Annotated in this window: 58 protein-coding genes (1 of these 58 running past the window's edge); 30 read left to right on the top strand and 28 right to left on the bottom strand. The window is 71.4% G+C overall.

Annotation, left to right across the window (positions count from 1 at the left end):
* Positions 1-438, top strand: the final stretch of a protein-coding gene (locus tag C4U03_RS27725) for a tetratricopeptide repeat protein (protein WP_103941679.1). Its footprint begins 1,014 nt before the window's first position; 438 of the gene's 1,452 nt are visible here — the last part of the coding sequence; its start codon lies beyond the left edge, outside the window; its stop codon occupies positions 436-438.
* Positions 439-541: 103 nt separating this feature from the next.
* On the opposite strand, the gene C4U03_RS27720 is transcribed toward C4U03_RS27725, so the two are convergent.
* Positions 542-1,438: an NAD(P)-dependent oxidoreductase gene (locus C4U03_RS27720; protein ID WP_103941883.1), complete on the bottom strand. Its 897-nt coding sequence runs from the start codon at positions 1,436-1,438 to the stop codon at positions 542-544.
* A 79-nt stretch (positions 1,439-1,517) separates the two neighbouring features.
* Here C4U03_RS27720 and C4U03_RS27715 point away from each other — a divergent pair, with 79 nt between their 5' ends.
* Positions 1,518-1,925: a MerR family transcriptional regulator gene (locus C4U03_RS27715; RefSeq protein ID WP_103941881.1), complete on the top strand. Its 408-nt coding sequence runs from the start codon at positions 1,518-1,520 to the stop codon at positions 1,923-1,925.
* A 201-nt stretch (positions 1,926-2,126) separates the two neighbouring features.
* On the opposite strand, the gene C4U03_RS40670 is transcribed toward C4U03_RS27715, so the two are convergent.
* Positions 2,127-2,429, bottom strand: coding sequence for a hypothetical protein (locus C4U03_RS40670; protein ID WP_160147125.1), 303 nt, complete (start codon positions 2,427-2,429; stop codon positions 2,127-2,129).
* Between the two features lie 60 nt (positions 2,430-2,489).
* Here C4U03_RS40670 and C4U03_RS40665 point away from each other — a divergent pair, with 60 nt between their 5' ends.
* Complete coding sequence (locus C4U03_RS40665; RefSeq protein ID WP_160147124.1) at positions 2,490-2,717, top strand: hypothetical protein; 228 nt, start codon at positions 2,490-2,492, stop codon at positions 2,715-2,717.
* Here C4U03_RS40665 and C4U03_RS27705 read toward each other — a convergent pair.
* Positions 2,707-3,528 (bottom strand): acyl-CoA thioesterase, encoded by an 822-nt coding sequence (locus C4U03_RS27705; RefSeq protein ID WP_103941677.1) that lies wholly within the window; start codon positions 3,526-3,528, stop codon positions 2,707-2,709. The two genes, C4U03_RS40665 and C4U03_RS27705, sit on opposite strands and share 11 nt — an antisense overlap.
* Before the next feature lie 81 nt (positions 3,529-3,609).
* Here C4U03_RS27705 and C4U03_RS27700 point away from each other — a divergent pair, with 81 nt between their 5' ends.
* From C4U03_RS27700 to C4U03_RS27690, 3 genes are all read left to right on the top strand, one after another.
* Entirely contained in the window at positions 3,610-4,215 is a 606-nt protein-coding gene (locus tag C4U03_RS27700; protein WP_103941675.1) for a TetR/AcrR family transcriptional regulator, read from the top strand.
* Positions 4,216-4,391: 176 nt separating this feature from the next.
* Positions 4,392-5,588 carry an NAD(P)/FAD-dependent oxidoreductase gene (locus C4U03_RS27695; protein WP_103941673.1) on the top strand — a complete coding sequence of 399 codons (1,197 nt, stop codon included), beginning with the start codon at positions 4,392-4,394 and terminating at the stop codon, positions 5,586-5,588.
* A gap of 217 nt (positions 5,589-5,805) precedes the next feature.
* The gene (locus C4U03_RS27690) at positions 5,806-6,750 is read left to right on the top strand and encodes an RNA polymerase sigma-70 factor (protein ID WP_103941671.1); all 945 of its coding nucleotides are present in this window, start codon (positions 5,806-5,808) and stop codon (positions 6,748-6,750) included.
* A 245-nt stretch (positions 6,751-6,995) separates the two neighbouring features.
* On the opposite strand, the gene C4U03_RS40660 is transcribed toward C4U03_RS27690, so the two are convergent.
* Positions 6,996-7,157, bottom strand: a complete 162-nt coding sequence (locus C4U03_RS40660) for a hypothetical protein (protein ID WP_160147123.1) — start codon at positions 7,155-7,157, stop codon at positions 6,996-6,998.
* A gap of 246 nt (positions 7,158-7,403) precedes the next feature.
* Here C4U03_RS40660 and C4U03_RS27685 point away from each other — a divergent pair, with 246 nt between their 5' ends.
* The 7 genes from C4U03_RS27685 (at position 7,404) to C4U03_RS27655 (ending at position 13,230) form a co-directional block, all read left to right on the top strand.
* A complete protein-coding gene (locus C4U03_RS27685) occupies positions 7,404-8,504 on the top strand; it encodes a TetR/AcrR family transcriptional regulator (RefSeq protein WP_103941669.1) in 1,101 nt (366 codons plus the stop codon).
* 135 nt (positions 8,505-8,639) lie between these two features.
* Positions 8,640-9,266: a transcriptional regulator gene (locus C4U03_RS27680; protein WP_103941667.1), complete on the top strand. Its 627-nt coding sequence runs from the start codon at positions 8,640-8,642 to the stop codon at positions 9,264-9,266.
* Complete coding sequence (locus C4U03_RS27675; RefSeq protein ID WP_103941665.1) at positions 9,266-10,882, top strand: pyruvate, phosphate dikinase; 1,617 nt, start codon at positions 9,266-9,268, stop codon at positions 10,880-10,882. The genes C4U03_RS27680 and C4U03_RS27675 overlap by 1 nt, the downstream gene beginning before the upstream one ends.
* Positions 10,883-11,085: 203 nt before the next feature.
* Positions 11,086-11,259: a DUF5670 family protein gene (locus C4U03_RS27670; RefSeq protein WP_235018198.1), complete on the top strand. Its 174-nt coding sequence runs from the start codon at positions 11,086-11,088 to the stop codon at positions 11,257-11,259.
* Positions 11,260-11,314: 55 nt separating this feature from the next.
* The gene (locus tag C4U03_RS27665) at positions 11,315-11,581 is read left to right on the top strand and encodes a hypothetical protein (RefSeq protein ID WP_103941663.1); all 267 of its coding nucleotides are present in this window, start codon (positions 11,315-11,317) and stop codon (positions 11,579-11,581) included.
* A 207-nt stretch (positions 11,582-11,788) separates the two neighbouring features.
* Positions 11,789-12,520, top strand: a complete 732-nt coding sequence (locus C4U03_RS27660; RefSeq protein ID WP_103941661.1) for a MerR family transcriptional regulator — start codon at positions 11,789-11,791, stop codon at positions 12,518-12,520.
* Between the two features lie 11 nt (positions 12,521-12,531).
* Positions 12,532-13,230, top strand: coding sequence for a hotdog family protein (locus C4U03_RS27655; RefSeq protein ID WP_103941659.1), 699 nt, complete (start codon positions 12,532-12,534; stop codon positions 13,228-13,230).
* 100 nt (positions 13,231-13,330) lie between these two features.
* On the opposite strand, the gene C4U03_RS27650 is transcribed toward C4U03_RS27655, so the two are convergent.
* Positions 13,331-14,557, bottom strand: a complete 1,227-nt coding sequence (locus C4U03_RS27650) for an RNA polymerase sigma factor (protein ID WP_103941658.1) — start codon at positions 14,555-14,557, stop codon at positions 13,331-13,333.
* Positions 14,558-14,564: 7 nt separating this feature from the next.
* A complete protein-coding gene (locus C4U03_RS27645) occupies positions 14,565-14,918 on the bottom strand; it encodes a YciI family protein (RefSeq protein ID WP_103941655.1) in 354 nt (117 codons plus the stop codon).
* Between the two features lie 500 nt (positions 14,919-15,418).
* On the opposite strand from C4U03_RS27645, the gene C4U03_RS27640 reads away from it, so the two are divergent.
* On the top strand, positions 15,419-16,678 hold the full coding sequence (locus C4U03_RS27640) for an MFS transporter (RefSeq protein WP_103941653.1): 1,260 nt from the start codon (positions 15,419-15,421) through the stop codon (positions 16,676-16,678).
* Here C4U03_RS27640 and C4U03_RS27635 read toward each other — a convergent pair.
* The gene (locus C4U03_RS27635; RefSeq protein WP_235018216.1) at positions 16,672-18,018 is read right to left on the bottom strand and encodes a sugar transferase; all 1,347 of its coding nucleotides are present in this window, start codon (positions 18,016-18,018) and stop codon (positions 16,672-16,674) included. The genes C4U03_RS27640 and C4U03_RS27635 overlap by 7 nt on opposite strands.
* A gap of 1,400 nt (positions 18,019-19,418) precedes the next feature.
* On the opposite strand from C4U03_RS27635, the gene rfbB reads away from it, so the two are divergent.
* Entirely contained in the window at positions 19,419-20,453 is a 1,035-nt protein-coding gene (gene rfbB, locus C4U03_RS27630) for a dTDP-glucose 4,6-dehydratase (RefSeq protein ID WP_103941648.1), read from the top strand.
* 162 nt (positions 20,454-20,615) lie between these two features.
* Here rfbB and C4U03_RS27625 read toward each other — a convergent pair whose 3' ends face one another.
* The 9 genes from C4U03_RS27625 to C4U03_RS27585 form a co-directional block, all read right to left on the bottom strand.
* Complete coding sequence (locus C4U03_RS27625; RefSeq protein WP_103941646.1) at positions 20,616-21,386, bottom strand: SGNH/GDSL hydrolase family protein; 771 nt, start codon at positions 21,384-21,386, stop codon at positions 20,616-20,618.
* A gap of 141 nt (positions 21,387-21,527) precedes the next feature.
* Positions 21,528-22,598: a hypothetical protein gene (locus C4U03_RS27620; protein ID WP_103941644.1), complete on the bottom strand. Its 1,071-nt coding sequence runs from the start codon at positions 22,596-22,598 to the stop codon at positions 21,528-21,530.
* Positions 22,598-23,224 carry an ABC transporter ATP-binding protein gene (locus C4U03_RS27615; RefSeq protein ID WP_103941642.1) on the bottom strand — a complete coding sequence of 209 codons (627 nt, stop codon included), beginning with the start codon at positions 23,222-23,224 and terminating at the stop codon, positions 22,598-22,600. The genes C4U03_RS27620 and C4U03_RS27615 overlap by 1 nt, the downstream gene beginning before the upstream one ends.
* Complete coding sequence (locus tag C4U03_RS27610) at positions 23,217-24,245, bottom strand: hypothetical protein (RefSeq protein WP_103941640.1); 1,029 nt, start codon at positions 24,243-24,245, stop codon at positions 23,217-23,219. The genes C4U03_RS27615 and C4U03_RS27610 overlap by 8 nt, the downstream gene beginning before the upstream one ends.
* Positions 24,246-24,284: 39 nt before the next feature.
* Entirely contained in the window at positions 24,285-24,968 is a 684-nt protein-coding gene (locus C4U03_RS27605) for a hypothetical protein (protein ID WP_103941638.1), read from the bottom strand.
* A 169-nt stretch (positions 24,969-25,137) separates the two neighbouring features.
* A complete protein-coding gene (locus C4U03_RS27600; RefSeq protein WP_103941636.1) occupies positions 25,138-25,452 on the bottom strand; it encodes a hypothetical protein in 315 nt (104 codons plus the stop codon).
* A gap of 182 nt (positions 25,453-25,634) precedes the next feature.
* Entirely contained in the window at positions 25,635-26,465 is an 831-nt protein-coding gene (locus C4U03_RS27595) for an AfsR/SARP family transcriptional regulator (RefSeq protein ID WP_103941635.1), read from the bottom strand.
* Positions 26,466-27,230: 765 nt separating this feature from the next.
* Positions 27,231-29,108 (bottom strand): ABC transporter ATP-binding protein, encoded by a 1,878-nt coding sequence (locus C4U03_RS27590; RefSeq protein WP_103941877.1) that lies wholly within the window; start codon positions 29,106-29,108, stop codon positions 27,231-27,233.
* 203 nt (positions 29,109-29,311) lie between these two features.
* Complete coding sequence (locus C4U03_RS27585) at positions 29,312-29,539, bottom strand: hypothetical protein (RefSeq protein WP_103941633.1); 228 nt, start codon at positions 29,537-29,539, stop codon at positions 29,312-29,314.
* Between the two features lie 165 nt (positions 29,540-29,704).
* Between C4U03_RS27585 and C4U03_RS27580 the strand changes: the two genes are divergently transcribed.
* Together C4U03_RS27580 and C4U03_RS27575 are read left to right on the top strand one after the other, a co-directional pair.
* Complete coding sequence (locus C4U03_RS27580; protein WP_146087554.1) at positions 29,705-30,319, top strand: hypothetical protein; 615 nt, start codon at positions 29,705-29,707, stop codon at positions 30,317-30,319.
* Positions 30,320-30,402: 83 nt separating this feature from the next.
* Positions 30,403-32,166: a S9 family peptidase gene (locus C4U03_RS27575; RefSeq protein ID WP_103941875.1), complete on the top strand. Its 1,764-nt coding sequence runs from the start codon at positions 30,403-30,405 to the stop codon at positions 32,164-32,166.
* Positions 32,167-32,188: 22 nt separating this feature from the next.
* On the opposite strand, the gene C4U03_RS27570 is transcribed toward C4U03_RS27575, so the two are convergent.
* Positions 32,189-32,857: a TetR/AcrR family transcriptional regulator gene (locus tag C4U03_RS27570; RefSeq protein ID WP_103941629.1), complete on the bottom strand. Its 669-nt coding sequence runs from the start codon at positions 32,855-32,857 to the stop codon at positions 32,189-32,191.
* Between the two features lie 397 nt (positions 32,858-33,254).
* Positions 33,255-33,608 carry a winged helix-turn-helix transcriptional regulator gene (locus C4U03_RS27565; RefSeq protein ID WP_103941627.1) on the bottom strand — a complete coding sequence of 118 codons (354 nt, stop codon included), beginning with the start codon at positions 33,606-33,608 and terminating at the stop codon, positions 33,255-33,257.
* Positions 33,609-33,703: 95 nt separating this feature from the next.
* Here C4U03_RS27565 and C4U03_RS27560 point away from each other — a divergent pair, with 95 nt between their 5' ends.
* Entirely contained in the window at positions 33,704-34,585 is an 882-nt protein-coding gene (locus tag C4U03_RS27560) for an NAD(P)-dependent oxidoreductase (protein ID WP_103941625.1), read from the top strand.
* A 168-nt stretch (positions 34,586-34,753) separates the two neighbouring features.
* Here C4U03_RS27560 and C4U03_RS27555 read toward each other — a convergent pair whose 3' ends face one another.
* Entirely contained in the window at positions 34,754-35,779 is a 1,026-nt protein-coding gene (locus tag C4U03_RS27555) for a GlxA family transcriptional regulator (RefSeq protein ID WP_103941623.1), read from the bottom strand.
* Positions 35,780-35,850: 71 nt separating this feature from the next.
* On the opposite strand from C4U03_RS27555, the gene C4U03_RS27550 reads away from it, so the two are divergent.
* A complete protein-coding gene (locus C4U03_RS27550) occupies positions 35,851-37,329 on the top strand; it encodes an APC family permease (protein ID WP_103941621.1) in 1,479 nt (492 codons plus the stop codon).
* A 204-nt stretch (positions 37,330-37,533) separates the two neighbouring features.
* The gene (locus C4U03_RS27545) at positions 37,534-38,208 is read left to right on the top strand and encodes an SMI1/KNR4 family protein (protein ID WP_103941619.1); all 675 of its coding nucleotides are present in this window, start codon (positions 37,534-37,536) and stop codon (positions 38,206-38,208) included.
* A gap of 59 nt (positions 38,209-38,267) precedes the next feature.
* On the opposite strand, the gene C4U03_RS27540 is transcribed toward C4U03_RS27545, so the two are convergent.
* The 4 genes from C4U03_RS27540 to C4U03_RS27530 all read right to left on the bottom strand — a co-directional run bounded on the left by C4U03_RS27540 (position 38,268) and on the right by C4U03_RS27530 (position 40,976).
* Positions 38,268-38,825 carry an NADPH-dependent FMN reductase gene (locus tag C4U03_RS27540; protein WP_103941617.1) on the bottom strand — a complete coding sequence of 186 codons (558 nt, stop codon included), beginning with the start codon at positions 38,823-38,825 and terminating at the stop codon, positions 38,268-38,270.
* A 159-nt stretch (positions 38,826-38,984) separates the two neighbouring features.
* On the bottom strand, positions 38,985-39,116 hold the full coding sequence (locus C4U03_RS42620; RefSeq protein WP_268817541.1) for a hypothetical protein: 132 nt from the start codon (positions 39,114-39,116) through the stop codon (positions 38,985-38,987).
* Between the two features lie 178 nt (positions 39,117-39,294).
* Entirely contained in the window at positions 39,295-40,449 is a 1,155-nt protein-coding gene (locus C4U03_RS27535) for a hypothetical protein (protein ID WP_103941615.1), read from the bottom strand.
* Positions 40,449-40,976 carry a SigE family RNA polymerase sigma factor gene (locus tag C4U03_RS27530; protein WP_200827513.1) on the bottom strand — a complete coding sequence of 176 codons (528 nt, stop codon included), beginning with the start codon at positions 40,974-40,976 and terminating at the stop codon, positions 40,449-40,451. The genes C4U03_RS27535 and C4U03_RS27530 overlap by 1 nt, the downstream gene beginning before the upstream one ends.
* A gap of 317 nt (positions 40,977-41,293) precedes the next feature.
* Between C4U03_RS27530 and C4U03_RS27525 the strand changes: the two genes are divergently transcribed.
* The 4 genes from C4U03_RS27525 to C4U03_RS42615 all read left to right on the top strand — a co-directional run bounded on the left by C4U03_RS27525 (position 41,294) and on the right by C4U03_RS42615 (position 46,794).
* Positions 41,294-42,367, top strand: a complete 1,074-nt coding sequence (locus C4U03_RS27525; RefSeq protein WP_103941611.1) for a methyltransferase domain-containing protein — start codon at positions 41,294-41,296, stop codon at positions 42,365-42,367.
* 262 nt (positions 42,368-42,629) lie between these two features.
* Positions 42,630-43,628 carry an alpha/beta hydrolase gene (locus tag C4U03_RS27520; protein ID WP_103941609.1) on the top strand — a complete coding sequence of 333 codons (999 nt, stop codon included), beginning with the start codon at positions 42,630-42,632 and terminating at the stop codon, positions 43,626-43,628.
* Positions 43,629-43,659: 31 nt separating this feature from the next.
* Positions 43,660-44,667: a helix-turn-helix domain-containing protein gene (locus C4U03_RS27515; RefSeq protein WP_103941607.1), complete on the top strand. Its 1,008-nt coding sequence runs from the start codon at positions 43,660-43,662 to the stop codon at positions 44,665-44,667.
* Positions 44,668-44,910: 243 nt separating this feature from the next.
* Positions 44,911-46,794, top strand: a complete 1,884-nt coding sequence (locus tag C4U03_RS42615) for a collagen-like domain-containing protein (RefSeq protein WP_160147122.1) — start codon at positions 44,911-44,913, stop codon at positions 46,792-46,794.
* Positions 46,795-46,990: 196 nt separating this feature from the next.
* Here the strand turns inward: C4U03_RS42615 and C4U03_RS27500 are convergent, their stop codons facing one another.
* Both C4U03_RS27500 and C4U03_RS27495 read right to left on the bottom strand, forming a co-directional pair.
* Positions 46,991-48,046 (bottom strand): aspartate-semialdehyde dehydrogenase, encoded by a 1,056-nt coding sequence (locus C4U03_RS27500; protein ID WP_103941601.1) that lies wholly within the window; start codon positions 48,044-48,046, stop codon positions 46,991-46,993.
* Positions 48,043-49,311: an aspartate kinase gene (locus tag C4U03_RS27495; RefSeq protein WP_103941599.1), complete on the bottom strand. Its 1,269-nt coding sequence runs from the start codon at positions 49,309-49,311 to the stop codon at positions 48,043-48,045. Before C4U03_RS27495 ends, C4U03_RS27500 begins: the two co-directional genes overlap by 4 nt.
* 436 nt (positions 49,312-49,747) lie before the next feature.
* On the opposite strand from C4U03_RS27495, the gene C4U03_RS27490 reads away from it, so the two are divergent.
* The 5 genes from C4U03_RS27490 (at position 49,748) to C4U03_RS27470 (ending at position 52,862) form a co-directional block, all read left to right on the top strand.
* A complete protein-coding gene (locus C4U03_RS27490) occupies positions 49,748-50,215 on the top strand; it encodes a Panacea domain-containing protein (RefSeq protein ID WP_103941873.1) in 468 nt (155 codons plus the stop codon).
* 106 nt (positions 50,216-50,321) lie between these two features.
* On the top strand, positions 50,322-50,654 hold the full coding sequence (locus tag C4U03_RS27485; RefSeq protein ID WP_200827512.1) for a hypothetical protein: 333 nt from the start codon (positions 50,322-50,324) through the stop codon (positions 50,652-50,654).
* Between the two features lie 103 nt (positions 50,655-50,757).
* Positions 50,758-51,960: a helix-turn-helix domain-containing protein gene (locus C4U03_RS27480; RefSeq protein ID WP_103941595.1), complete on the top strand. Its 1,203-nt coding sequence runs from the start codon at positions 50,758-50,760 to the stop codon at positions 51,958-51,960.
* 213 nt (positions 51,961-52,173) lie between these two features.
* A complete protein-coding gene (locus tag C4U03_RS27475) occupies positions 52,174-52,527 on the top strand; it encodes a hypothetical protein (RefSeq protein WP_146087552.1) in 354 nt (117 codons plus the stop codon).
* Positions 52,524-52,862: a hypothetical protein gene (locus C4U03_RS27470; RefSeq protein WP_103941591.1), complete on the top strand. Its 339-nt coding sequence runs from the start codon at positions 52,524-52,526 to the stop codon at positions 52,860-52,862. Before C4U03_RS27475 ends, C4U03_RS27470 begins: the two co-directional genes overlap by 4 nt.
* A 222-nt stretch (positions 52,863-53,084) precedes the next feature.
* Here the strand turns inward: C4U03_RS27470 and C4U03_RS40070 are convergent, their stop codons facing one another.
* Complete coding sequence (locus C4U03_RS40070; RefSeq protein ID WP_146087551.1) at positions 53,085-53,264, bottom strand: hypothetical protein; 180 nt, start codon at positions 53,262-53,264, stop codon at positions 53,085-53,087.
* A gap of 246 nt (positions 53,265-53,510) precedes the next feature.
* Positions 53,511-54,125 (bottom strand): TetR/AcrR family transcriptional regulator, encoded by a 615-nt coding sequence (locus C4U03_RS27465; RefSeq protein WP_200827511.1) that lies wholly within the window; start codon positions 54,123-54,125, stop codon positions 53,511-53,513.
* A gap of 57 nt (positions 54,126-54,182) precedes the next feature.
* Here C4U03_RS27465 and C4U03_RS27460 point away from each other — a divergent pair, with 57 nt between their 5' ends.
* Entirely contained in the window at positions 54,183-55,235 is a 1,053-nt protein-coding gene (locus C4U03_RS27460; RefSeq protein WP_200827510.1) for an NADP-dependent oxidoreductase, read from the top strand.
* A gap of 17 nt (positions 55,236-55,252) precedes the next feature.
* Here C4U03_RS27460 and C4U03_RS27455 read toward each other — a convergent pair.
* The coding region (locus tag C4U03_RS27455) for a transposase family protein (protein ID WP_327373764.1) at positions 55,253-55,559 on the bottom strand (307 nt) is incomplete at its 5' end.

The following is a 55,559-nucleotide window of genomic DNA, read 5'->3' as shown; positions in this document are numbered from 1 at the left end:
GGCACCTTCAGCGGAGAGATGTGCACCCCCAGGGTCTCCCGCGTTCCGGTACTGCGCCGGCTGGAGCGCCAGTACCAGGACCTTACCGCCGGTCTCGGCGACGATCGGCATGACCTGCGGCCCCGCGTGCAGTTCGCGCTCGCGCGCACCCGGTTGTGCCTGCTGCTGGTACGAGGCAAGGGCCCCATCGAGCAGATCGAGGACGGTTTCCTGGCCACGGCTGCCACCTGGGAGGACGACACCCGGAAGACATGGCTGCGCACCCTGACGGCCGACGCGTACGCGATGCTCGGCGAGACCAGCATGCTGCGGCTCGTGGACCGCGGCCCCGACCCCGTGACCGCCGCCCGCTACTTCCGGGCCGCCGCGGAGACCGCGCCGGACACCGAACGCCGGACCGCCTACCGGGATCGCTACCACGAGCTGACCAGACGCTGAATCGGCCCGATGCGGTACGGCGGCCGTCCGAGCGCCGGGCCGCGCCCCTCGGCCGCCGTCCGTCAGCGGAGGCCGGCGTCGCACACGTGGCCGACCGCCGTGGTCACGAGCGCGTTCCCGCGGGCTTGCGGAACTGCTCGATCATCGCCGCGTAGCCGTTGCCGCCGTGTCCATCGGCCATGGCCCGGTCGGCCAGGGCCTTGATGAACTTCGGGAGTTCGGCGTTGACACCGAGGGACTCGCTCTCGTGGACGAGGTGCTCCATCGCGGCCAGGTGGGTGTTGATGGTGGAGTCCAGGGCCGGGTACGCGCCGTCGTCGATCTGTTGTGCGTAGCCGGGCACCCAGTCGGCGACGGTCCCGATCCCCGTCTTCGCGATCGGGGCGAACGCGGCGGCGTCCACACCCGCCGCGCCGAGCAGGGCGGCGCCCTGGAGGAAGCCGTTCAGGATGTTCCACATCAGGCTCAGCACGGCCACGTCGTACAACGACGACAGGCCGTGGTCGTCGCCGAGGTACGTCGTTCCCGTGCCGAGGCTCCTCAGGACCGGCTCGTGCAGGTCGAAGGCCGGCCGCGGCCCGCTGTAGAGGATGACGGCGTCCGCCCCGACGGCCGCGGGGGCGGCCATGATCGCGCCGTCGAGGTAGGTGCCGCCCCGCCGTGCCGCCCACTCGGCGGTCTGGCGGGCCCCTTGTGACGTGCCTGAGGTCAGGTTCACCAGGACTCGGCCGCCGAGTTCCTCGCCCAGCGGATCGAGGAGTTCGTGCACGGCCTGGTAATCGGAGACGCAGACGACCACGAGCGGGCTGGCCGCGACGGCGGCGCCGACCGATCCGGCGAGTTTCGCACCCTCGGCGACGAGCTGTTCGGCCTTCGCCGCCGTGCGGTTCCACACGGTCGTGGGGTGTCCGTCGCGCAGGAACGCGCCGGCCAGAGCCTGGCCCATCAGCCCCAGGCCGATGACCGTCACGGGGGTGCGGTCGTCATCGTGATCGTGCATCATGCGCTCCCTCGAAGCAGGTGGATGGCATGGCAGAATCCTCAACGTTCACACCGGTATGAAGGTCAAGGAGAGCGGCGTGCTGATCGGGGAACTGAGCCGGCGGACCGGAGTACACCCGCATCAGCTGCGCTACTACGAGGCCCAGGGCCTGCTTGAGCCCGGCCGCGGCGCCAACGGCTACCGTGAGTACGCCGATGACGCCGTCCTGACCGTGGCCCAGATCAGGAAGCTGCTCAAAGCCGGGCTGTCCACCGAGGAAATCGGGTACATGCTGCCCTGCGCCACCGGCTCGGGCCCCGACCTGGAGCCCTGCCCCGAACTCCTGGACACCCTCCGAACGCGCCTGCACCGGATGGACGAGCACATCGACACGCTCGTCCACTCCCGCCAGGCCCTCCACGACTACATCGAGGCCACCGAACAGCGGGTGTCACAGCACCATCGGCGGTGCGACTCCACCGCGCCGGCATCGGCACAGGCGTGATCGCATGATCACCATGATCGGGGCCAGGACGAGGAAGCCCGGAAGGGGCTGCGGGTCGGGGTTGAGGAACCTCGGAACTGTGATTCTTGAGCTGGCGGTCGAAAAGTCGCGCTGAGCGCCCTGACCCCGGGCACGGCCTTGTCCTCACGTGGGGCTGGACCGGAGGTTGACCGGACAGGACAACGGCCCTATCCGGTTCTGTCAGTCTTCGCCGTGCCAGGTGCGCAGCTTGCGGCGCGCCTGGTGACGGCTGCGGCGGCGCTCTTGGCGCCGGATGTGGTACCACTCCCTGCCCCCGCCGACGCCACCGCAGTCGAACAGGAAGTAGGTAGTGGCGTGCCAGTGACAGCCGCTCGTGCGGCGGTTCAGGGACGCGCTGTCGGCGGTGATCTCGTCCGGCAGCGTGCACGGCCCGAACCGATGATCATGCACGGGCACGCAGGTCACCATCGGCGCGTCGGCCATCCCCACCCACCAGGGCCGGGTCTTGTCGGTCTTGCTCATACGGTCACCTTTCGGCTCCGTGACGCCCCGGGCTGGGGCTGTCACAAGACCGGATGCACCGTGATCACCTCCGACTTTCGCGCCCGACATATCGGCACCGACGGCGACGTTACCGCGAGCCGCAGGAAGGTGCGAGTGACGACCGCGTTGTCGGCTCCCCATGGTCTTGTCGCGTTTTCGGGTCGATTCGTGGCCTTCGAGTGTGCGGCCACGGATGTACTCGCGTTCCATTCCGGCAGCGCGGCCGGCACGGTGAACACCATGCCGGACGGGCCGGTCAGTCCTTGAAGTAGACCAGTTGGTGGGTGGAGGCCAGCAGGGTGCCGTCGCGGCCCCACATCCGGGCGGTCTGGTCGAAGTAGCCGCGGGAGAAGCGGTGGGTGCGGGCGGTGCCCAGGATGTGGTCCTCGCCCTGGGCCGCGATCTCCTCGGCGTCGGCGTGGAAGTACACAGTGAGGGAGATGGTGCCGGCCGCCATGTAGCGGCCACGCCGCAGGAACACCCGCGGGTAGAACACGTCGCACAGCGCCGTCAGCGCCGGGAAGTCGAGAGGGCGGGCCGGGGTGTCGCGCACCCACAGGGTGGTGGTCGAGTCCGGGTGTTCGCCGGAGTCCTGGTCCGGTACGGCGCCCTCGACGAACCGCATCTCGTAGTTGCGGGCCCACGCGATGAAGTCCGGGAAGTCCTGGAGGGGAACGGCCTCCGGCGGTGGTGCCGTCGGCATGTCGAGCTCGGTGTCCGACCACGTGTCGCGGCGGATGCCGAACACCGCGGTGGCGGTGGTCGTGACGACGCCGTTCTGTGTCAGTTCGAGCAGCCAGTGCTGGTTGGTGCGGTTGGTGCGCGCGGCCCGCGCGGTGATGTCGAAGTCGCCGTCGGCGACGGGAGCGGCGTAGTTGACGGTGAGGGAGATCGGATCGCCGAGCCGGTCGGGGTGCTGCTGGACGGCCCGCAGGAGAGCGGCGGCGGTGACGCCGCCGAAGGGGCCGACCATGTTCGCGTACTCCGGCCGGGTCCGGCCCTGGATGCGGTCGTCGGCCGTGGGGGTGAGCGCGATGGCCGCGTCGAACGGGTGCGGCGGAGCGTCGATCTCGGTCAAGCTGTCTCCTCGGAGTGGATGTCCATCGTTTCTATGTATGGCAACCTACATAGAAATAGCGGTCATGGGGAGACAGGAGCAATGGCGAGACGACAGGACCCGGCCGGGCCCCGGGCGGCGATGATCCGCAGCGCGATCGGGCTGATCCGCCGGCGCGGTGTCGCCGCGGTCTCGTTCGCGGACGTGCTGGCCGACAGCGGTGCGCCGCGCGGCTCGGTCTACCACCACTTCCCGGGCGGCAAGTCCCAGCTCGTCGAGGAGGCCACCCGCAGCGCCGCCGAGCAGCTGAGCGCCGCCGTGGCCCGGGTCCTCGACGCGTCGGACACGCCGGGCACGCTGCGCACGCTGGCCGACCTGTGGCGCCGTGGCCTCGAAGCCGGTGACCACGCCGTCGGCTGCCCGGTCGTCGCGGCGGCCCTGGGCACCGAACGGGCCGCCCGCGACGTCGCCGGGGTGGCGTTCGGGACCTGGTGCGACCTGATCTCCGACAAGCTCGTCGCGGACGGAGCCGAGCGGCAGCGGGCCCAGTCCGTGGCGGTGCTCGTCGTCGGCGCGCTTGAGGGCGCGCTCGTACTCGCCCAGGCCCAGCGCACCTCGGCCCCCCTCGACGCGGTGGTCGGCGAACTGAGCGCACTGTGCCGGTCGGTGACCGAACGCCCGGACCCGGCTGCGGCGAACGAGCGGTGAACTCCTCGACGGGTACGAGCGGTGCCCCTCGCCCTCGTACTGCCGCCGGGGCGGGGACCACGGAGCGCTGTCGGTCTCGCCGGGCCGTGCCTGAGGGGTGACCTGCCTCACGTCTGTCACAACCTTCGATCCCGCGGTGTCTTGAGGCCGAACCCGCTTCGAGCGAAGGAGACACCATGACCGGGAACACCGATGTCGTCGTGGTCGGCGGCGGGTACGCCGGCGTCATGGCGGCCAATCGCCTGACGCAGCGCGACGACGTGACAGTGACCCTGATCAACCCGCGCCCGGCCTTCGTCGAGCGGATCCGCCTGCACCAACTGGTGGGCGGATCCGACGACGCGGTCGTCGACTACCGAGAGATCCTGGCCGAGGGCGTCCGGCTGGTGGCCGACACCGTCACCCGGATCGACACGGCCGGACGCGGCGTGGCATTGGCGGGCGGCGGCACGGTCGGTTACGACTATCTGATCTACGCGGTGGGCAGTGGCAGCGCCGACCCGCGGGTGCCCGGGGCGGCGGAGTTCGCCTACCCGATCGCCACCCTGGAGGAGGCACAGCGGCTGCGGTCGGTCGTCGCCGCCGTGCCCGCGACGGATGCGGTGACGGTGGTCGGAGCCGGTCCGACCGGCATCGAGACCGCCGCCGAGCTGGCGGAACAGGGCCGCCGGGTGACCCTGGTCTGCGGTGGGGTGCTGGGCCCGTACCTGCATCCTCGGGGACGGCGCTCGGTTGCCAAGCGGCTGGCCAAGCTCGGTGTGACCGTGCTCGACGGCCCCGGCGCGAAGGTGACGGCGGTGACGCGCGATGCCGTACGGCTCCATGACGGCCGTACGCTCCCGAGCGCGGTGACCATCTGGACCGCCGGATTCGGCGTGCCGGACCTGGCCGGGCGCAGCGGGCTGAGCACCGACGCCTTGGGCCGCCTGCTCACCGACGAGACGTTGACCAGCGTGGACGACGCGCGCATCATCGCGGCCGGGGATGCGGCGGCGCCGTCGGACCTGCCGTTCCGGATGAGCTGCCAGGCCGCGACGAGGATCGGCGCACATGCCGCCGACACGGTGCTCAACCGGATCGCCGGTGAGCAACCTGCGTCCATCAACCTCGGGTTCTTCGGCCAGTGCATCAGTCTGGGCCGACGCGCCGGCATCTTCCAGTTCGCCGCCAAGGACGACACCGCGATAAGGCTGTATCTCGGTGGCCGACCTGGTGCGAAGCTCAAGGAGTTCGTCTGCCGGCACACCGTCAAGCATCTGGCGGACGAGGCGCGCAAGCCCGGCTCGCTCACCTGGGTCAAGGATGACAAGCGCCGGCAGGCGCTGCGGGCCGAGCGCGGCGAGGCGGCGGCCACCGTCGAACGGGCGGCCTAGCCAGGCATCCGTGGCCGGTCCGGCCGACCGGCGAGGATCTGGATCGCATGTCTGCGGCGACGCCCTCATCAAGGGGCGCCGCTGCACACATGCGGTCATAGGCGACCCTGTGAGGAACGAATGGTCTGTCACAGGCGTGCGCCGGGTGGTGTCCCATTCTCGATCGCACCGAGCAGGTGGATCGGCCGAACGGCTACCAGCGAAAGAGGACCTTGCTGTGGATGCACGCTTTGACGGCCGTCGGCGACCCGGAGCGGCCGCGAAGGAGAGCGACCACGCCACTGATCCGGCGACCGAGGCTTTCGTCGCCCACCGCAACCTGCTGTTCACCGTCGCCTACGAGATGCTCGGGTCGGCGGCCGACGCCGAGGACGTCCTGCAGGAGACCTGGCTGCGGTGGGTCAAGGTCGACCTGGGGCAGGTGCGCGACCAGCGCGCCTACCTGGTCCGGATCACGACCCGGCAGTCGCTCAACCGGCTGCGCACGATGACTCGCCGCAAGGAGGCGTATGTCGGCCCCTGGCTGCCCGAGCCGCTGCTCACCGCGCCGGATGTGGTCGAGGACGTCGAGCTCGCCGAGAGCATGTCGATGGCGCTCATGCTCATCCTTGAGACGCTGTCGCCGACCGAGCGCGCCGTCTTCGTGTTGCGCGAGGTCTTCGACGTCGGCTACGACGAGATCGCGGCCGCCGTCGACAAGAGCCCCGCAGCCGTCCGGCAGATCGCGCACCGCGCCCGCCGGCACGTCGAAGCCCGCCGCCCTCGCGAGGTGGTCTCGCCCGGCGAGATCCGGGCGGCGCTGGAGTCGTTCCAGCGCGCGCTCGAAACCGGGGACCCGCAGGACCTCCTCGACGTGCTCGCCCCCGAGGTCGTCCTGATGAGCGACGGCGGCGGCGTTAAGCAGGCCGCACTGCGGCCGATCATCGGTGCCGAGAAGGTGGCCCGCATGTTCTTCGGTGGCCTCGGCAAGGTCAAGGGCACGCTCACCGGTGAACCGACCGTGGTCAACGGCAACCCGGCGCTCCTCGTACGGCTGGACGGCGAGCTCGACGGTGTCCTGGCGGTCCGTGTCGAGGACGCCCGCATCACCGGCCTCTACTACGTCCGCAATCCGGAGAAGCTGTCCCGCGTCGAATCGGAGACTCCGCTCGCGCTGCGATGAACACCGGTGGCTCACCGTGTGCCGGTGTGTTCGGCGGCGACCGTTGATCGATCAGCCCTGCCGGCCGACGCCGCCGACCAGGTCGGGCCGCCTCTGCCCGGATGCCGGGTCGGCCGATATCACCAGGTCGGCCAAGCCGATGGCGGTGAATGGGAACGAGATTCCCGGGTACCGGCGGTAGCACGTCCAACACGAACAGTCCCGCTCCACTTCCCTGGGGGCGGGACCGTTCGTGTCGTGTGCGGTCAGTCCGGCACCTCGTCGGGCTCGTCGCCATCGGGATCGGGCCCGCGGGCGGGATCGGGCCCGTGGCCCGGAGAAGGGTCGGGGGCATCCGGCCCGGGGTCGGCGGCCGGCGCGGTGGGCTCACGGGGGATCGGGTCGGGTTCGAGGGGTGTCGTGGTCATGCCTGGCCGGTACCCGGCTGCGCGGTGATGACGCGTCCGGCCGACGGTGACCGGGCCGGGTTCGGCGAACGGTAAGCCGCCGAGGTCGGCCGGCATGGAGCCGAGAAAGGGTGCCAGGCGGCCGATGGGCAGGCTGCGGAACCGGCGGGTGACGCCGTTCTTGCAGACATGCTCTCAACATCCAGATGATGATAACATCTGGATGTTGAGGGTATCTTGAGTGCGGGCGGAGGGAAGGGAGCGTCGATGGTCAGGCTGACCCGGGCGCAGCAGCAGGAACGCACCCGAGCGGCCGTGCTGGCCGCCGCGAGGGAGGAGTTCACCGAGCATGGATACGCCGACGCCAAGGTGGACCGGATCGCGGAGCGGGCCGAGCTGACCCGCGGGGCGGTGTACTCGAACTTCCCCGGCAAACGCGCGCTCTACCTGGCGGTCCTGGTCGACTCGATCGAGCGGACGGGCGAGGCCGAGGCGGCGGCGCCGCCATCCGGCCTGGCCGAGGCGATGGGCGCGTTCGCCCGTGTCTGGCTCGAACGGCTGCCGCTGGCCGGTGACACGCCCGCCGGCGGGAAGCTGCGGTCGCGCTCGCTGGCCGGGTTGTTCGACGACGAGCCGGGTCGTACCGCGCTGGCGCAGGTCACCAGGCTGGAGGCGCTGCTGCTCGCGCTCGCGCTGGAGTCACACGTACCGCACCACACGCGGCTGGTAAGGCTGGCCGAGCTGGTCCTCATGCTGCTGAACGGGGCCGGTCACCTGGCCGATACGGCGCCCGGATTCGGCGACCCCTTCGACCTGGCGCACGCCTGCCGCCACCTGGCCGGCCTCGACCTCGCCGACACCTGGGACCCGCCGTACCTGCCCTATGTCACTCTCGCACAGCCCGTACGGGAGGACTGGGAGCCGCCCGCCGAGCTGCCGGACCAGATCACCGGCCGCCAGGCCGGGTTCGACGCCGACGGTGTGGTCGCGGTCCTCGGCACCGGCCGGCTGGAGGCGGCCGAGGAGGCCGTCCGCGCCGCCCGCCCCGGCGACCGGATCACCGTGGCCGTGGTGACGGGCGATCCGGCCGAGATCGGACGTCTCGTACGGCTCAGGATCGGCGACCTCGCCGGCTGCCTGAGACGCGCGTTCCCGCAGGACGCCTGGCCGGACCTCCGCCTCGTCCTCGACGACCGCGCCGCCCTGGCGTCGGCCGCCGGGATCACGGACCCGGACGACGCCACCGAGGCCGCGGTACGCATCCGGGCGGGCGAGATCTCCGCCCGAGCCCACGGACGCGGCGCCGCCCACGCGGTGACGGCCGCGCACGGCCCGGCCCCCGCCCGGCCCAGCGGGGCCGGAAGATGACCCGGTCGTGGGGCGAGGTGCTGTCCACATGGCGGTGACCGCAGGTGGCTCGGCCGTTGTGCGGGCTGGTGGGGCCGGAAGACGGCCCGTGTCGTTGATGTCGAAATCGAACCTGTGGACGAAAGGGCTGCTGACGTGCCGAACCCGGCCCATGCGACCGGCACCGACCTGCTGGTGCTCCACGCTCTTCGCTGTGTCGGGTTCGCCGGCCTCGCCCGGGTGTCCGAAGCGGTGGGGCTCCCCGAGCCCGACGTGGAGTCCGAGCTGATCGATCTCGCGGTGGCGGGTCTCGTCACGCGGGTGCCGGGCGACTTCGGCGGGTGGGGGCTCACCGAGGCCGGTCGTGCCGCGGACGCCGAGCGGATCCGTGACGAGCTGGACACGGCCGGCGTCCGGACCGCGGTGACCAGGGCGTACGAGGACTTCCTCGTGCTCAACCCGGAGCTGCTCGACCTCTGCACGGCGTGGCAGATGCGGTCCGTCGACGGTGTCATCGCACCGAACGACCACACCGATCCCGGCTACGACTCCCGGGTGCTGGAGCGGTTCGCGGACTTCCACCGGCGGGCCGATGCCGTCTGCGCGGAGCTGTCGGCGGCGCTGCTCCGGTTCCAGCGGTATCGGGATCGGCTCGCCGACGCGCTCGCCCGCGCCAGGTCGGGTGCGTTGGACTACGTGGTGGACGACATGGGGTCCTATCACACCGTGTGGTTCCAGCTTCATGAGGATCTGCTGGCCACCTTGGGCATCCCGCGGCACTGATGACCTGGATTCATCCGCTCTCGGCGCAGACCGAGGAGAACGCGAACGTCCTCGGCGGCAAGGGACATGGCCTTGTCACACTGCGACGTCTCGGGCTGCCCGTGCCCCCCGGATTCGTCATCAGCACTGGGGCGTGCCGAGCCTTCCTGCGTGACGGGCAGCTTCCGGAGGGCCTCGGCGCCGAGCTGGCGGCGGCCGTCTCCGCTCTGGAGGCCACCACGCGAAGGCGCTTCGGTGGACCCGGGCGGCCACTGGTGGTGGCGGTCCGCTCGGGCGGCGGCGTGTCGATGCCCGGCATGATGAGCACGATCCTCAACCTCGGCCTGACCACCGAGGCGACGGCGGGACTGGCGGCCGAGACGGGTGACCTGCGGTTCGCGCTCGACTCGCGCCTGCGGTTCCTGTCCGGCTTCGCCGCCACGGTCGCCGGCCTGGCCCCGGAGAGCCTGGAGGCCGTCACGCGCCGCGGCTCCGGCGGCGAGGAGACGCGCCTCGCCGGCGCGATCGCAGCCGTTGAGGCCCTCATCCGCGAACGAGCCGCCGAGCCTGTCCCGGACGACGCGATGCGGCAACTGGAGCTGGCCGTCAGGGCTGTCTTCTCGTCCTGGCACACCCCGCGCGCCAGGACCTACCGCGAGCTGCACGGACTCTCCCACGAGTCCGGTACGGCCGTCACCGTGCAGGCCATGGTGTTCGGGAACCGCGGCGACCACAGCGGCAGCGGCGTCGCGTTCAGCCGCGACCCGAACACCGGTGAGAGCACTCCGTTCGGTGAGGTCCTGTTCGGCTGCCAGGGCGAAGACGTCGTCTCCGGCGGATCGGTGACCCGGCCGCTGTCCGAGCTGGCCGAACGAGAGCCGGCGGTGTGGGCCGGCCTCCTGGAGGCCATGGGCCGGATCGAGGAGCACTACCGCGACGCGTGCCACGTGGAGTTCACCTTCGAGGCGGGCAGGCTGTGGCTCCTGCAGGTACGGCCCGGCGGCCTCGCCGGACGCGCCGCCGTCCGCGTCGCGGTCGACCTGGCCGACGAGGGCCTCATCAGCCGCCGCGAGGCACTCCTGCTGATCTCCCCGCGGCATCTGCGACATGTTCGTATACCCCGGATAGAGACCGCCGGCACGCTCGACGTCCTCACCCGAGGGCTGGGCGCCTGCCCGGGGGTCGCGGTCGGCAGGGTGGCGACCACCGCCGACCGGGCGGCCCGGATGGCGGCCGAAGGCCCGGTCATCCTGGTACGTCCGCAGACCTCCCCGCTCGACATGCACGGCCTGGCCGCCGCTGCGGGAGTCGTCACCGCCCGCGGCGGGCCGACCAGCCATGCCGCCGTCGTCGCCCGGTCGATGGGTAGACCCGCCGTCGTCGGAGCCGTGGACCTCACGGTCGATGTCGCCTCCGTGCAGGCCGGTGGACGCACCCTCCCGGAAGGCACTGTCATCACCATCGACGGAACCGGTGGAGAAGTCGTCGTCGGCACTCCCCGCATCATCACCGCACCGACCGACCCCCACCTGCACCGCCTGCTCGCATGGGCCGACGAGATCTCCTCGGGCGACTCCGGCCGCGACCACATCGAACGCCTCACGGCGGCCCACGCCGTCCTGCTGAACCCCCGATGACCGAGCGTTCTCCACGGTGTGGGGCGCCAGGAGCCGCGCCCCCACCGCAGGTCAGCGCGCCGGAGCACGGGGACACGACCTCCGCCGCGCCGGTCGGGCAGGTGCGGATTGACTGTTGGAACGTTCCGGAGTGATTCCGAAACGTTATCTGCGGGCCGCATGAGATCGGTTGGGTCGGGGAGGGTGCGGCGAAGGAGGTGCCAATGCCCTGGTTGATGCTTGTTGTCCTGTTGCTCGTGCTGGTCCTCGTCGGCGCCGGGTTCCTGGTGAAGATCCTGTGGGCGTTGGCGGCCGTTCTGCTGGTGCTGTGGCTGCTGGGTTTCGTGGCGCGCGGGACCGGGCCTTCGGGCGGGCGCGGCCGCTGGTACCGGTGGTGATCGGAAGTTGGGAGCGCGATCGTTGGTCGCTCAAGAGCACGTCCCGTACTCCTGCGTGAGCGGAGAGCAGGAGACCGGCGGTGAGGTGCTCGTCGGTTCGGTGGTCGGGAAGACCGGCGAGGACACCGTGGCGGCCGGGGGCGGCCACGGTGTCCTGGCCGTACCCGACGCCCCGCCCTCCTGGGTCGGCAAACCGATCGGAGAGCTGACCGCCGGGGAGGCGATCGAGGCGCTGGCCTTCCTCGGAGCACACCGGCTCGGCGACGAGGTCCTGGCACAGGTCCTGGCCAGTGTCCTGGTCCGCCGTCCCCCGGCCGCCTGAGCCGCCGCCCGCCGACGACGGGGACGCCCGCCGACGACCGGCGGAACGGGAACACCCCCGTCCGTCACCACGTAGAACGCGCTGTGCATCCCCATGGGTTGTCGACCTGCCTTTCAGCGCCGATCGAGATCTTTCCGGCGGCGGACTGGACGCGGGTGCGGATAACCTCCGACTCGCTTGGGAGAGTCTCGACGGAAGGGCGCGGCGATGGGCCAGGGGAGGGCGGCGCTTCGTTCCATCGACCTGGCGCGGGCGGCGGGCGTCTCGACCCAGCAGATCCGCAACTACGAGGACGCGGGCGTCCTGCCGCCGGTCCCGCGCACCTCTGCCGGTTACCGCAGGTTCGACACCGGGCACCGCCGGGCCGTGCTCACCTACCGGGCCCTGGCGAGAGGGTACGGGTGGGACACCGCTCAAGCGATCATGCGGGCCGTGCACGCCGAGGACGTTCCCCGGGCGCTCAGCCTCATGGACGCCGGCCATGCCGCACTGCACGAACAACGGCTCTCCCTCCAGGCGACGGGGGAGGCGCTCGAAGCGGTGGTCGAGCAGGACCCCGGCGCCACGGCACCGCCCCGGCCGGACATGCGGATCGGAGAGGTGGCCGCCCACCTGGGGGTGCGCGCCTCCGCCCTGCGCGTGTGGGAGGCCGCCGGGCTCCTGACGCCCGAGCGCGAGCCGGGCACCGGGTACCGCCGCTTCGGCCCGGCCGACATCCGGGACGCACAAATGATCAACCTGCTCCGTCAGGGCCGCCACTCCCTGTCGCAGATCGGGCTCGTTCTCGACGGTCTGCGCCGGACGGGCAGCAGCGACGCGCTGCGCGCCGCCATCGCCCAGCGCCGGGCGGAGCTGACCCAACGGGCGAGGGCCATGCTCGAAGGCTCCGCCCACCTGCACCGCTACCTCACCGAGGAGCGGCCGGACGCGGGCGGTTAGCCTGGGACGTGATGGACTCCTTGATCATTCCGCGCCGGTTCAACGGACCGCCGGACTCGGGCAACGGCGGCTACGCGGCCGGGCGGCTGGCCGCCGGGCACGGACAGGACGCGTTGCGCGACGGCGTCACCGTCATCCTGCGCAACCCGCTGCCGCTGGACACCCCGCTGAGCGTGTCCCCCGACGCCGTGCGGCTACGACTGTACGACGGGGAGAGGCTGCTGGCCGAGGCACTGCCCGGCCGGGTCGAGGCGTCGCCGATCCCGGCGGTGTCCCACGAGACGGCGGTCGCGGCCACGGCCGGATATCCGGGACGCGACAACGACAACGGCACCCCGTTCGCGTACTGCTTCGTGTGCGGACCCGGCAGGCCGGACGGGCTGCGGCTGGCCCCCGGCCCGGTCGCGGCGGACACGGTGGCGGCGCCGTGGACCCCGGACGCCTCGCTGGCACCCGACCCCGCACTCATTTGGGCGGTGCTCGACTGCCCGGGCGGCTGGTCCGGTGACCTGCTGGCCCGTCCCGCGCTGCTGGGCACGATGACCGCGCGGGTACTGGACCTACCCGAGATCGGCGAGCCCTGCGTCGTCCTGGGCCGCCTGCTGCGCCGCGACGGCCGCAAGATGTTCGCCACGACCACCCTGTACGGCCAGGACGGCCGGCTGCTCGCCCAGGCCGACCAGACCTGGATCGAGTTCACCCTCCCCTGACCCCTCCTGGCCCGGCACGCCCGCGGGCGGCCCGGGGCAGGTTCGGACCGCACCCGCCGAGCCCCTGGCCCGCGGACGGCGGCTCTGTTCATGGGCGGCTTCAGGGGGTGCCGGTGAGGGACTGGCGGCGGTGGTGCAGGAAGTCGCGTTCGGTCGTGTTGCCGGTGCGGGCGATCGCGGCCTCGTAGGCCTGTGCGGCTTCGGGGATGCGGCCCAGGCGGCGGAGCAGGTCCGCGCGGACGGCGTAGAACAGGTGGTAGCGGTCGAGGTCCAGCGCGTCGACGAGGGTGAGGGCGGTGTCCGGGCCGTGGACCTCGGCCACGGCGACCGCGCGGTTGAGAGCCACGACGGGAGTGGGGGCCAGCGCGTGGAGCTGGTCGTACAACTGGAGGATCTGCCGCCAGTCGGTGTCGGCGGTGGTGGGGGCGTCACTGTGGACGGCGTTGATCGCCGCCTGGATCTGGTACGGGCCGGGCCGGCCGCGGCGCAGGCACTGCCGGACGATGGCCTGGCCTTCGGCGATGAGGCCGCGGTCCCACAGGGCGCGGTCCTGGTCGGGCAGCGGTACCAGGCGGCCGTCCGGGGCGGTGCGGGCGGCGCGGCGTGAGTCGGTCAGCAGCATGAGCGCAAGCAGGCCCATGACCTCGGGTTCGTCGGGCATGAGCTCGGCCAACAGCCGTCCGAGGCGGATGGCCTCGGCGGCCAGGTCCGCACGCAGCAGCCGGTCGCCCGTGCTCGCGGTGTGCCCTTCGGTGAAGACGAGGTAGACCACGGCCAGCACGGCGCGCAGCCGGTCGGGCAGGTCGGCCTCGCGGGGCACCCGGTAGGGGATCCGGGCGTCGCGGATCTTGCCCTTGGCCCGGACCAGCCGCTGGGCCATGGTGGGCTCGGAGACCAGGAAGGCGCGGGCGATCTGCGCGGTGGTGAGTCCGCCCAGCAGGCGCAGGGTCAGCGCGACCTGGGCGGCGGTGCCCAGCGCGGGATGGCAGCAGGTGAAGATCAGGCGCAGCCGGTCGTCGCGCACGGCGCCGTCCTCCTCGGCGGGGCCGCCGCCGTGCAGCAGGGCGGCCTGGACGTGCCGGTCCTGGCGGGACGCCTCCCGGCGGAGGCGGTCGAGGGCCCGGTTGCGGGCGGTGGTGATGATCCAGCCGGCCGGGCTCGGAGGCGGCCCGGTGGACGGCCACCGGCGCACGGCCGTGGCGAAGGCGTCCTGGACCGCCTCCTCGGCGGCATCGATGTCCCCGAGGAGGCGCACCAGGACCGCCACGGCCCGGCCGTACTCCGCACGGAATACGTCCTCGATCTCAGCGGCGGGCAGGTCCGGCATGCCGGGTTCACTCCTCGGCGTCACCCTGGAACGGCCGTACCTCGACGGGCAGCGTGGTGGCCCGGGACAGCCGGCGGCCCCACTCCAGCGCGGCGTCCAGGTCGGGCGCCCTGACGATCGTGAAGCCGCCGAGGTACTCCTTGCCCTCGACGAACGGCCCGTCGGTCATGAGCACCTCGTCGCCCTGGTGGCGCAGCACGGTGGCGGTGCTCGGATGGTGCAGGCCCGCAGCGAACACCCAGGCGCCGGCGGCCCTGATCTCCTCGTTCAGCGCGTCGAGGTTCCGCATCACCTGCTGGAGAAGCTCCGGCGAGGGGCTCTCCCCATCGGGCTGGTACAAGCTGAGCAGGTAGTGCTTCACGGCCGTTCCTCCAGACTCTCCGGCCGGCACCGCGCCGGCCTCTCACCCCTTATACGAACGGCTTTCGCTGAGATCGACAGGGACATCGAAAAACAACGTACGAGGCGGCGGAGGACGGTGGACCACCCGGCCTGCGCGTCGGTTTGACCTGCGCGTCCGGTCCGGTCGACCGTCCGGTCCGGTCGGCTGTTCGGTCCGGTCGGCCGCCGGGTGCGGCGCCGTTCACCGGCGACTCCTGTCAGGGTGGCACCACCTCGCTGGGGAGCCTCTCCGAAGTGGCCGAGGACCCGCGGACGTCTGCGAGGCCCTGCCGGCCATGGGAGCCGACGAACCGGGTGAGCGGCTGCCGGGTGGCTAAGCTGGGCGTTTCCGTACGGGCCGACGATCGGGGGTGAGCCATGCCGGTTTCCGTCGTCGGTGTGCTCGATGCCGGGCCGGACGCCGCTCTGTCCTCGGCCGGCCGGGTACTGCTTCCCGGCCCGGGGTGCTGACCGGCCCGGATGTACTTCTCCTCGAACCGGGCCGCGGACGCGGCCGTACGGGCGGGTCGATCCGGCGGGGCGCGCCGGGCGGTCGCCGGGAACGTGCTGGCGCTGGGGCTGGTGAGCCTGGTCACCGACGTGTCCGCGGAGATGGTGACCGCGGTGCTGCCGCTGTACCTGGTGCTCACGCTGGGCCTCAGCCCGCTGGTGTTCGGCCTGATCGACGGCGGTTACGCCGGGGTGACGGCGGTGGTGCGGCTGCTGGGCGGCCATCTCGCCGACCGCCTCCAGCGTCGCAAGTTGGTCGCCGGCCTCGGTTACGGGGTGTCGGCCGCCGCCAAGCTGGGGCTGCTCGCCGCCGGGGGCTCCCCGTACGCGCTGGGTGCGGTGCTGGCCGCCGACCGCACTGGCAAGGGCGTGCGCACCGCTCCCCGGGACGCGCTGATCACGCTGAGCAGTGACCCCCGCGACCTGGGCACCGCGTTCGGAGTGCACCGGGCGATGGACACCGCAGGCGCCCTGGCCGGTCCCTTCGTGGCGTTCGCGGTGCTGTGGGCGGCGCCGGGGGCCTACGACGCGGTCTTCGTGGTCAGTGCCTGCCTGGGTGTGCTCGGCGTGCTGTTGCTGATGCTGTTCGTCCGGGACCGGCCCCGGCGGGCGGCACCGGCCTCCGGCAAGCCCCCGGTCTCGGTACGGGCCGCGCTCCGGCTGGTGGCCGACCGGCGGTTCGGCCCGGTCTGCGCAGCGGCCGGTCTGCTCGGCCTGTTCACGGTGAGCGACGCCTTCCTCTATCTGCTGCTGCAACGGGAACTCGACCTACAGGCCGTCTACCTCCCGCTGCTGCCGGTGGGCACCGCCGTCACATTCCTGCTGCTGTCCTACGGGTGCGGGCGGCTGTCGGATCGGATCGGCGCGCGCCCGGTCTTCCTGGGCGGGCATCTGCTGCTGCTGGCGGCCTATGTGCTCCTGCTGGCACCGCTCGGCGGACCCGCGCTGCTCGTTCCGGTGCTGGCGCTGCACGGCGCGTTCTACGCGGCGACGGACGGGGTGCTGATGGCGGCGGCCGGCCCGTTGTTGCCGGAGGACCTGCGCACCAGCGGCCTGGCGATCCTGCAGACCGGCCAGGCGCTGGCCAGGTTGCTGTCGTCGGTGCTGGTGGGGGCGGCCTGGACGGCGTGGGGGCCGGGGACGGCGGTGCTGGCGGCGGCGCTGCTGCTGGCCTCCGCGCTCCCGGTCGCCGGCGCGCTGCTGCGCGCCTGCCGCGCGGCGGGTCAGTAGGCGCCGGAGCCGCGGATCACGGCCGCGACGGTACGCCAGAGGATCTGCATGTCCAGCACGAGGGACCAGTTCTCGGCATAGTGCAGGTCCAGGCGGACCGACTCCTCCCACGACAGGTCCGAGCGCCCGCTGATCTGCCACAGGCCGGTGAGCCCGGGCTTGACGACCAGGCGGCGGAACACGTCCTGCTCGTACCGTTCGACCTCGTGGCGCAGCGGCGGGCGGGGGCCCACCAGGGACATCTCGCCGCGCAGGACGTTGATCAGCTGGGGCAGCTCGTCCACCGAGTAGCGGCGCAGCCGGCCGCCGACACGGGTCAGCCGCGGGTCCCTCCTGAGCTTGAACAGCACTCCGTCCTGCTCGGCGGCCAGCCGCTCGTGCATCCGCTCGGCGCCGCTGACCATGGTGCGGAACTTGAACATCCGGAAGGGCACGCCGTCCCGGCCGATGCGCTCCTGGACGAACAGCGCCGGGCCCGGTGAGGTCAGCCGCACCAGCACGGCCACCGGCAGCATCACCGGGGCCAGCAGCAGCAGTGCCAGCGCCGCGACTCCGCGGTCGAAGAGGGCCTTGGCCACCGGCCGGACGCCACTGAACAGCTCCGGGTGGTCCAGGTGCAGCAGCGGCAGGCCGGCGATGGGACGGATGGTGGTGCGCGGACCGGCGATGTCCAGCACGGCGGGGGCGACGAACAACTCGGTCCGCGTGTGCTCCAGGTCCCAGCTCAGCCGCCGCAGCGTGATGCCGTCCAACTCCGGGCAGGCCAGCACCGCGACCGCGTCGGCCCGTTTCAGCCGTACGACCTCGGCGATCCGGTCCAGGCCCTCGTAGACGGGCGTGTCCCCCAGCCGTCCGGCGTGGCCGGGCGGGACGGCGACGGCGACGACCTCCATGCCGTGGTGGCTGGCCCGGCCCAGTTCGCGGATCAGCGCGGCGGCGGCGTCCCCGTGACCGGCCACCACGACGCGGCGCATGCTCTGCCCGGCGGCCCAGCGCCGGTGCAGCCATTTGCGCAGCCGGTGGCGGGCGGCCAGGTCCAGCAGCGTGAGCAGGGGCAGCGCCAGCGCCACGTACCCCCGGGCGATCTCCGCCTTGGTGGCGTAGGAGACGATGGCGACCGCGGCGGTCAGGCTCACCCCGGCGTTGAAGATCCGGCGGTACTCGTCGGACCCGGCGCCGAAGAAGCGGGCGTCGTAACCGCCGGCCAGCGCGACCCACGCCAGCCAGCCGAAGGGCAGCGCCAGTGCCAGCAGCGTGTCGGGACCCGGCGACATCCGGGCTTCCCCGAAACGCCCGTAAAACCCTAGGGCACTGGCGGCCAGGGCACAGCAGAAATCCACGGCCGCGGCCTGGCGGGCATATCCGGACGTCCAGGTGATCGCGTTGTGAACGCGGTTGTGCCGAGCCGCGAGACGAGCGGCCCGGAACGCGTCTGCGGTGGTCACGGTTCCCCTTTGTCACCCCGTCGTTCCCATCCTCCGGAGGCTCCCACCCGCCGCCGGATTAGGTAAAGGGAAGGAAAAATGAATATAGCTTCCAGGTGAAGTTCGTGGTGTGTCGGGCGGGTTACGGCCTCGGATTGGCCGGATTCGGCCAATCCGAGGCCATTGCCTTGCTTTTTCGGGTCGGGCACCGGCAGCCGGAACGCGTTCGTCTTCGGGGCGGGTGGCGGAGCTGGCGGCAAAGGAGGCTGGGTGGGTGGACCTGGTTGCCGGCGAACCGTCGGGCGAAGTTGGGTATTTACTGTTGACTCTGCGTGATAACCAGTGGTCGTGGCGGTGTGCTGGGGTGGTCTGGTGGGGCGGATGTCCGTGTCGTCCGACAAAGAATCTTGCTATACATACCTAAAAAGTAGGAAATGTCGAGGGTGTCGGCCTCTCGGTGTCCGGATGCCCACGGGGTGCGGATTCTCTGCGGTAACGGTGATGCGAACCAGTCATCATAACAGATGGAAAGCTTCCTTTGAACGTTCAAGTGCCACACTCGCGCGCCTTTTCTCTATGTCCGTTTCGGGACATGTCCTGATAGTTTTGCGGATATTGAAATCTCCGGGACGGGGAATGATGGCCCGGATGGGCATGCCGTCGTGAGGCATGCGTACGCCCACCCCCGGGCCGGCACACCGTATCGCCATTGCCGACCCGTCAGTGGATCATGAAGACGGAGAGCGATTCGGACCCCGGCGGCGTTCCGCCCGCGCATTCGTTCATCAAACCGGCGGACGGATGCGACGGACAGATGCACCGACACCTTCCCGCCCACCCGTCCCGCACCACGAGGCTCCCGCACCGACTCCTTCTCCCCGCCGGCCGGCGGCCAGGCCGTCTCATACCGCCTGGCTTCCGCGCCGACTCGCTCTCCGAGCGTCCGGCGGCTTGTGTGTCGGCCCGTTCTCCCCGACCGGCTGCTGGTCGGGCTGGCTCGTGTCGCGTGGCTTGTGCGTCGGCTCGGCCTCCCTGATGGAGGCGCGGGCAGGTGGCTTCGTGTGGTGTGGCTTTCGTTACCTCTGGTCGGGAGGGTCCGGGGAACGGCGAGGCCGGGTACTCCGTCATGCTGGTTGGCGCGTCGATCGAGGGGGCGCCGGGCGCAAGCGCGGCCCCTGGCGCCCGGTGTTCCGGAGGCGCACTGGCGGGTGTCTGGTGATCGTGGCCAGTTCCGGGTCGTCACCGGCGCCGTACAGGTTCGTTCGCAGGAAGGGAGACGCGGCGACCCCTGGGGGGCTTCCGCGCCGCAAGTACACATGAGGCGTGTCCTCGTCACCGGTGGCGCCGGTTTCATCGGCTCGCACTACGTCCGCACCCTGCTGTCCGGTACGGACGACCTGCCGCAGGTCACCGTCCTCGACAAGCTGACCTATGCCGGCAACCCGGCCAACCTCGATCCGGTCGAGGGCCGGTTCGCGTTCGTCAAGGGCGATATCTGCGACGCCGAGCTGCTCGCCGAGGTGGTGCCGGGCCATGACCTGGTGGTCAACTTCGCCGCCGAATCCCATGTCGACCGTTCCATCCTGGGCGCGGCCGAGTTCGTGCACACCAACGTGCTCGGCACCCAGACCCTGATGCAGGCGTGCCTGGACGCCGGGACGCCCAGGGTCGTCCACGTCTCCACCGATGAGGTGTACGGCAGCATCGAGACCGGATCGTGGGACGAGCGGGCCCCGCTGTCCCCCAGTTCCCCGTACGCCGCCAGCAAGGCGAGCGGCGACATGATCGCGCTGGCCTACCACCGCACCCACGGCCTGCCGGTCAGCATCACCCGCTCCGGCAACAACTACGGCCCGTACCAGTACCCCGAGAAGATCATCCCGTTGTTCGCCACCAACCTCATGGACGGCCTGGACGTCCCCCTCTACGGCGACGGCGGCAACGTGCGCACCTGGCTGCACGTGGACGACCACTGCAAGGGCATCCGGATCGTCGCCGAGCGCGGCGAGCCCGGCGAGGTCTACCACATCGCCGGCACCACCGAACTGACCAACCGCTGGCTCACCGAACGGCTGCTGAAGCTCCTGGGCGCCGACTGGACCCGGGTCCGCCCGGTCCCGGACCGCAAGGGCCACGACCGCCGCTACTCCCTGTCGGACGCCAAGCTGCGCACCCTCGGCTACCGACCCACCGTCGACTTCGAGAACGGCCTGGCTGAAACGATCGAGTGGTACGCCGCCAACCGCGCCTGGTGGACCCCACTGTGCCTGCGGCCACCCCATGAAGCGACTGCTCCGCCGCCGACCGAGACCGGCCTGAACGGTCAGCAGGCCGTGGGACGAGGTCGCTGACGCCTGCCTGCGATGGGTGGTCCGGGGGTTCCGGCCGCGACCGGTGCGGCCGCACCAGTCGGGCCCGGACGGTCGGCAGGTGTGGCTGAAGGCGCGGACCGGCCGCTGCCCGCTGTCTCGAAAAGGTGGCGGGCAGCGGCCGGGGCGGATGGGCGCCGGGCGTCAGGAGGACGCGGCGGCGGTGAAGGCGGGCAGGTAGCCGCGCTGATGACCGGTGGCGTTGGGGTGGATGGTGGTGGGGTCGATCCACTCGTCGGTGGTGCAGATCTCGTGGCCGGCGAACGCCGGGCGGCCGTCAGCGAACGCAAAGCCGGCGTTGCGGGCGGCGGTGGCGATGACGGCGTTGAGGGCGTCGGAGCCGTCCTTGAGCAGGGCGCGCTTGTCGGCGTTCAGGTCACCGAGGCACAGGCCGCCGACCTTGTAGAGGTAGGGGTAGCCGACCACGACGACCTTGGCCTGCGGGGCGCGCGAGCGGATCTGGGAGTACAGCGTGGCGAGCGCACCGGGAAGCTGGTTGTCCACGTAGGCGCGGGCCTCCTCCAGGGCGCGCCGGCATCCGCTCGTGGTCAGCAGCTTGCAGCGCAGCATGGTCGAGGCGAACCCGGAGTCGTTGCCGCCGATGCTGATGCTGACCAGGGTGGTGGCGGCGCTCAGCGCCGACAACTGGCCGGCCTGCACGTCGGGGATCGTGGCGCCGCCGCAGGCCACGAACGTGAAGGTGCGGGGGGAGTTGGCCGCCGCCCAGCGGGCGGGGTAGGAGTTGGCGCTGCGGGTGCAGGCCGTGTCCGTGTAGTCCCCGGCCCCGCTGCCCGAGGAATACGAGTCGCCCAGCGCGACGTATTCGTTCTCCTGGGCCTGTGAGATACCGGTGGGAAACAGGACGAGCGCCAGGGCGGTAAGCGCCCCCAGGGCAGCGGACACGGCACGTGACATGCGCATGGATCCTCCAGGGGGTGGGACGGCCCCGCCATTATTACCGTCCGGTAGACGTCCGGAAAGGCCCATGAACTGGAAGTGAATACAGAAACTCCTCCCCACGGTTGGAGTCGTTCACAGGGAGCCTTCGGCGCCCGGTCAGTTGCGGTCCTTGAAGTAGCGGAACAGTTGCCTTTCCCGGATGGTGAGTGCCGCGCAGGCCGCTCCGGCCAGCGCCGCGACGGCCGCCGCGGCGGGTCCCCGGACGTCGATGAGGTAGATCTGCCGGCCGTCCACCGGAGTGCCCGTGACGACCACGGCGACCAGTGCGAACGCGGCGAGGGCGAAGGCTGCCAGCGCCCAGGCCGCGGTCTCGGCCAGTGTCATGGTCATGATGGCCCGGGCGGGCATTCCGATGTGCAGGGCTCCGGCCAGTTCCAGCCGCCGGCGCCGTACCGCCGCGAATCCGAGCACGAATCCGGCGACCGCACAGGCCGGCAGGGCGTGCCGGGTGGCGCGTGCGGAGAACTGCGCCGCGCCGTCGAATTCCAGGCCCATACCGGCGTTCAACTGTTCCATGTTGACCGGCTCGGTGGATTCACCGTCCACCTTGACCGCCGCGTACATGGTCCTTTTGGCGCTTGGGGAAACCGGCCGGGTGTCCACCCAGCATTCGTCGAAAATCCCCTGGGGCAGCCGGGGGAGAAGCACCGCGTACGCCAGGCGGCCGTCCCGCCCGTCGTCGGGATGGGCGTAGGTCCCGGCCACGGTGAGCGTCCCGGCGGTCGTGGCCAGCGTGCTGCCCGCCGTCACCCGCAGCGTCCTGGCGAGCTCCTCGGGCAGCCACGCGCCCGCCCGGGCGCCGGGATCCCCGCCCAGCAGCCTGACCAGGCCGGGGGTGACCGCGAAGGCGGGGATCGGGTTGGCCGACATCGCCCGGAGCACGACGGGGTCGGCCTCGCGCAGCGCCCCGGCCGCCCGGACGCCGGTCACCCGGGACAGCCCCTCGCAGGAGGCCGCGTCGGTCGTGTTCCTGGCCACCAGCACCTGGACCGTCGCGCCCGAGGCGACGAAGTCCCCGGCACGACGACGCAGGTCCATGACGGAGCGGGCGTCGGCGATCGCCAGGCCGCCGGCGAGCACGGCCAGGGCGAGCCCGAACAGCGCCGCCCTGGTGGTGCCGGTGGCGAGGTTGCGGGACGCCTCGGTGAGAACGGAACGTGCTCTCATCAGTGGTCCCGTCCCCTCTCGGCCAGGTCGATGACCCGGGTGCAGACGGCCCGGGTGTCCGGATCATGCGTGGCGATCACCACGATCGTGCCGTCCTGCGCGATCGCCCCGAGGGTCCGGTTGACGGTACGGGCGGTGCGCAGGTCGAGCTGGGCGGTGGGCTCGTCCACCAGCAGCAGGTCGGGCGCCGAGCACACCGAACGGGCCAGCATCAGCCGCTGCGCCTCCCCGCCGGACAGCCGGCGGAACTGCCGGTCGGCCACGGCCGTCAGCCCGAAGTCGGCCATCACCTCCAGCGCCCGCCGTTCCGCCTGGCCGCGGGTCCACCCCTGGGCCAGCAGCGGCAGGCTCACGTGGTCGAGGGCGCTGCGCCGCGGCACCCCGTACGGGTTCTGGAAGACCCAGCCGGTACGGGACACGCCGGTCCGTTCGAGGGTGCCCTCGGCCGGCGCCACCCAGCCGGCCAGGATCGACAGCAGCGTGGACTTCCCCGACCCGGAGGGGCCGCACAGCCCGGTGACCTGCCCGGGATGCAGCTCGAAGGTCAGCCCGGAGAACAGCTCGGCAGTGCCGGGGAAGCGATGGCCCAGACCGATGGCGCGCACGAGCTTGGCCGGCTCAGCCATGGCCGCACGACCGCGCGGTGATCGACGATCCCAGGTTCACCGTGGAAGGGACGGCCTGGTCGGGGAGCACCAGGGTGGTGCCCAGCTTGGATCCCACGATCCGGACGGGTATCACCCGCCGTCCCGACTGCAGGCATCCTCGCGCGCCGTCCACGGCGAACACCGCCGACGGCGGCACCTTCACCGTCCGCAGCGGGGCGGCCAGCGCGATGCGGGCGGCGGGCGGCTCGTCGCCGGGCTTGAGGTCCTGGAACTCCCGGGTGCGCGACAGCGCGGCGAGGAAGTCGCGGTCGGTGACGGTGCCGTCCTTGCCCAGCGGCCCGGACCTGCCCATGAGCTCGATGGTGCGGCGGCCGGGCGCCAGGTCCGCGGGCATCGGGCTGACCCGGATCGAGGCCGGCCGTCTGGGCACGGTGGCGTACTTGTCGCCCTGGGAGACCTGCCGGCCCACCACCATCGAGCACTTGGCGGGGACCACCCGGCTGTCCGGCAGCCACAGCACCTGGGAGATCCGCAGTACGCCGTCGGGCCCACTGACCCCGGCCGCGCGCATCAGCCGCTGGACCGCCGTCTTGGTCCAGTAGTCGTACCTGCCGCCGGTGCTCCCGCCGTGGCCGAGCCGTCGCAGCTCCTGTTGCAGGCCCGCGACGTCGCGGCCGGTGGCGCCGAGGTCCAGGTCCCGGTAGAGCGGGATCTTCGTGGCCAGGGCCACCACGGGCTTCTCGTTGATCCTGGCGGCGAGCGCACCGGACTTCAGGGTGCGTCCGGCCGTGCAGTACGAGGCGGTCACCCGGCCGGTGGCCGCCACCGACAGGGGAGGCGTCGGCGCCACCGTCATGGCGACCTTCACCGTGCGCTCGTCGGTGAACTGCTCGGTGGCGGTGGGCGCCGAGGTGACCTCGGCGGCCGCCCGCAGTCCCGGCGGGGGGTCGGCCGGGCGGAGCAGTATCCCGCCCATCGCGCCGGCCCCGGCCAGCACCAGGCCGGCGAGTGAGGCCGTGCCCGCGGACAGCTTGATCACGTCATCCCTCGATTCTGTGCGTCCGTGCGGATCGGCCGCTCATCCGCCGCTGGTCTGCTCGGGCCCGGCGCCCGGCCCGTTGCGGGGGCCCTGCACCTCGACGGCGTAGCCGCCCTTGTCCAGGCACTGCTTGACCCGCGGGTCGGCGAGGTCGAAGGGGACCTTGCGGAACCCGTCCTTGGCGTCCTTGCCGAGCTGCTCGGCGGTGTAGTCGCCGGAGATGAGCCCCTCCTTGAGCAGGCACCGCACCACGACCTCCCGGGGGTCGGCGAGCCGGTCGGGGTTGTCGACCTGGGTGCGCAGCAGGGCCTCGACCCGGGTCAGGCCCGCGGCTTCCGCGCAGTCGCCGGTGGTCTTCAGGTACTGGTCGAGCGACTTGTCGTCGGGGAGGGAAGGCGGGTTGATCCGGTAGGTGCCGTTGGACTGCTTGGTGTAGGTCTCCCGGTAGCCGGCGTCCTGGGCGCACTGCCGGTACCGACCGAAGGACTCCTCATAGTCGGCCTGGCTGATCTTTCCGGCTTTGATCGCCCGGTCCCAGATACCGCGTTCGAAGTCCGTCTTGGCCTGGTTTCTGGCCTTCTTGAACTCCTCCGTGAGCGAGATCTTCTCGCCCGTCCTCGGCTCTTTTCCGCCGGCGTCGTCCTGGTCCGCCGATCCGCAGGAGGGCAGCAGCAAAAGGCTCGACGCGAGCGCGACCATCGGCGGTACGGATCTGATCCGCATCGGTTCTCCCTGTTCTTGGTGCGGTCCTCCCGATGGGGAGGTTGCCGGTTCTGGAGTCTGGCGAGCGTCGACTAAGCCCGCCGTTAAGATCGCTTGGCAGAATTCACCGCATGAGGAACGGGCACGGCCTGGTGGACCGTGCCCGTTACGGGTGTCGGGGGGCTGTGAATCAGCGGAATTCGTTACGCGCCTCCCAGCTGGGGTGGTAGCCGATGTCGACCCTCGCGAACGAGGACACCGGGTACCAGCCCGACAGCGTGGCCACGTTTCCGTGCCGGGCGTAGGACCGGCTGATCCACGCGCAGTCGGCCGTCTCCGCGTAGGCGTAGGCGCCGTATTCGGCGCCGCCGGCCAGGTAGGAGTATCGGCAGGCGGCCTCGGCCGGCAGTACGCCGACGACGGCCGTGCCGAGCCCGGCGACCGCGCCGATGACGGCGAGGGCGGCGGCCCGGCGTATCCGCCGGGACGAGTTCTCACGAGACATGTGGTCTCCTTTCCGCGTGCCCATGCCGGCTGCTGTCACTTGTGGTTTCCAGAGGCCGGCATGGGCTCCTTGAGTGCGTTGCGGACGACTCTAGGGAGCGGTCTGCATAAGCCCTGCATAAGATCTCCGGTGACGGTCCGGGCCGGGTGGATTCGACCGTTCACCGATTACCGGACGACCGTTTATCGGCCACGGGTCAGATCGGTGCCTGTGACAGGTGACGGTGAGATAGCCGAGATGTCATGCCGGAGTATCGCCAGATGCAGCCGCTGGAGTTCGGGGGCGGGGTAGACGCCGAGTTCCTCGTCCAGTCGCGCGGCCAGCTCGCGGTAGGCGCACAGCGCTCCGACCTGGTCTCCGGACAGGTAGAGGGCCCGCATCAGCAGGGCGTGGGACCGCTCGCGCAGCGGATGGCCCCGGACCAGTTCGCGGACCTCGTGCAGCACGTGGTGGGAGGGCAGCGCGGTGGCGAGCCGGATCTCGATCAGGTCCTCCCGGGCGGTCAGCCGGATCTCGTCCAGGGCGTCGAACTCCGACCTGAGCAGGAGAGAGCCCTCGACGTTCAGGCCCGCCGGCCCGCGCCACAGCGCCAGGCCCCGTTCGAGGCAACGCAGCGCGGCGGCCCGTTCGCCGGCCGCCAGCGCGCGGCGGGCGGTCTCCAGCTCGTGCCGGAAGACGTGCACGTCGACCTCGCCGAAGCTGACCTTGAACGCGTAGACGGCCCGCTGCGGCCCGGCCGCGCCGCCCACCGTGACCATCCGGGCGGCCAGTTCCGGGTCGGTGTGCTGCAGGGCGATCCGCAGCCGGGAGACGTGCTGGCGGATGTTCTCCCGATAGGACTTCGGTGGGACGTCCCAGATCATGGAGGCGAGGTGCTCCTGGGAGACCGGCACTCCGTCGGCCAGGAGCAGGGTGGATAGCAGCGCCCGTCCCCGGTGCGCCAGTGACGGAACGGTGTGGCCGGGACATGACCGGGACACCTGCAATTGTCCGAGAATGCGGAACAAGAGCATTGGAGGCACTCCTTTTCCCCGACGGAGGAGGCGTTCGGCGTTCCGGACGGGGCCACGGGCGGCCCGGGACCGGTCATCGCGTTCGGCGTGACCGGTACGGCCGGGTCACCGTGCGGGGTGGGCGTCTCCCCCGGATCATTGTCTGCACGAAATCCGAATAAGTCTCATCATTTCCGTGCCGGTGTGCGGTGACCCGCGGATCCGCGTTCGGAGCGCATCCGGCGGGCCCTCCAGGACGCCCGGCTGACGATCTCCGATAGTGCGATCACGCTTGGCGGCATCAGTTCCCCCGACGGTGAAGAGGTCTCGGTGCCCGTTTCGCACCGAGCCCGGGAAAGATCTTTTCAATGTCCGGGTGTGACCAGTTGATTACTCGGTCAATACGATAGTCGTACTCCAGTGCACGGTGCGCGTCACTGCCGGTAATTGGCCGATGTCGGCCGTGTGGCGCCATGGCGATCAGTGGCGCCGGCCCTCCCGGCGCGGGCGGTTCCGGGGTATCGCCGGATCGCCGGCCACGAGAATGGTGTGCGACGCCGCCGGGGTGGCCGCGCAGGATGTTCCGTTCGCCGGGTTCGTCGCTATTCGAGGGACTTGTGGGGACAAGGAAGTCCAGCCGAGATCGTAATCATCAAGTTCAGTAAAGATTTCGGAAAGTCCGCTGGCCTTCAGCCTCGGCCGGGAAGACCGGGAAGACCGGGAAGACCGGGAAAAGCGCCGCCCGGCGCCGGGGAGGCGCCGGGCGGCGGATTCGGGTGGGCGGATTCAGGCGAGGGCGGCGGAGGACTGCTCGAACTGGGTGTCGTGCAGTTCCCGGTAGCGTCCCCCGGCGGCGAGGAGTTCGGCGTGGGTACCGCGCTCGACGATCCGCCCGCCCTCGATGACCAGAATGAGGTCCGCCGTGCGGATGGTGGACAGCCGGTGGGCGATCACCAGCGCGGTCCGGCCGTCGAGAGCCTCGGCCAGCGCCTCCTGCACGGCGGCCTCGGAGGTGGAGTCCAGATGCGCGGTGGCCTCGTCCAGGATCACCACCCGGGGGCGAGCCAGCAGCAGCCGGGCGATGGTCAGCCGCTGCCGCTCGCCGCCCGACAGCCGGTAGCCGCGCTCGCCGACGACCGTGTCCAGCCCGTCGGGCAGCCCCGCCACCAGGTCGTCCAGCCGGGCCCGGCGCAGCACCTCCCACAGTTCCGCCTCGTCGGCCTCCGGCCGGGCCAGCAGCAGGTTCTCGCGGATCGAGTCGTGGAACAGGTGCCCGTCCTGGGTCACCATGCCGACCGTCTCGCGGATCGACGCGAACGTCAGGTCGCGCACGTCCACGTCCGCCAGCCGCACGGCGCCCTCGTCCACGTCGTACAGGCGCGGCAGCAGTTGCGCGATCGTCGACTTGCCGGCGCCGGACGAGCCCACCAGCGCCACCATCTGGCCGGGCTCGGCACGGAACGACATCTCGTGCAGCACCTGCTCGCCGCCCCGGGTGTCGAGCGCGGCGACCTCCTCCAGGGACGCCAGCGAGATCCGGTCGGCGGCCGGGTAGGCGAAGCGCACCCGGTCGAACTCCACCGAGACCGGCCCGTCGGGGACGCGGCGGGCGTCCGGCCGTTCGGCGATCAGCGGCTCCAGGTCCAGGATCTCGAAGACCCGCTCGAAGCTGACCAGTGCGCTCATCACCTCGACCCGGGCGCCGGCCAGCGCGGTCAGCGGCGCGTACAGCCGGGTCAGCAGCAGCGCCAGCGCCACGACCGCGCCCGGCTCCAGGCCGCCGCGCAGCGCGTAGAAGCCGCCCAGCCCGTACACCAGGGCCAGCGCGAGGGCCGACACCAGCGTCAGGGCGGTGACGAACACGGTCTGCACCATGGCGGTGCGCACCCCGATGTCGGCGACCCGGCGGGCCCGCGCGGCGAACTCGGCCGACTCGCGGGCGGGCCGCCCGAACAGCTTGACCAGCGTGGCGCCCGGCGCGGAGAACCGCTCGGTCATCTGGGTGCCCATCGTGGCGTTGTGGTCGGCGGCCTCCCGCTCCAGCCGGGCCAGCCGGGCGCCCATCCGCCGGGCGGGCAGTACGAACACCGGCAGCAGCGCCAGCGCCAGCAGGGTGATCTGCCAGGACAGCCGGACCATCACCGCCAGCGTCAGGACGAGCGTGACCAGGTTGCCGGCCACCCCCGACAGTGTGGAGCTGAACGCCCGCTGCGCCCCGATCACGTCGTTGTTGAGCCGGCTGACCAGGGCCCCGGTGCGGGTCCGGGTGAAGAAGGCGATCGGCATCCGCTGGACGTGGTCGTACACGGCGGTGCGCAGGTCCAGGATCAGGCCCTCGCCGATGCGCGCCGACAGCCACCGGTTCACCAGCCCGAGCGCGGCCTCGACGACCGCCAGCACGGCGATCACCGCGGCCAGTCCGGTGACCAGTCCGGGCCGTTCACCCCGGACGATGGCGTCGACGACGCGGCCCGCCAGCACGGGAGTGGCCACCGCGGTGACCGCGATCACCGTGCTGAGCACCAGGAAGAGCACGAGCCTGCGGCGGTGCGGGCGGGCGAAGACGCCGATCCGCCGCAGTGTCCGTCTGGAGAACGGCCGCTCCCCGTTCTTGGCGTTCACCGCGCTGCGCAGTGACGTCCACGCGGTCATCTCCATGTCCATGGGCACCATCCGGATCGCTGTCGGCCATCGCTACGGGCCTTAGCATGTGGCCTCAAGCAAGGTCGAGGTCAACTGGATAATCCGGTGGGCCGGGGTCTGTGGACCCCCAAGTCCCAGGCGGCCGGTGAGCGTCCGGGCGGGCGGCCCCGCATGGCGGCGCGGGGCCGGGTGCCCGTCCCGGCCGGGACGTCCTTCGCCGGGGGTTACCTCTTGGGCTTGGACTTGGAGTGCGACTTGGTCTTGCGCTTCGACTTGGTCTTGCCGTCGCTGTCGGGCTCCCACTCGTACCCGGGAGTGCCCTGCTCGCAGTAGCGGTCGGCCACCTTGGTGTCGGTGGCGTCGTACTCGCACCAGCGATCGGACGAGCAGGCGGTGAGACCCGTGCCGGCCAGCACCAGCATCGCGGTGAGCGCGGCGAGACGAACCTTCATGAAACTGCCTTTCCTGATCCTTGGGAGCCCCACCGGTCTGGCGAAACCTAACTCAGCGGTGTCGGGAAGTCACTGGTGCCGGCGGTCCGGTTCCGTGCGGTGACGGACGTCCGGCCCCTGGGTAACCCAGCTTTCGACGACTCCCCTGAGACGAGGAGGTCCGCCATGCCGTTCCCGCGAAGGTCGTCCTTATTTGTGGTGGTGCTGGCCGGCTGTGTGTGCGTGCCCGGATGCGGTGGCGGAGATCCGGGCGCGCGGCGGGCCCCGGGCGATCCGATCCGGGTCCCCGACCTCGGCCGACCGGTCGGCCGGCCGCTGTCGAAGGTGCAGCCGGCGCTGATCAAGAAGATCAGGAAGAGCTGCGGCGGCCGGATCTGCGTGAACGTGGTCGTCAAGCACGTCTATCCGGAACTCGGCCAGCAGGTCGAGGAGGCCCCGGGCGCATCGCCCGGGTACGCCGGCTACTGCCAGTACTTCGGGCTCGATCCCGCCCCCGGCACGCTGATCCGGCCGGACTCGACGATCTACATCATCGCCGGCGTACGGGACCCGCGGCCGTGCGGAGTGCCGGACACCGTGCCCGCCAAGCCCGTCACGCCGGTGCCCCCGGAGGCCCCGGAGCCGACGGAGGAGCCCTCGGCGCCGGTCGAGGCGACCTCACCGGCGGAGACCCCGCAGCCCTCCGAGGACACCCCGTCCGGACCGCCGGAGGAGACGCGGGGACCGGGGCCGTCGCCGGATCGGACGCGGGAGTCCGAGTCGCCAGAGGAGGCTGCATGAACATGCCGGGAACGTTTCGCGCGGTTGTCCACATCTCCGCACGCCAGGCCGAGCATCCGCGGGCTTGGGCGATACTGGGCCCCATGGTGGACGACGAACGCTGGAAGGCGCGATTCCGCGCGGCCCGGGTGAGCCTGCCCGGTTGGGCCAAGGACGCTCCGCACCGCTCCACGTACCGGTCGAACGTCACCGGCACCTGGGAGATCTACGCCTGGGACCGGGCGACCGGCGAGCGGCGGCAGGTGACGGACCGGCCCAACGGCACCTGGATGGGCGGCGTCGACCCCACCGGCGAGTGGATCTGGTGGTTCGCCGACACCGACGGCGACGAGTTCGGGGTGTGGATGCGTCAGCCCTTCGGCGGCGGCCCCGACGAGACCGCCATCCCCGGCCTGGAGCCCGCCTACCCGTCCGGGCTGGCCCGCGGCTCCAGCGGACTGACCGTGGTGGGCCGCAGCACCGACGACGGCCACACCCTCCATCTGTACCGCCCCGGTTCGGCCCCCGAGGTCCTCTACCACCACACCGAGGACGCCCATGTCGGCGGGCTGAGCCGGGACGAGACCCTGATCGCCATCGGCCACAGCGAGCACGGCGACAGCCGCCACATGGCGCTGCGCGTCGTCCGCCCGGACGGCTCCACCGTCGCCGACCTGTGGGACGGTGAGGGCAAGGGCGTGTACTCGGCCGGGTTCTCCCCGGTCGCCGCGGACTCCCGGCTGCTGGTCGGCCACGAGCGCCGGGGCCGTCCCGAGCTGCTGATCTGGGACCCCGTCGCCGGCACCGAGACCGAGCTGCGCGTCGACCTGCCCGGCGAGATCGACGCCGACTGGTATCCCGACGGCTCGGCCCTGCTGCTGTCGCACTCCCATGAGGCCCGCGACGAGCTGTACCGCTACGACCTGGCCGACGGCTCGCTGCACCGCATCGACACCCCGCGCGGCGTCATCGGCGGCGCCACCGCCCGCCCGGACGGCACGGTGGAGTTCGCCTGGACCAGCGCCGCCGAGCCCCCGGTGATCAAGTCCACCGCGGGCACCGTCGTGCTGACCCCCGAGGGCCCGCCCGCCCCGCCGTCGGTCCCCGTCGAGGACGCCTGGGTCCCCGGCCCCGGCGGCCGGATCCACGCCCTGGTCAGCAGGCCCGAGGGCACCGGCCCGTACCCCACCGTCTTCGACATCCACGGCGGCCCCACCGCCCAGGACGACGACTCGTTCTCCCCGGCGGCCGCCGCCTGGGTCGACCACGGGTTCGCCGTCGTACGGGTCAACTACCGGGGGTCCACCGGCTACGGCTCGGCCTGGCGCGACGCCATCGAGCATCGTGTCGGCCTCACCGAGCTGGAGGACATCAAGGCCGTCCGCGACTGGGCCGTCTCCTCTGGCCTGGCCGACCCCGACCGCCTGGTCCTGGCCGGTGCCTCCTGGGGCGGCTTCCTCACCCTGCTCGGCCTGGGCACCCAGCCCGGAGACTGGACGGTCGGCGTGGCCGGCGTCCCCGTCGCCGACTACTTCGCCGCCTATGAGGACGAGATGGAGGGCCTCAAGGCGTTCGACCGCGCCCTCTTCGGCGGCTCCCCGGAGGAGGTCCCCGACCGCTACCGGCAGTCCTCCCCGCTCACCTACGTCGAACAGGTGCAGGCCCCCGTCCTGATCCTGGCCGGTGAGAACGACCCTCGGTGCCCCATCCGCCAGATCGACAACTACCTCGCCCGCCTGGCCGAGCTGGGCAAGCCGTACGAGGTCTACCGCTACGACGCCGGCCACGGCTCCCTGGTCGTCGAGGAGCGTCTCCGCCAGATGGAGGCCGAGATGACCTTCGCCCGCAAACACCTCGGCCTGCTGTAGTGGCCGGGCGGGGCGGGGACAGCTAGGCGCGGACGTCGCGGATGACGTCGACCAGTTCGCGGGTGACGGTCTTGAAGCCGGGCATCCGGGACATGGAGACCATCTTGTTGACCAGGGGCACGGTGCGTTCGATCAGCAGGTAGGTCTTGCGGCAGCCGGGGGAGCTGTCGTGCACCCAGTACAGGACGATGCCCATCGAGTACAGCCACAGCAGCTCGGGTAGCTCCTGGCGGAAGTCCGGGTCGATCCTGAGGGTGGAGCCGTCCACCACCTCGCGGTAGATGGCGATGGCCGCCGCGCGGGCGGTGCCCGACTCGGCGCTGAACGGGTTGAGCGGGCTGTTGGGCTCGGCGGCGAACTTGAAGAACTTCCCGGCGAACTGGTGGTAGGGCACCATCGTGTCCACCCGCGCCCTCAGCACGCCCAGCAGCCGGGGCGCGAAGTCGCGTTCGCGCTCCAGCACCGCGCGGCAGGCCGCCATGTGGTCGTCCTGCAGTTCGTCGTAGTACGCCTGGATCAGCTCCTCCTTGGAGCCGAAGTAGTAGTAGGCGTTGCCGACCGAGACCCCGGCCTCCTTGGCGATCGCGCGCATGGTCGTCGCCTCGTACCCGCGTTCCCGGAACAGCCTCAGCGCCGTCTCCACGATCAGCGCACGCGTTTGTTCCGACTTCGGCGGCCTCGTCTGGGTCACATGGCCACTTTAAGCGCCCGACCCGTCCACGGGTTGTGCCCCGGTCCGCACACTGCCGGATGTTGCGGGCCCGGCGGCACGGCGTCCCGGGACATGCCGGAAGAGCCCCCACCTTGCATCCCGGCCGTCACGAACAACGCAAAGTCATTGAAAGCCGTATCAACGAACTCAAGCCCTCCGGGCGATGGCAACTCACCACGAGAACAGGGAACGCATTTACCGGTGCATCCCCGCACCCCGGTCGCATGGCCCATAGCACGGCGTCCACCAACATCCACCGCCGCAGCTCACCCGGCAGATCTCGCCGATCTTGACATTATTGTCGTCCGAACGCGGTTCAGAGCGCAGTAACGTCAAGATCGGCGAAGATACGGTAGCCACGAGACCCGACACCGTACTAGCGCACGGCGTGGTGAGTGTCCTGCGGGCCGAGGACGTGCTCGCGGCCCCATGCGCCGAGGGGTGCCAGCGCCTCGTTGAGTGAGATGCCGAGTGCGGTCAGCGAGTATTCGACGTGGGGTGGCACCTCGTCGTACACCCGGCGATGCACGAGGCCGTCGGCCTCCATCTCCCGCAGGTGGGAGGCGAGCACCTTCTCTGTCACCCCCGGCAGCAGCCTGCGCAACTCGCCGAAGCGGCACGTCTTTTCGTTGAGCGCCCAGAGGATCAGCACCTTCCACTTGCCGCCGATCACGTCCATTGCCGCGTCGATTCCGCAGACGTACGCCCCTGGCCTCCGCGCGGTCGCCATGGCCACCCCTCCTGCCTGCTCACTAACCCCGGGGTAACCACCCACTTCAAAGTGCGTACTTGAGCGACCCCGGGGCGGCGACCAGCCTACTCGGCATGGAATACGACACTTTCGAAAAGAACGGGCCGGCCCTCCTTGGGCTCGGCGCCATGGGCACGGCGCTGGCTCGTGCATGGCTCGCCGCCGGGCATCCGCCGACCGTTTGGAACCGCACGCCCGGCAGGGCCGCACCGCTCGCGGCCGAGGGCGCGCGGGTCGCCGGGACGGCCGCCGAGGCGGTGGCCGCCAGTGATCTCGTGGTGGTCTGCCTGCTCGACGACGCCTCGGTCGGAGAGGTCTTGGCCGGCGTCGACCTGACGGGCAAGGACCTGGTCGATCTCACCACCGGCACCCCGGCCCAGGCCCGCGCCCGCGCCAGGTGGGCCGAGGAGCGCGGCGCCCGCTTCCTGGACGGCGGGATCATGGCGGTCCCGCCGATGATCGGCGCCCCGGAGTCCGGCGGCTACGTCCTCTACAGCGGCTCGCGCGCCCTCTTCGAGGCTCACCGCGACACGCTGGCCGTACCGGCGGGCACCCGGTACGTCGGTGAGGACCCTGCCCTCGCGGCCCTCCACGACACGGCGCTGCTGAGCGCGATGACCGGGATGTTCGCCGGGATCGCGCACGCCTTCGCGCTGGTCCGCGATGAGGACGTGGCGTTGCAGGACTTCGCCTCGTTGCTCGCCGGCTGGCTCACCGCCATGGCCCCGCACGTGTACTCGACCGCCGACCACCTGGAGAGCGGCGACTACACCAAGGGCGTGACCTCCAACCTCGCCATGATGGTCCAGGGCAACGCGACGCTCCTGCGTACGGCCGAGGAACAGAAGGTCAGCGCCGAACTGCTGACCCCGTTCATGGCCCTGATGGAACGCCGCCTCGCCGACGGCCACCCGGACGAGGACACGACTGGCGTGATCGATCTCCTCACCCGCTGAACCGCGTCCGGTCGCCGGAGGCCCGCGGCGCGGGAGGTCTCGCCGCGGATCCACCCGCCGCGGTGCCAGGGGTCATGGCGGGCGAGATTGGTGGATCGGGGTCGTCGTGACCGATGATCCGGGGGCTGCCGTATGCCCTGTTGCCAGGGCTGGAGGCTTTCGCGTCGGCTAATGGCCGATGGGTACGTGCCGGGCGTTGCCGGTGGCCGGGGGCGGCTCGTCGTTCGGTGCGGGGGCGGCCCGGTGGCGGAAGACATGGCGGTAGGTCTGGGGGGAGACGCTGGTGACGCGGCGGAAGTGGTGCCGCAGGTTGGCAGCGGTGCCGAAGCCGGTGCGCCGGGCGATCTCCTCGACCGGCTCGTCTGAGGTCTCCAGCAGTTCCTGGGCGAGTCGTACCCGCTGCTGCAGGAGCCACTGCAGCGGGGTGATGCCCAGCGAGTCCCGGAACCGGCGGGCGAAGGTGCGTTCGCTCAGGTGCGCCACCCGGGCCAGTTGCGGGACGGTCAGCGGCTCATGCAGGTGGTCGCGGGCCCAGCCGAGCACCGGGCCGAGGTCGTCGTGCCGTTCGGTCCGGACGAGCAGTTGCGCGTACTGGGCCTGGCCGCCCTCCCGATGCGGCGGTACGACCATCCGCCGGGCGACCTCGTTGGCGACCGCGGCACCGTGGTCGAGGCGGACCAGGTGCAGGCACAGGTCGATGCCCGCGCCGGTGCCCGCCGAGGTCAGGATGTCGCCCTCGTCGATGTAGAGGACGGACGGGTCGAGCCGGACGGACGGGAAGCGGTGGGCGAAGTCCCCGGCGTTCATCCAGTGCGTGGTGGCCCGCCGTCCGTCCAGCAGCCCGGCGGCGGCCAGCACGTAGGCGCCGGTGCAGATGGACACGATCCGGCGCCCCAGCTCATGCGCCTTGCGCACCGTCTCGACCAGCTCGGCGGGCGGCTCCACCTGGAAGCGCCGGGCCATCGCCATCACCAGCACCGTGTCCGCGTCGAGCAGGTCGTCCAGCCCGTAGGGGGCGTCGACCGCCAGCCCACCGGCCGTCCGCACCGGACCGGACCCGGCCGCGCACAGCCGCAGCTCGTACCACGGGTCGACGATGTCGCTGCGGTCGACGCCGAAGACCTCACAGGGGGTGGCGACCTCGAACGGGGGAGCCCCGTCGAGGATCGCGGCGGCGACGACATGACGGCCCATGGCGGGAATTTAACGCACATCGACGTTTCTGCCACTGGCCCGCGACTGGCGTGCCGACAAGGCTGCCCGGCATGACCGTACGCCCCCCTGACCCCGCCGTGCCTTCCGGTCCTGTCGTACCCGCCGGGTCTGCCGGACCTGTCGCGCCCTCCGGACCTGTCGTGCCTTCCGGTCCTGCCGCACCTGTCGGAGCTGCCGTGCCTGCCGCACCTGTCGGGCCTGCTGTGCCTTCCGGATCTGTCGCACCCGCCGGATCTGCCGAACGTGCCGAACACGCCGGGTCCGGCGGGCCTGTTAGGGGGCGGCTTACCGCTGTGCAGGGGACCGCGATGTATCTGGGGGCCGTACTCGGCACCGGGGTGATCGCTCTGCCCGCGCTGGCCGCCGAGGTCGCCGGGCCCGCGTCCCTGTTGGCCTGGCTGGCGCTCGTCGTGCTGTCCGCCCCGCTCGCTGCGACGTTCGCCGCGCTCGGTGCCCGCCACCCGGACGCGGGGGGTGTGTCGACCCATGCCCGGCTGGCGTTCGGGGAACGGGCCGCCGCCGTGGTCGGCTGGTGCTTCTATCTGGCGATCCCGCCGGGTGCGGCCGCCGCCGCGCTGTTCGGCGGCGGGTACGCGGCCGCGACCCTCGGCGGAGGGGACGCGACGGCCGCCGTCACGGCCGCCGTGCTGATGGGGGTGGTGACCGTGGCCAACGCCCTCGGCCTGCGAGTGACGGGGCGGTTGCAGGTCACGCTGGCCGTACTGCTGGTCATGCTGCTGCTGAGCTCGGTGGCGCTGTCCCTGCCGCACGCGCGGGTCGACAACCTCCAGCCGTTCGCCCCGCACGGTTGGGCGGCGATCGGGCCGGCGGCACTGTTGCTGGTGTGGAGCTTCGCGGGGTGGGAGGCGGTCACCTACCTGGCCGCGGAGTTCCGCCGTCCCGCCAGGGACCTGCCAAGGGCCACGGGGGCGGCGGTCGTCCTGGTCGGGGTGCTGTACCTGTCGGTGGCCTTCGCCGTCGTCGCGGTGCTCGGCCCCGCCGCCGCGCGGACCGACGCGCCGCTCGGCGAACTGATGGCCACCGGGCTGGGCGGCGGCGCCCGCACGCTCGCCGCCGTGGCGGCCCTGCTGCTGACGCTCGGCACCATGAACGCCTACTATGCCGGTGCCGCCAAGCTCGGCGCCGCCCTCGGACGGGACGGTGCGCTTCCCGCCTGGCTCGCCCAGGGCAGCACCGCCGGTGAGGCGCCCCGGCGCAGCCTCACCGCCGTCTCCGGACTGGCCTTCGCAGCGCTCCTGGCGGTCGTTCTCGCCGACGTGGGCACGCGGCCCTTGGTGCTGCTCACCACCGGATCGTTCGTGACCGTCTACGCGGTCGGCGTCGCCGCAGCCCTCCGCTTGCTGCCCCGGTGGAGCAAGCCGCACCTGACGGCCCTGACCGCCCTCATCGGCGTCATACTGCTCCTGGCGATGTCAGGCGCCTACCTGATCTGGCCCCTACTGGTCACCGTCGGCGCCCTGCTGTACCACCATCTGCACCGCCGTCATCGAGACCCAGCCCCCATGTAGCCGAACGGTCCCGCAACGTCCCCCGTCCGGTAGAGCCGATGGCCGCCGGGCCGAACGGAGCCTGGACCGGGACAGGGGACATCCCTGGAACAGACGGCGGGACACCGTCACGGGGCGGCGCCCGGCGTCTGCCGCGCCATCGATGACTCTGCTCGCGGTGTTCGTTCGGTGGTCTTGTCGTAGGGGGTGCGTAGGCTGCCCGTCATGGTGATGGTCGATTGGCACGAGGTGCGGCGGCGGGTAAGGGATCTTGCCGCCTCTCCGCTCGCGGCGAAGGTGTTCGGCTATCACGGGCATGGTTTCCAGTTGGATCCGGTGCTTCGGCCCGATGAGCTGGCCGAGCTGGAGCAGCAGATCAAGGTGCGGCTGCCCGATGACTACCGGGACTTTCTGCTGCACGTCGGGCGCGGTGGCGCCGGACCGTTCTACGGGGTCTTCCCGGTGGAACGGATCGACGGCCGCTGGCAGTGGGTGGGTGACGGCGCGGACCTCACCGACCTGGACCGGCTCGACCGGCCCTTCCCGGCGGAGGGGCTCGACCCGACGGTCCTCGAAGCCCTGCGGGCCGAGGAGCCCGACGAGGAGACCTTCGAGGACATCGAGAGCTTCGACACCGCCTACGAGGAATGGGACCGACGCTACGAAGCCGTCGTGTGGAACGACGCCCGGACGGTCGGCGCCCTCTGCCTGTGCCATCAGGGCTGCGCGCTACGTGAGTGGCTGGTCGTGAGCGGTCCCGAACGCGGCAACATCTGGACGGACCATCGGGTGGACGACGAGGACCTTTCCCCGCACAGGGAAGGCGACCTGGAACGCACGTCCTTCGCGACCTGGTACCTGTCCTGGCTGAAGGCCGCCGAGGCCGAAGTCCGCTCCTGACGCGGCCGGCCGCCGCACCACCCGCCACCTGACGTTCGAGACCGCCGCACCACGCGGAGTCAGGCGACGTAGGGGTGTTCGGTTCTGGCGTCGCGTAGTACGCGGCCCCACCAGGAGAGCCGGTCGAGCAGGGTCGTCGCCGCGACGTTGCTCGCCGGGTCTTTGGGGTCGCCTTCGGCGTCGAACCGTTCCCGGGCGTTGTGGAAGCTGACCGTGTCGCGGATCGTGACGGCGTGCAGCTCGGCGAAGACGAGCCGGAGCTGCTCCACCGCGCGCAGGCCGCCGGATATGCCGCCGTAGGAGACGAACCCGACCGGCTTGGCGTGCCACTCGCGGTGGTGGCTGTCGATCAGGTGCTTCAGGGGCGCGGGGAAGCTGTGGTTGTACTCGGGGGTCACCACGACGAAGGCGTCGGCCGCCGCCAGCCGGGCCGACAGGGTGGGCTCGGCGGCCTCCCCGCCGGGTCGCGACGGTGACTCGGCCGGATCGACGACCTCGACGCGCATGTCCGTGCGCAGCCGGGCGCGTCCGGCGAACCAGCCGGTCACGGTCGGGCAGAACCTGCCCCTGCGCGCACTGCCCGTGATGAGCACGAGGTCGAGAGGTTCTTTGGACATGGACGAACTCCTGCCTGACCTGGTCGGACTCGTGCCGGCCGGGTGCCGGCACGAGGAAGGCCGGCGAAACCGGCGGCCCCGGCGACAGGCTCCTACCTCAAGTCCGATTCAGGTCAAGCGGTGCCCTCCGATCACCCCCCAGCCCGCGACAACCGATGTTTAACGGGAAACATCCGCCTTGTCGGCGGGGTCGGGGGGCTTGGCGGGCTTGGCGTCTCGGCGCTCGTGCGCCTCGGTGCTGCCGTTCCCGCGTTTGCGGGCCGAGCCGGCCGGAACGAGGCTGCGGCTCATGGCGGTCAGGCGATGGCCGACCTGGACGGGACTCCCCAGGCGGGACTGCCTGGGTGGGACGGTCGCGTAGGTGGCCCGTTCACCCTCGCGGACCTGGAACCGCGCGGACTCGGGACTTGCGGAACGTCCCGCAGTGGGTGGCGCCCCCGTCCGGCGCGGTGACGGGGGCGCCGCATGGTCAGTCCCGGAGCCAGTTGCAATTGGGGGGTTCGCCGACGCTGATCTGCCCGGCGAACTCGACCAGGACGGTCCTGGGCACCGGCTCTCGGGCGTACTTGTTCACGAGCAGGCGGCGGCCGTCGCCCAGGTCGATCGCGACCACCTGGAAAAGGGTCTCGTCCAGTTCCAGCCGTTCGTAGTACCGAGCGGGACGGCCACCGACCGTGAGCGGTTCCCCGCCCTCGGGGAGGGGGCCGTGCCCGTACTCGATCTGGTCCGCGGGCAAGGGGAGTTGCGGATCGGCGGTGGGATCGGCGGGCCTGATGGACAGACGCGCCACGCACCCGGAGGAGTTGGTCCTGAGGGCGCCTGTGGACCACACGCGGTACCCCTCGGGCATCCGGTTCACCTTGATCGCGTCGTTGACCGGTGCGGAAGATCCCTTCGCCACGGATTGCGCGAAGCGGGAGGCGACGGTGCAGTCGTTCCCCATGTCCTGGGACACCACGGTGAGCAACTGCGTCGGTGTGGGCCGCCACGCGATGGCGCAGATGTTGGAGGAGCGCTCGCGTACGGCGGGGTGGCCGTTGATCGTCACCTGCTCGGTGCCGGTACCGGTATCGGTGCCGGGCGGCGGGGACGTCCCGTCGCTTGCGTGTACGTCGGGGCCGCCACTCGGCTCGACCTTGTCGATCCCGGGAATGTGCCGGGGAGTTCTCGGGGCCGCGTTCCGGCCGTCGGGTGAGGGAAGCGGGTCCAGTGGGCTTTCGCCGTCCTCGGCGACGGTCAGGGAGATGAGGGGCCGCAGACGCCCCACCTTCGTCATCGGCCCGAAGGACCAGATCCGTTCGTACCGCTGCGGCCCCGACGTGAAGGAGACGGTCCGCACCACCTCGTACATCCCGGAAGGCAGCCAGGTCGGTCCGTACGCGTTCCCTGCACCGGGGCCGCCGGTCGCCACATTGCGGTCCTGGTCGAGGGGGGACAGGCCCGTCGCGTTCACCACCGCCGACAAGGTGACGAGGGCGGCGACGGTCCCGGCGGACGCCGTCGCCATCCGGCGCCGCCGGGCCGTGCGAATCCTGGCGGGCAGGCCGGCCAGCACCCTGTCGGGATCGGGGGCCTGCGAGGCCCCGTGTTCCAGGGTCTCCCGGATGCTGTCTTCGGTGATCATCACGCCTCCTTGGCGGCCGGGCGGGACAGGGGTGCGGCATCCGGGGACTGCCCGGCGACGTCCACGCGCAGGATCGTCAGCGCATGCGACACGTGGGAGCGCGCGGTGGCCTCGGAACAGCCGAGAACACCGCTGATCTCCGCGTACGACAGATCCTCGTAGTAGCGCAGCACCAGCGCCGCACGCTGCTTGGGCGCCAGCGCGCGGACCATCGCCCACAGCACGTGCCGGTCGGCATGGTGGTCGGCGGAGTCGGCCGCCGGTCCCCCGGCCGCCGCCAGCGTCCCGTCGGTCACCGGCACCTCCCCGGAGGACCTGCGCCGCCGCCACGACAGGTACTCGTTGGTGATCATGCGTTTGAGGTACGCCTCAGGTGCCTGCGTTCCGGCGATCCGCCGCCACCGGCGCTGGGCCTTGACCAGCGCGTCCTGCACGACGTCCTCGGCACGGTGCGGGTCGCCGGTGAGCGCGGTGGCGAACCGCAGCAGCGCGGGCAGTCGCGCGATGATGAACTCTTCGAAGGTCAACCCGTACCTCCCGGCCGGATCCCGGTCATCGTCCGCCCCTTGAACGCTGTAGGAGGGGCGATTCGTGGAGTTCCCGGAGGAGAAGGACCGGACTCCGGGATATTCGGTTGAACCCACGGTCCCGGTCGTTAAGATCATCGGCCATGACGTTCTTCTTCCATCTGCGCTGACCACCGTCGGCGAAACGAGGCGAATCCCGTCGCCGACGAGGCGGGACGGCGCAGCGCCGTCCCGGGTCGACGTGGGAGAAGAACGATCACCATGCGCATTCGCGCGCGTTTTCTCACTGCCCCGCGTCCCGGCGCCCTCGCCGTCCGATGACGGCGGCGCGCCTGGTGGCGCGGTGCGTTCACGGGCTGGAGCCGGCGGTCGCCGTCGAGGTCCTCGGGCTCGGCGCCGTCACCCGGCTGGGGCATCGCGAGGTCCATTTCCGTATGCACCGGTCAGGGTCACGGGCCGTGGCCCTGCGCACCGCCGACGACGTGTTCCTGCTCGCCGCGCGGCGTCCCGACATCGGCACGGCCAAGGAGGGTCTCGCCGCGCTGGCCGACCTCGCCGCCACCGCCGACACCGGCCGGTTGCTGCGGCTACGGGAGGAGCATGGCGGCCCCGGTCGGCTCACCGGCGTCGAGGTGTCCGCATCGTTCCTGGGGAGACGCAACTTCAACCGGTACGACGCCGAGGACGCCATCGGCCAGGTCCTGGCACGGCGGCTGGGCACCGGCTACCACTCGCGGCGGACGGGCGTCGCGCCCCCGCCCACCCACAGCGGATGGCGGCTGACCCTTGACGGTACGCATGCCACCCTCATGCTGAGGATCGCCGCCCGGCCCCTGCACCGGCGCACCTACAAACAGCACTCCATACCGGGAACCCTGCATCCTCCCGTGGCCGCCGCCATGGCACGGATGGCCGACGTGCGGCCCGGCCACACGGTCCTCGACCCCTGTTGCGGCGCCGGAACCCTGCTGATCGAGGCCGGGCTGCACCAGCCGCAGGCCCGGCTGCACGGCTTCGACCTGTCTCCGGAGGCACTGCGTGCGGCGGGACAGAACGCGTCCGGCCTGCCCGTCACCCTCGAACGGGCCGACGCCGCCCGCCTGCCGCTACCGGACGGCAGTGTCGATCGCGTCCTGTGCAATCCCCCGTGGGGCGGCCAGGTCGCCGCACGGGGCCTGCTCGCCGGCTCTCCGTCGCGCTGGTGGACGGAGCTGCGCCGTGTCCTCGCCCCCGGCGGGCTGGCCGTGGTCCTGCTGCCCGACGCCGACGACATCGCCACGGCGATCCGGCGGCACCTCGTTCCCCAGCACGTCCAACGGGTCCGGCTCTCCGGCGCCCAGCCCTTCATCGCCCAGTTCACGGCACCGGCCGAACGGGGGCGTTCACGATGAGGGGACGACGAAAACCGGCCGGCCGTCTTGGAGGGACGGACTCATGGGCGGCCCTGCGTTCGAGGCTTGGTCGGGTTCCTATGCTGGGGCGTTCCGGCGCCGGCCGGTGCGGTTCGGGGTCCTCGGAAGGAGGGCGGGACCGCCAAGTGGCGGGAGAAAACCGCCGACTGGCGCTGTCGGCGGACTGCTCGGGGAGGTCAACATGGCGTAGGTCACAGCCGATGCGCCGGCTGATGGAGTGTCCTCGATCACGGGAGAGCCGATGACCCCCTCCTCCTCCTCCTCACGTGCCGACCGTATGCCGCCCCCGCCGTTCGACCCCGAGCTGGCCGCGGCCCTGGAAGTGATCCGCGAGCACGTACCGCCGTCGATCCGGCTGGAGACGCTCGACACGATGCGGCAGCTCAGAAGGCAGTTGGGGCCGTCGGACGAGGATCTGCGCCGGGACGGGGCCTTCGACGTCACCGAGCGCCGGGTGCCCGGTCCGCAGGGGGCGCCGGACGTCTCGCTGCTGATCTGCCGCCCCACCGGGGCCACCGCCCCGCTGCCGGCCGTCTACTACGTGCACGGCGGCGGGATGATTATGGGTGACAACCGGACGGGCATCGAGGAGCCGCTGGACTGGGCGCGGGAACTGGGCCTGGTCCTGGTCTCGGTGGAGTACCGCCTGGCGCCCGACCACCCCCATCCCGCCCCGGTCGAGGACTGCTACGCCGGTCTGGTGTGGACGGCCGGGAACGCGGCGGAACTCGGCATCGACCCTGACCGGCTCATCGTCGCGGGCACCAGCGCCGGCGGCGGACTGGCGGCCGCGCTGGCCCTGATGGTGCGCGACCGCGGCGGCCCCACGCCGGCCGGGCAGGTTCTGCTGTGTCCGATGCTCGACGACCGCAACGAGACCCCCTCCAGCCATCAGATGGAGGGCCTGGGCATCTGGGACCGCAACTCCAACGACACCGGCTGGACGGCACTGCTGGGCGAGAGCCGGGGCGGGCCGGACGTCTCGCCGTACGCGGCGCCCGCCCGTGCCGAGGACCTGTCCGGGCTGCCCCCGACCTTCATCGACGTGGGCTCGGCGGAGACGTTCCGGGACGAGGACGTCGCCTACGCCACCCGGATCTGGCAGGCCGGCGGGCAGGCCGAGCTGCACGTGTGGCCCGGCGGGTTCCACGGGTTCGACATGCTGGCCCCGCACGCGGCCCTCTCGCAGGACGCCCGCGCCGCCCGGCTGCGCTGGCTGCGCCGGCTGCTGGAGGGCTGATCGGGCCCCTGGCCGGGGGCAGGATGGTGGTGTGAAGGAGCTGGCGGGCCGGCTGGCGGCGCTCGACCCCGACGCGGGCGCCGCGATGCAGGTGATCACCTATTTCGACCGCCTTCTGGAGGGCCGGGCGGGACTGGCGGCGCTGGTGCGCGGGGCGGCCGTGCTCACCGGTCACCCCGTCCGGCTGGCCGACGAACCTCACCGGGTCTTCGTACGGGTGGACGCCGAGGGCCGCCGCATGGACGGCGGCGGCCTCCCCGACCCGGCGTGGCCGTCCGCTCCCCTGGAGCCGGACGGTCCGCCCGCGCTGTGGCTGGAGCGCCCCGGCCCGGCCGGAGTGGTCGAGGCGATGGTGCTGGAACGGGCGTCGGCCGCGATCCGCACCGTCCTGGTCCGTACCCGGGGCTGGGCGCACGAGGCGGCGCCGGACCAGGCCATGACCGAAGTTTTGCTGGATGCCGCGGCCCCGCGCGGCGCCCGTCTGCGCGCCGCCCGCCGCCTCGGCCTGGACGTGGCGGGACGCGCCAGGGCGGTCGCCCTGGCGGGAGGCGCGGCCCGCGTCCAGGCGGTCGATGCGACCCGGCCCGACGCGGTGGACGCCGGTGACGAACGGGCCGGGATCGGACCGGCGGTGCCCGTTGCGGATCTGCCGGAATCCCTGGCGGCGGCGCGTACGGCGCTGCGGTTCACCGCCGAGGGGACCGACCGGGATCCCGGCCCCCGGGTGGTCCACGCCGACCGGCTCGGCGGGCTGGCTGTGCTGGCCTCGGCGGTCGGGCCGGACACCGAGCCGGTCCCCGACGTACGCGCGCTGGAACGCGCCGTGGCCGCCGCCCCATGGATGCTGGTCACCCTCGACGCGGTGGCCACCGGCAGCAGCCTGCGCGCCGCCGCGGCGGCGATCAACGTGCACCACTCGACCCTGCAGGACCGGCTGGCCGGGGCCGAGCACGAGCTCGGCTGGTCCGTCCACGACCCGCAGGGACGGCTGCGTCTGCAGCTCGCGCTCGCCCTGCGACGCCTGCATCGCACCGCCTGACCCGCGCCGGACGTCCCCAATTGCGTCTGGTTGCCGAATGGCCGTCTTTCACCGTGGGCCTATCGGGGCGAATCGGTCCTATGACCTCCCCTGGAAGGTCGGCCGGGTTCACCGGAGGTAAGGGCACTATCACCTTGCCGAATGATTATTGCCCTACGTAACGCATCACTAACTGCTAGTGACGAAGGCTCGCTGGGGCCGCCTGGTCGACGGGCGCCGCCAGCCATATAGAGAGATCACGCCATGAAGGCCATTCAACGAACACTGGCCACCGGCCTGTGCTCGGCAGCCGTCGGCGGTGTACTGATCACCGCGGCGGCGACGCTGGCACAGGCGGCGGCCGTGCAGCCGTACGCATCGGCGCCGCTGGCGCCGCAGACGCAGATGGACCCGGTGCCCTTCGAGGACTCCGACCTGTTCGGGGCCGAGGGCCTGGGCGACTTCGGACTCTCCGACGCGTTCGGTGGGCCGCAGGAGTCGCAGGACTCGGGGGAGTCGCAGGGCCCGGAGGGGTTCCAGGACCTGGAGCGGTTCCAGGGCCCAGAAGAGTCGCAGGGCCCGGAGGAGTCGCAGGGCCCGGAGGAGTCGCAGGGCCCGGAGGAGTTCCAGGGCCGGGGCCAAGGCCCGGAGGAGTTCCAGGGCCGGGGCCAAGGCCCGGAGGAGTTCCAGGGGCCGGAGGAGCACCAGGGCCGGGGTCAGGGTCCGGAGGAGCACCAGGGCCGGGGTCAGGGTCCGGAGGAGTTCCAGGGCCGGGGTCAGGGTCCGGAGGAGTTCCAGGGGCCTGAGCGGTTTGGTGCTCCCGTCGGTTACCGCGGTCCCGAGCAGCACGCGGGCCCGGGTGGTCCGGAGCAGTACGAGGGTCCGGGCGGTCCCGAGGGCCACCCTGGGCCGAGGGAGTTCCAGGGGCCCGAGGAGTACCAAGGCCCGGAGCATCGCGGTGGCCCCGAGGGCTACGGGGGTCCGCAGCAGTTCCAGGGACCGGAGCGGTCTTACGGTCGCGGTTACCAGGGGCCTGAGCAGTTCCAGGGTCCGCGGGAGTACGAGGGGCCTGAGGACATGGGCGGTCCCGAGGACATGGGTGGCCCTGAGGGCGACGACGCAGGGGACTTCGACGGGCCGAAGCGGATGGCTGCTCCGGTGAGCATCCCCGGCCCGGAGGGGTTCCAGGGGCCGGAGCGGTCTTACGGTCGCGGTTACCCGGGGTCCGAGCAGTTCCAGGGTCCGCGGGAGTACGGGGGGCCTGAGGACATGGGCGGCCCCGAGGACATGGGCGGACCTGAGGACATGGGTGGCCCTGAAGACATGGGCGGCCTCGAGGACATGGGTGGCCCTGAGGGCGACGACGCAGGGGACTTCGACGGGCCGAAGCGGGTGGCCGCTCCGGTGAGCTTCCCCCGCCCGGAGGAGTACCGGGGCCCTGGGCCTATGGGCGCTCCCCAGCACCACCACGGCCGCGAGCAGTTCCAGGGGCCTGAGCAGCAGGGTGGCCCCCAGGGCTACCAGGGTCCGCAGGAGTTCCAGGGGCCCGAGCAGCAGGGTGGTCCTGAGCAGTTCCAGGGTCCCGAGCGGTTCCAGGGTCCCGAGCGGTTCCAGGGTCCTGACCGGTTCCAGGGTCCCGAGCGGTTCCAGGGTCCTGACCGATTCCAGGGCCCCGAGCAGCAGGGCGGTCCCGACCGGTTCCAAAGGCCCGCGCACTTCCAGGGCCCGGAGCAGCCCGGCGGCCCCCAGGGCTACCAGGGTCCCGAGCAGCAGGGTGGCCCTCAGGGCTACCAGGGCCCTGAGCAGCAGAGTGGTCCCGAGCAGTTCCAGGGTCCCGAGCGGTTCCAAGGAGCTCGGCAGGAGCTGCGGCAGCCTCGTGGGAACGAGCTGGCCGGGCCCTCGCTGATCCAGGCGGAGGAGTCGGCCGTCGTTCCCGACTCGCCCCGTACGCAGGAGATCGTGGAGAGCGAGCGGGCCGCCGTGGAGAACACCGGCTCGACCGAGCCGGTCACCTTCACCGAGTCGACCGCCTCGGATAGGGCCAGCGCGCCCGAGCAGGCCGGCTCGCAGCAGTCGGCCTCGACCGGTAAGGCCAAGCCGGGCAAGGTCAGGAACCAGTACACGTTCAACGTCTACTCGGTGAGCTGACACCGGCCCGGACCGGGCACGGTACTCCGGGCGTCGCCCGGGGACGCCGCCGCCCGGCCGGCCGCGGGTGCTCGTGGTGACGGACCGGGTGCGGGGCGACCCGCACCCGGTCGGGTGAACCCGCGGTGCTCGTGAACGACCTGCCGAAGCGAACGGCCCCGGGCGGCATGCCCGGGGCCGTTCCGCGTACGAGAGGTCAGGAGCCGAACTCGGCGGCCACCAGCTCGGCGATCTGGGCGGTGTTGAGGGCGGCGCCCTTGCGCAGGTTGTCGCCGCACAGGAACAGGTCCAGCGCCTTGGGGTCGTCCAGCGAACGGCGGACCCGGCCGACCCAGGTGGGGTCGGTGCCCACCACGTCGGCGGGCGTCGGGAACTCACCGGCCTCCGGGTCGTCCACCAGCACCACGCCCGGCGAGCCCGCCAGCACCGCCTGGGCCTCCCGCTGGTCCACCGGACGGTCGAAGACCGCGTGGACGGCCAGCGAGTGCGTGGTCACCACCGGGACGCGCACGCAGGTGGCGCTGACCCGCAGGTCGGGCAGGCCGAGGATCTTGCGGGACTCGTTGCGGACCTTCAGCTCCTCCGAGGTCCAGCCGTCGTCCTTGAGCGAGCCCGCCCACGGCACCACGTTCATCGCCAGCGGAGCGGGGAACGGGCCGAGGTCCTCGCCCACCACCCGGCGCACGTCCCCGGCGCGTTCGCCGAGCCCGCGGTTGCCGCCGACCTTCTCCAGCTGGTCGTACAGGGTGTCGATGCCGGCCTGGCCGGCTCCGGAGGCGGCCTGGTAGGACGCCACGACCAGCTCGCGCAGCCCGTACTGGCCGTGCAGCGCGCCCATCGCGACGATCATCGACAGGGTGGTGCAGTTGGGGTTGGAGATGATGCCCCGGGGCCGGTTGCGGGCCGCCTCGGCGTTCACCTCGGGGACCACCAGCGGCACGTCGGGGTCCATCCGGAACGCGCCGGAGTTGTCGACGGCCACCGCGCCGCGCTCGGCGGCGATCGGGGCCCACTGCTTGGAGACCTCGTCCGGGGTGTCGAACATGGCCACGTCCACGCCGTCGAACACCTCGGGGGCCAGCGCGACGACCTCGACCTGCTCGCCGCGCACGGTCAGCTTCTTGCCGGCCGAGCGGGGCGAGGCGACCAGCCGGATCTCGCCGTAGACGTCCTCGCGGGTGGACAGCAGGTCCAGCATCACGGTGCCGACGGCGCCGGTGGCGCCGACCACGGCCAGGGTGGGCTTGCTCATCGTCCGGTACCTCCGTACACGACCGCCTCGACCTGGTCGGCGTCCAGCTCGAACGCCCGGTGCGCGGCGGTGACCGCGGCCTCCACGTCGTCCTGCGAGACGACCACCGAGATCCGGATCTCCGAGGTGGAGATCATCTCGATGTTGACGCCCGCCTCGGCGATGGCGGAGAAGAACTTGGCGGTGACGCCGGGGTGCGAGCGCATCCCGGCGCCGATCAGCGAGATCTTGCCGATCCGGTCGTCGTACTGCAGCGACTCGAAGCCGATCCGCTCCTTGACCTTGTTGAGCGCGGTCAGCGCGGTCTGCCCGTCGGTGGCCGGCAGGGTGAAGGAGATATCGGTACGGCCGGTGGCGGCGGCCGACACGTTCTGGACGATCATGTCCAGGTTGATCCCGGCGTCGGAGAGCACCGAGAAGATCGTCGCGGCCTCGCCCACCTTGTCGGGCACGCCCACCACGGTGACCTTGGCCTCGCTGCGGTCGTGGGCGACTCCGGAGATGATCGCCTGCTCCATCTCACTTCCCTCGGTGCTGTCGGCGATCCAGGTGCCGGTCCGCTGGCTGAAGGAGGACCGGACATGGATCGGGATGTTGTACCGGCGCGCGTACTCCACGCAGCGCAGGTGGAGGATCTTGGCGCCGCAGGCGGCCATCTCCATCATCTCCTCGTAGGAGATGCTGGGAATGCGGCGGGCGGTCGGCACGATCCGGGGATCGGCGGTGAACACGCCGTCCACGTCCGTGTAGATCTCGCACACGTCGGCGTCGAGCGCGGCGGCCAGCGCCACCGCCGTGGTGTCGGAGCCGCCCCGGCCGAGCGTGGTGATGTCCTTGCTGTTCTGGGAGACGCCCTGGAAGCCCGCCACGATCGCGATGGAGCCGTCGTCCAGGGCGCTGCGGATCCGGCCGGGCGTGACGTCGATGATCCGGGCTTTGCCGTGGGAGTCGTCAGTGATCACACCGGCCTGGGAGCCGGTGAAGGACCGCGCCTCGTGGCCCAGGTTGGCGATGGCCATCGCCAGCAGTGCCATCGAGATCCGTTCCCCGGCCGTCAGCAGCATGTCCAGCTCGCGGCCCGGGGGCAGCGGGCTGACCTGCTCGGCCAGGTCGATCAGCTCGTCCGTAGTGTCGCCCATGGCGGAGACCACGACGACGACGTCGTTGCCCGCCTTCTTGGTCGCGACGATGCGCTGGGCGACCCGCTTGACGCACTCGGCGTCCGCAACGGAGGAGCCACCGTACTTCTGCACGACAAGAGCCACTGGTGGGTGCTCCTCGGATCGGGGTCGGCGTACCGACCGTCGAGTCTACCGAGGTCAACCCGGTGCCTGACGAGCGGTTTGTCCCACCATCCGAGACGCCCCCTGGACACCGCCGGACGAGCCGCGATTGCCCTGGTCCGTCCGATCGACGGCGTACAATCGAACATATGTTCGATTAGGCTGGGGGTTGTGGTGGTGATTTCCGCGCCGGTGTCACGCTCGGGGTCGATATGCTCACGCAGGGGCACCACTGCCGGGCATGGCCTTGGGAAGCGGTCACCGGACACCGGCCGAGTCCGTGGTGTCACATCGGATGTTCGTGCGGCGGACACGGTTCCGCGATGTGATTCTCACCAGAAGGCAGGACGCGGCCATGACCCTTCGGATCCCGAAACGGGCACGTACGCTGGGAGACCGGGAGGGGGGTGACCGGCACATGGCGACGATCAGGGATGTCGCGGCCTACATTCTTCAGCGGCGTGGCCCGATGACCGCCATGAAGCTGCAGAAACTCTGCTACTACGCCTACGGTTACCACCTGGCGTGGGAAGAGCGGCGGCTGTTCGACGAGCGATTCGAGGCGTGGGCGAACGGGCCGGTGTCCCCGGAGCTGTACCGGCTGCACCGCGGAAGGCTCCAGCTTGAGGCCGGTGACATCCCTGGCGACTGCGACGGGCTCGACGCGGGCGAACGGGAGTCGGTGGACCTGGTGCTGGAGGGCTTGGGCGACTACAGCGCCCACCAGCTGTCCACGATGACCCACCAGGAGGCGCCGTGGGTGAGGGCACGCGAACGCGCGGGCGCGCTGCCGCTCCAGCGCAGCAACGAACAGCTTGACGATGCGGAGATCTTCGAGTTCTTCGACGCGCTGACCGTCGAGTCCGCCAATGGCGAAGAGGTCTAAGAAGAGGGTCTCCACACCGCAGGTTCACCGTAAGGAAGTTCCCAGGCGTACGGTGCTGCCCGGTGCGGAGACATCGGATCATCGGATCTGCTGGCGGTTCACCCACGTGGACCACGAAGGGCCGTGGGGGTTCGACAAGGTCGAGCCGGAGACCTTGCGCTGGCTGTTCGATCGGTTGGGCCAACTCGAGACCATGACGGTCAATGAGATCTTCAACCGAGGCGACTACCCGGGCAAGGACTACGACGTCGAGACGATCCCTAACGTCGAGGCTCTGGACCGCCTCGAACAGATCGGCCTCGCCGACATGACCAAGATCTGGTGCCTGCGTCTACAGGGTGAGCCGCGACTGTACGGCTTTCTGCACGGCCATGTGTTCCACATCGTGTGGTGGGACCCCAAGCACGAGATCTGGCCGAGCCGGCTAAAGCACACCTGACGGCACTCCCACCGAACGGGCCGCCTTGCGTTCTTCGTTCGTTCGGCGCGGTCGGCGCGTACGGTGGGCGGTGGGGTCCGAACGCCAACAGCGAGGCGACGCGATGTCACATTCGCAGGACGACGGTTCACGACGTATTGGCGAGAACGTCCGGGCGGCCCGGGTTTACCGAGGGCTGTCGATCGAGACGGCGGCCGGGCTGGTCGGCCGGTCCAAGTCCTGGCTGTCGAAGATTGAGAACGGGCACCTACGGTTGGAGCGCCGATCGGACATTCGGGCGCTGGCCGAGGCGCTGGAAGTCTCGGCGACCGACCTGCTGGGCGAACCCGTTCCGGCAATCCGGCCGAAGCAGCGGCAACTCGGTGACGTGATCGCACTGCGGGAAGTCCTTCTGGACTCCAGCCTGGAAGACCCGGTGGAGATGCCGGTCCGGCCGCTGTCGGCGCTGGCCGCTCTTGTCGCGGGGCCGATCGCGCAACAGCGGCGGGCATCGGACTACCCCCGTCTGACAGCGGTGCTGCCGGGGATACTCGCCGAGCTGCACGTTCACGCCGCCACTGGGGACGAGCGGCAGCGAAGAACTGCACTCGGGCTGCTGGTCGACATGTGCGTGGGGGCGACGTTCGTGCTGCGTCACCTCGGACAGACCGACCTCGCGTGGATCGCGGCGGACCGGGCGGAGCGGGCCGCGCGTCTCCTCGACGACCCGGTGTCGCTTGGAACGGCGGTGTTCGCGCAGGCGCACTCGCGGCCGTCCGCCGCGCTGTCACGAGCGCTTCGGGAGGCGGGACGGCACGCGGACCGCCTCGAACCGCACATCGGCGACGACCGCCGCGCGTTCGAGGTGTACGGGATGCTGCGCCTGTCGGCGGCGCTGGCCGAGCAGGTTCGGGGACGGCACGCCGCCGCCGCTGAGCACGCCGCCGAAGCTCAGCGGATCGCCTCCCGGATCGGGGAGCACCTTGACGCCTGGCAGAGCTTCGGCCCGGCGAACACGGGTGTATGGCGGACCATGCTGGCAGTGGAGGCCGGCGAGCCCGAAGCGGCGTTGCAGGCGGCCCAGCAGGTCGATGCGGCGGCGCTGCCCAGCCAAGGCCGCAGGGCCGCCCTGGCCATCGAACGGGCACGGGCACGCGCCATGTCCGGAGACGCCGCAGCAGCAGTCCGGGAGTTGCGGCAGGCCGAGAAACTGTCGGCCGCCCGCGTGCACCGCAACCCGCTCGTCCGCGAACTCGTCGCCGACCTGTACGACCGGGCTCCTGGCCGTGACCTGCGAGGACTGGCCTGGCGGATGAACCTGGCCTAAGCCGGGTTTCCGTTCGGAAACAACGAGGGTGGGCATCGGCCCTACCGTGGCCGCCACGTCACAGAACGTAGGCGGCCCCGGCCGGTGCGCGAACACCGGTGACCCGGGGCCTGACCAGGAAGGAAGGTCCTGGCTGATGCACACCCTAGCGATTCCGTCACTCGGGCAGAACGGCCGTTCCCCCGTGCGCGGCAGGAAGCCGAGGTGCGGGCCATGTTCCCGCGGGCGGCCTGCTGGTACGGGACCAAGTCGGGGCTGTGGCTGGCCGCGCCGGTCGGTGCGGTCGGACTGGTTCAGGCGCCCACGGCCGCGGACCTGGCCCGGCGGCTCACCGAGCACTACCGGCAGCACCTCCCGTACTCCCGCCCGGTCCGGCCGTCTGTGCCCGGCCGTCCGGGCGGGTCCGGCGTGGCGGCGCGGACTTCCCCACGCCCCGTGGCGTCCCGCGCCGCCGCGCCCTCTCGTTCGCCGGACGACTGCGTGCGGGGGCGGCACGCCGCTCGGGACAGGCGCGGCATGTGGCGGCGCGGGCTGAGCCGTCTGGGGCTGATCGCGGAGGCGGCATGAGGGCCGAGAGCGCTGACCGCGTTCCTTTGACGCGGGAGTTGTGGGGTGCGGTGCTGGCCGGGCTCCACAGCGATCACCCGGCCGTTCGGGATCGGGTGTACGCGGCGGTACTGGCAATCGGCCCAAGGGAGTGGGACGAGGACTTGGAGACGCCGGGTGCGCTGGTGCGGCGGCTGGCCGACATCGGAACGCCCGGACCGCGACCGGCGACCGCGCAGGCCGCCTGGATCAGTGGGGGTACGGCACCGTCCGCCCGCGACACGAGCGCAAGTCCGAGTGAGGACTGCGACGGCCTGACCGCCGTCCACCGGGACGACGGCCGCCTCCGGCGGTGAGAGCGGGAGTGGCGGCCCGAACCCCCGGCCGGGCCGCCACTCCACACGGCGCGGGTGTGCCGGAAGCCTGGAGGGGAGACACGGCCCGGCACACCCGCCCAAGACGCATGGACGGCCTTCCGGCGGTGTGCGTACCCGGCGGAGCGGGTTTCTCGGCGTGGCCGCTGTGCTCGGCGGCGCGCCGTAGCGCCTCTCCGGAGGGCCGGCCCGTCTGCCGGTCGGTCAGTGGATGCCGCCCAGTGGGTCGGCCGCCAGTTCGTGGAGCCTTCTGGCGACGGGGTGTTGCATGGTCGGGTCGATGGCCTGGGCGAGTGCCACCAGTTGTTTCTGGGGAAGCAGGGCGCCCTTGCGCGCGGGCTCGCGCAGCCACATCCTCACCGGCGCGTGGCCGGGCTGCTCCACGATGAGACGGGGGAGCAGCCGGGACGACAGGGACGGCGCGACGCTCTCGGCGCGAACGTGTGCGACCGAAAGGTCGTAATGAGCCTTTCCGCGCAACGTGCTGACTACTGATTGGCGTGGTCGAGGTCGATGATCACAAGTGCCGCAGCGACGATCTTCCGGATCCGGGTGACATCCACTTGCCGATGTGCAGGGTGATCAAAGAAGTGGCTGGGGCAGATGGTTGGTCGGGAGGGACGGACGATGTCAGCGAGTGGCGGCTGTGGTGAAGTCCTCATTCGTTGGTGCCGCAACGGGTAGCTCGTGTGCAGCTTCCGGTCTTAGCCCGTCGAAGATCATGCGCAGGTAGCGCTGCCACAGGTCGGATCGTACGGCGGCGAGCGGTGCCGCGATCCGGGTGGGGGCATTGAGCAGCAGCACGATGTCGTGGCCGGTGACGTCCGCCCGGACGACTCCAGCCTGCCGGGCGCGTGCGGTCAGCGCCTCGGCCACCTGTGCCAGCCGGTCGCTGGCGGCCCTGATCGCGGGATGGGCGCGCGAGGCTGCGGTGGCCGCCTCGCAGAATGCGCGATCGTTGGCCTGGAGTTCGGCGCCTGCGCTCATGAACTGAAGCAGAGCGGATCGCGGATCGGTGTGCTCCAGCAGGCTTTCGCCGGTCGCCGCGAGGGCGTCAAGTTGCTCGCAGAAGATCGCCGAGACCAGCTCCTCCTTGCTGGAGAAGTGGTTGAAGACCGTCCCCTTGGCGACGCCGGCGCGCGCGGCGATCCGCGCGATGGAGACGTCGAGGCCATGCTCGGACAGTTCCGCGGACGCCGCATCGATGAGGAGGCTTCGATTTCGGGTGGCGTCGGCTCGGGGCATGAGCCCAGCTTAGCACAACTTGACCATCCGGTCATGTTGTGTGCTACAGTCAGCAACATGACCGTCCGGTCAATTTATGTTGGTGTCCGTGGGAGGGTGATGATGAGGGCACTTGTCGCGAAGCAGTACGGCCCACCAGAGGGCCTGACCGTCGAGGACGTTCCGGTTCCACGGCCCGGCCCCGGCCAGATCCAGGTCCGCATCCGCGCCGCAGCCGTCAACCCCGCCGATCTGCGAACCCTCAGCGGGGTGCTGCGCGAGCTGACCCCCTTGACGTTCCCCCATGTGCCGGGCAGCGACTTCGCCGGCACGGTGACCGAAGTCGGCCCGGACGTGACCCGGTTCACCTGGGGTGACGAGGTGTTCGGAGTCGGGCTGCCGCGCGCGACGGCGACGATCGCCGGGATGCTGTCCACCCCGCCATCCCTCACCACCGGCGCTATGGCCGACTATGCGGTCTTCGAGGCCGACACCCCCGCCATCACCCGACGCCCGGACGGCTTGGCCGCCGACCACGCGGCCAGCCTGCCGATATCTGGGCTGACCGCGCTGGCCGTGGTGCGCGCGGGCCGGTTCGAGGCGGGTGAACGGGTTCTGGTGACTGGCGCCGCAGGCGGGGTCGGTGGCGCGGTGGTCCCGTTGCTGGCCGCTGCCAAGGTACATGTGATCGCCACCGCGATCCCCGAGGACGACGACTACGTCCGCGACCTGGGCGCGACCGAGGTGATCGACTACCGGACAGTCGATACCGTCGCCGAGACGCTGCGGCGCCACCCCGGCGGCGTCGATGCCATGGTCAACCTCGCCCTGCCCGGCCCCGCCCTGGTCAAGGCAAGCGACGCCATCAGGCCAGGAGGCCACCTGCTCAACGTCGCCTTTCCCAGCCCCGAGCCTTCCGCGTTCGACCACGCCGACCTGACGGTGCGCACCGTCTACAGCACCGCGCGCCCTGGAGATCTGGAGGAGTTGGCAGCACAGGCTATGGCCGGCTCCCTGCCTGCCACCATCAGTCGGCGGTATTCGCTGGAAGAGGCTGCGCGAGCGTATGCCGATCTCGTGCACACCCATGTGCGCGGAAAGCTCCTCGTCATCGCCAACGCCACGGACTGAGGTTTTCTCAGCGAAAGTCACCGCCAGGCGTTGTTGAGGACGAGGGCGGCCTGGGTGATGGCGCCGATGCGGCCGGGGCTGAGGGTGACGTGGCGCAGGGCGCGCCAGCGCTGTTTCAGTTCGGCGGCGGCGCGTTCGCCGAGGGCGCGGGTGGCTCGGAGCAGCCGGTTGTAGGTGCGGGTGTCGGCGTCCAGGGGGCTGGGGATGTCCGGATGCGGGCGGCGTGGGGTGCGGATGCCGATTCCGGCGCCCAGGTAGCCGATGTCGGCGAGCACGACCAGGCCCGCGGCGGCGGCCGGGTACAGGGCCGGCAGGGCGTGCAGG

It is taken from the genome of Thermomonospora echinospora, assembly GCF_900108175.1.
Classification (GTDB): domain Bacteria; phylum Actinomycetota; class Actinomycetes; order Streptosporangiales; family Streptosporangiaceae; genus Thermomonospora; species Thermomonospora echinospora.
This window is presented reverse-complemented; position numbering and strand designations above follow the sequence as displayed.

Coding starts and splice junctions, on each gene's coding strand:
- C4U03_RS27720 (WP_103941883.1), bottom strand. CDS start 1,438: ATGCACGATCACGATGACGACCGCACCCCCGTGACGGTCATCGGCCTG.
- C4U03_RS40670 (WP_160147125.1), bottom strand. CDS start 2,429: ATGAGCAAGACCGACAAGACCCGGCCCTGGTGGGTGGGGATGGCCGAC.
- C4U03_RS27700 (WP_103941675.1), top strand. CDS start 3,610: ATGGCGAGACGACAGGACCCGGCCGGGCCCCGGGCGGCGATGATCCGC.
- C4U03_RS27695 (WP_103941673.1), top strand. CDS start 4,392: ATGACCGGGAACACCGATGTCGTCGTGGTCGGCGGCGGGTACGCCGGC.
- C4U03_RS40660 (WP_160147123.1), bottom strand. CDS start 7,157: ATGACCACGACACCCCTCGAACCCGACCCGATCCCCCGTGAGCCCACC.
- C4U03_RS27685 (WP_103941669.1), top strand. CDS start 7,404: ATGGTCAGGCTGACCCGGGCGCAGCAGCAGGAACGCACCCGAGCGGCC.
- C4U03_RS27675 (WP_103941665.1), top strand. CDS start 9,266: ATGACCTGGATTCATCCGCTCTCGGCGCAGACCGAGGAGAACGCGAAC.
- C4U03_RS27670 (WP_235018198.1), top strand. CDS start 11,086: ATGCCCTGGTTGATGCTTGTTGTCCTGTTGCTCGTGCTGGTCCTCGTC.
- C4U03_RS27660 (WP_103941661.1), top strand. CDS start 11,789: ATGGGCCAGGGGAGGGCGGCGCTTCGTTCCATCGACCTGGCGCGGGCG.
- C4U03_RS27655 (WP_103941659.1), top strand. CDS start 12,532: ATGGACTCCTTGATCATTCCGCGCCGGTTCAACGGACCGCCGGACTCG.
- C4U03_RS27650 (WP_103941658.1), bottom strand. CDS start 14,557: ATGCCGGACCTGCCCGCCGCTGAGATCGAGGACGTATTCCGTGCGGAG.
- C4U03_RS27640 (WP_103941653.1), top strand. CDS start 15,419: ATGTACTTCTCCTCGAACCGGGCCGCGGACGCGGCCGTACGGGCGGGT.
- rfbB (WP_103941648.1), top strand. CDS start 19,419: ATGAGGCGTGTCCTCGTCACCGGTGGCGCCGGTTTCATCGGCTCGCAC.
- C4U03_RS27625 (WP_103941646.1), bottom strand. CDS start 21,386: ATGTCACGTGCCGTGTCCGCTGCCCTGGGGGCGCTTACCGCCCTGGCG.
- C4U03_RS27620 (WP_103941644.1), bottom strand. CDS start 22,598: ATGAGAGCACGTTCCGTTCTCACCGAGGCGTCCCGCAACCTCGCCACC.
- C4U03_RS27615 (WP_103941642.1), bottom strand. CDS start 23,224: ATGGCTGAGCCGGCCAAGCTCGTGCGCGCCATCGGTCTGGGCCATCGC.
- C4U03_RS27605 (WP_103941638.1), bottom strand. CDS start 24,968: ATGCGGATCAGATCCGTACCGCCGATGGTCGCGCTCGCGTCGAGCCTT.
- C4U03_RS27600 (WP_103941636.1), bottom strand. CDS start 25,452: ATGTCTCGTGAGAACTCGTCCCGGCGGATACGCCGGGCCGCCGCCCTC.
- C4U03_RS27595 (WP_103941635.1), bottom strand. CDS start 26,465: ATGCTCTTGTTCCGCATTCTCGGACAATTGCAGGTGTCCCGGTCATGT.
- C4U03_RS27590 (WP_103941877.1), bottom strand. CDS start 29,108: ATGGACATGGAGATGACCGCGTGGACGTCACTGCGCAGCGCGGTGAAC.
- C4U03_RS27585 (WP_103941633.1), bottom strand. CDS start 29,539: ATGAAGGTTCGTCTCGCCGCGCTCACCGCGATGCTGGTGCTGGCCGGC.
- C4U03_RS27580 (WP_146087554.1), top strand. CDS start 29,705: ATGCCGTTCCCGCGAAGGTCGTCCTTATTTGTGGTGGTGCTGGCCGGC.
- C4U03_RS27575 (WP_103941875.1), top strand. CDS start 30,403: ATGGTGGACGACGAACGCTGGAAGGCGCGATTCCGCGCGGCCCGGGTG.
- C4U03_RS27565 (WP_103941627.1), bottom strand. CDS start 33,608: ATGGCGACCGCGCGGAGGCCAGGGGCGTACGTCTGCGGAATCGACGCG.
- C4U03_RS27560 (WP_103941625.1), top strand. CDS start 33,704: ATGGAATACGACACTTTCGAAAAGAACGGGCCGGCCCTCCTTGGGCTC.
- C4U03_RS27555 (WP_103941623.1), bottom strand. CDS start 35,779: ATGGGCCGTCATGTCGTCGCCGCCGCGATCCTCGACGGGGCTCCCCCG.
- C4U03_RS27550 (WP_103941621.1), top strand. CDS start 35,851: ATGACCGTACGCCCCCCTGACCCCGCCGTGCCTTCCGGTCCTGTCGTA.
- C4U03_RS27545 (WP_103941619.1), top strand. CDS start 37,534: ATGGTGATGGTCGATTGGCACGAGGTGCGGCGGCGGGTAAGGGATCTT.
- C4U03_RS27540 (WP_103941617.1), bottom strand. CDS start 38,825: ATGTCCAAAGAACCTCTCGACCTCGTGCTCATCACGGGCAGTGCGCGC.
- C4U03_RS42620 (WP_268817541.1), bottom strand. CDS start 39,116: ATGAGCCGCAGCCTCGTTCCGGCCGGCTCGGCCCGCAAACGCGGGAAC.
- C4U03_RS27535 (WP_103941615.1), bottom strand. CDS start 40,449: ATGATCACCGAAGACAGCATCCGGGAGACCCTGGAACACGGGGCCTCG.
- C4U03_RS27525 (WP_103941611.1), top strand. CDS start 41,294: ATGACGGCGGCGCGCCTGGTGGCGCGGTGCGTTCACGGGCTGGAGCCG.
- C4U03_RS27520 (WP_103941609.1), top strand. CDS start 42,630: ATGACCCCCTCCTCCTCCTCCTCACGTGCCGACCGTATGCCGCCCCCG.
- C4U03_RS42615 (WP_160147122.1), top strand. CDS start 44,911: ATGAAGGCCATTCAACGAACACTGGCCACCGGCCTGTGCTCGGCAGCC.
- C4U03_RS27500 (WP_103941601.1), bottom strand. CDS start 48,046: ATGAGCAAGCCCACCCTGGCCGTGGTCGGCGCCACCGGCGCCGTCGGC.
- C4U03_RS27490 (WP_103941873.1), top strand. CDS start 49,748: ATGGCGACGATCAGGGATGTCGCGGCCTACATTCTTCAGCGGCGTGGC.
- C4U03_RS27480 (WP_103941595.1), top strand. CDS start 50,758: ATGTCACATTCGCAGGACGACGGTTCACGACGTATTGGCGAGAACGTC.
- C4U03_RS27475 (WP_146087552.1), top strand. CDS start 52,174: ATGTTCCCGCGGGCGGCCTGCTGGTACGGGACCAAGTCGGGGCTGTGG.
- C4U03_RS27470 (WP_103941591.1), top strand. CDS start 52,524: ATGAGGGCCGAGAGCGCTGACCGCGTTCCTTTGACGCGGGAGTTGTGG.
- C4U03_RS27465 (WP_200827511.1), bottom strand. CDS start 54,125: ATGCCCCGAGCCGACGCCACCCGAAATCGAAGCCTCCTCATCGATGCG.
- C4U03_RS27460 (WP_200827510.1), top strand. CDS start 54,183: ATGACCGTCCGGTCAATTTATGTTGGTGTCCGTGGGAGGGTGATGATG.